The 57,049-nt window shown below is 56.8% G+C and carries 54 protein-coding genes and 1 riboswitch (2 of these 55 cut by a window edge); of the genes, 32 read left to right on the forward strand and 22 right to left on the reverse strand.

Features of this window, described 5'->3' with window-relative positions; translation table 11 throughout:
• From pheS to pyk, 5 genes are all read right to left on the reverse strand, one after another.
• Positions 1-464, reverse strand: partial view of a phenylalanine--tRNA ligase subunit alpha gene (gene pheS / locus IEX10_RS08025; RefSeq protein ID WP_188674650.1) — the 5' portion only. Its footprint begins 610 nt before the window's first position; 464 of the gene's 1,074 nt are visible here — the first part of the coding sequence; its start codon is at positions 462-464; the stop codon falls past the left edge of the window.
• Positions 465-664: 200 nt separating this feature from the next.
• Positions 665-1,027: a 50S ribosomal protein L20 gene (gene rplT, locus IEX10_RS08030; protein WP_069298745.1), complete on the reverse strand. Its 363-nt coding sequence runs from the start codon at positions 1,025-1,027 to the stop codon at positions 665-667.
• 13 nt (positions 1,028-1,040) lie between these two features.
• Entirely contained in the window at positions 1,041-1,241 is a 201-nt protein-coding gene (rpmI, locus tag IEX10_RS08035) for a 50S ribosomal protein L35 (protein ID WP_188673095.1), read from the reverse strand.
• Positions 1,242-1,376: 135 nt separating this feature from the next.
• Positions 1,377-1,598, reverse strand: coding sequence for a hypothetical protein (locus IEX10_RS08040; protein WP_188673098.1), 222 nt, complete (start codon positions 1,596-1,598; stop codon positions 1,377-1,379).
• Between the two features lie 12 nt (positions 1,599-1,610).
• Positions 1,611-3,059, reverse strand: a complete 1,449-nt coding sequence (gene pyk / locus IEX10_RS08045) for a pyruvate kinase (protein WP_188673101.1) — start codon at positions 3,057-3,059, stop codon at positions 1,611-1,613.
• A 148-nt stretch (positions 3,060-3,207) separates the two neighbouring features.
• On the opposite strand from pyk, the gene IEX10_RS08050 reads away from it, so the two are divergent.
• Together IEX10_RS08050 and IEX10_RS08055 are read left to right on the forward strand one after the other, a co-directional pair.
• Positions 3,208-3,942, forward strand: a complete 735-nt coding sequence (locus tag IEX10_RS08050) for an N-formylglutamate amidohydrolase (RefSeq protein ID WP_188673105.1) — start codon at positions 3,208-3,210, stop codon at positions 3,940-3,942.
• 19 nt (positions 3,943-3,961) lie between these two features.
• Positions 3,962-4,255: a DUF1244 domain-containing protein gene (locus tag IEX10_RS08055; protein ID WP_188673108.1), complete on the forward strand. Its 294-nt coding sequence runs from the start codon at positions 3,962-3,964 to the stop codon at positions 4,253-4,255.
• Positions 4,256-4,341: 86 nt separating this feature from the next.
• Here the strand turns inward: IEX10_RS08055 and IEX10_RS08060 are convergent, their stop codons facing one another.
• The 6 genes from IEX10_RS08060 to IEX10_RS08085 all read right to left on the reverse strand — a co-directional run bounded on the left by IEX10_RS08060 (position 4,342) and on the right by IEX10_RS08085 (position 11,098).
• Positions 4,342-5,193: a D-amino-acid transaminase gene (locus IEX10_RS08060; protein ID WP_188673111.1), complete on the reverse strand. Its 852-nt coding sequence runs from the start codon at positions 5,191-5,193 to the stop codon at positions 4,342-4,344.
• Positions 5,194-5,200: 7 nt separating this feature from the next.
• Entirely contained in the window at positions 5,201-6,169 is a 969-nt protein-coding gene (gene dgcA / locus IEX10_RS08065) for an N-acetyl-D-Glu racemase DgcA (protein ID WP_188673114.1), read from the reverse strand.
• A 100-nt stretch (positions 6,170-6,269) separates the two neighbouring features.
• On the reverse strand, positions 6,270-7,271 hold the full coding sequence (dgcN, locus tag IEX10_RS08070) for an N-acetyltransferase DgcN (RefSeq protein WP_188673117.1): 1,002 nt from the start codon (positions 7,269-7,271) through the stop codon (positions 6,270-6,272).
• Between the two features lie 216 nt (positions 7,272-7,487).
• A complete protein-coding gene (locus IEX10_RS08075) occupies positions 7,488-8,873 on the reverse strand; it encodes a sensor histidine kinase (protein WP_188673120.1) in 1,386 nt (461 codons plus the stop codon).
• 69 nt (positions 8,874-8,942) lie between these two features.
• Positions 8,943-10,376 carry a dihydrolipoyl dehydrogenase family protein gene (locus tag IEX10_RS08080; protein ID WP_188673132.1) on the reverse strand — a complete coding sequence of 478 codons (1,434 nt, stop codon included), beginning with the start codon at positions 10,374-10,376 and terminating at the stop codon, positions 8,943-8,945.
• Positions 10,376-11,098: a TVP38/TMEM64 family protein gene (locus IEX10_RS08085; protein WP_188673135.1), complete on the reverse strand. Its 723-nt coding sequence runs from the start codon at positions 11,096-11,098 to the stop codon at positions 10,376-10,378. Before IEX10_RS08085 ends, IEX10_RS08080 begins: the two co-directional genes overlap by 1 nt.
• A 335-nt stretch (positions 11,099-11,433) precedes the next feature.
• Here IEX10_RS08085 and rpmH point away from each other — a divergent pair, with 335 nt between their 5' ends.
• The 4 genes from rpmH to IEX10_RS08105 all read left to right on the forward strand — a co-directional run bounded on the left by rpmH (position 11,434) and on the right by IEX10_RS08105 (position 13,719).
• Positions 11,434-11,568, forward strand: coding sequence for a 50S ribosomal protein L34 (gene rpmH, locus IEX10_RS08090; protein WP_069298733.1), 135 nt, complete (start codon positions 11,434-11,436; stop codon positions 11,566-11,568).
• A 19-nt stretch (positions 11,569-11,587) separates the two neighbouring features.
• A complete protein-coding gene (gene rnpA / locus IEX10_RS08095) occupies positions 11,588-12,004 on the forward strand; it encodes a ribonuclease P protein component (RefSeq protein WP_229678473.1) in 417 nt (138 codons plus the stop codon).
• Between the two features lie 93 nt (positions 12,005-12,097).
• Entirely contained in the window at positions 12,098-12,319 is a 222-nt protein-coding gene (yidD, locus tag IEX10_RS08100) for a membrane protein insertion efficiency factor YidD (protein WP_188673138.1), read from the forward strand.
• 173 nt (positions 12,320-12,492) lie between these two features.
• Positions 12,493-13,719, forward strand: coding sequence for an aminopeptidase P family protein (locus IEX10_RS08105; protein ID WP_188673141.1), 1,227 nt, complete (start codon positions 12,493-12,495; stop codon positions 13,717-13,719).
• A gap of 40 nt (positions 13,720-13,759) precedes the next feature.
• Here IEX10_RS08105 and IEX10_RS08110 read toward each other — a convergent pair whose 3' ends face one another.
• Positions 13,760-14,317 (reverse strand): hypothetical protein, encoded by a 558-nt coding sequence (locus IEX10_RS08110; protein ID WP_188673145.1) that lies wholly within the window; start codon positions 14,315-14,317, stop codon positions 13,760-13,762.
• A gap of 330 nt (positions 14,318-14,647) precedes the next feature.
• On the opposite strand from IEX10_RS08110, the gene ttcA reads away from it, so the two are divergent.
• From ttcA to IEX10_RS08150, 8 genes are all read left to right on the forward strand, one after another.
• A complete protein-coding gene (gene ttcA / locus IEX10_RS08115; protein ID WP_188673148.1) occupies positions 14,648-15,556 on the forward strand; it encodes a tRNA 2-thiocytidine(32) synthetase TtcA in 909 nt (302 codons plus the stop codon).
• 92 nt (positions 15,557-15,648) lie between these two features.
• Positions 15,649-16,584, forward strand: coding sequence for a LysR substrate-binding domain-containing protein (locus IEX10_RS08120; protein WP_188673151.1), 936 nt, complete (start codon positions 15,649-15,651; stop codon positions 16,582-16,584).
• 271 nt (positions 16,585-16,855) lie between these two features.
• A complete protein-coding gene (gene yidC, locus IEX10_RS08125) occupies positions 16,856-18,670 on the forward strand; it encodes a membrane protein insertase YidC (protein ID WP_188673154.1) in 1,815 nt (604 codons plus the stop codon).
• Positions 18,667-19,422, forward strand: a complete 756-nt coding sequence (locus IEX10_RS08130; RefSeq protein ID WP_188673157.1) for an MOSC domain-containing protein — start codon at positions 18,667-18,669, stop codon at positions 19,420-19,422. Before yidC ends, IEX10_RS08130 begins: the two co-directional genes overlap by 4 nt.
• Positions 19,422-20,072, forward strand: coding sequence for a ribosome biogenesis GTP-binding protein YihA/YsxC (yihA, locus tag IEX10_RS08135; protein ID WP_188673160.1), 651 nt, complete (start codon positions 19,422-19,424; stop codon positions 20,070-20,072). Before IEX10_RS08130 ends, yihA begins: the two co-directional genes overlap by 1 nt.
• Positions 20,073-20,074: 2 nt before the next feature.
• Positions 20,075-20,710, forward strand: coding sequence for an HD domain-containing protein (locus IEX10_RS08140; RefSeq protein ID WP_229678474.1), 636 nt, complete (start codon positions 20,075-20,077; stop codon positions 20,708-20,710).
• An 89-nt stretch (positions 20,711-20,799) separates the two neighbouring features.
• The gene (locus tag IEX10_RS08145) at positions 20,800-21,864 is read left to right on the forward strand and encodes an NAD(P)/FAD-dependent oxidoreductase (protein WP_188673163.1); all 1,065 of its coding nucleotides are present in this window, start codon (positions 20,800-20,802) and stop codon (positions 21,862-21,864) included.
• Between the two features lie 21 nt (positions 21,865-21,885).
• A complete protein-coding gene (locus IEX10_RS08150) occupies positions 21,886-22,695 on the forward strand; it encodes an SDR family NAD(P)-dependent oxidoreductase (protein ID WP_188673166.1) in 810 nt (269 codons plus the stop codon).
• Between the two features lie 11 nt (positions 22,696-22,706).
• Here IEX10_RS08150 and pbpC read toward each other — a convergent pair whose 3' ends face one another.
• The 4 genes from pbpC to IEX10_RS08170 all read right to left on the reverse strand — a co-directional run bounded on the left by pbpC (position 22,707) and on the right by IEX10_RS08170 (position 31,220).
• Positions 22,707-24,755, reverse strand: coding sequence for a penicillin-binding protein 1C (pbpC, locus tag IEX10_RS08155; protein ID WP_188673168.1), 2,049 nt, complete (start codon positions 24,753-24,755; stop codon positions 22,707-22,709).
• Positions 24,756-30,221: an alpha-2-macroglobulin family protein gene (locus tag IEX10_RS08160; RefSeq protein WP_188673171.1), complete on the reverse strand. Its 5,466-nt coding sequence runs from the start codon at positions 30,219-30,221 to the stop codon at positions 24,756-24,758. It lies immediately after the preceding gene.
• Positions 30,222-30,393: 172 nt separating this feature from the next.
• Positions 30,394-30,876 carry an ATP-binding protein gene (locus IEX10_RS08165; protein ID WP_188673173.1) on the reverse strand — a complete coding sequence of 161 codons (483 nt, stop codon included), beginning with the start codon at positions 30,874-30,876 and terminating at the stop codon, positions 30,394-30,396.
• Positions 30,873-31,220: an STAS domain-containing protein gene (locus IEX10_RS08170; protein WP_188673177.1), complete on the reverse strand. Its 348-nt coding sequence runs from the start codon at positions 31,218-31,220 to the stop codon at positions 30,873-30,875. Before IEX10_RS08170 ends, IEX10_RS08165 begins: the two co-directional genes overlap by 4 nt.
• A gap of 251 nt (positions 31,221-31,471) precedes the next feature.
• Here IEX10_RS08170 and ade point away from each other — a divergent pair, with 251 nt between their 5' ends.
• The 5 genes from ade to IEX10_RS08195 all read left to right on the forward strand — a co-directional run bounded on the left by ade (position 31,472) and on the right by IEX10_RS08195 (position 37,763).
• On the forward strand, positions 31,472-33,271 hold the full coding sequence (ade, locus tag IEX10_RS08175) for an adenine deaminase (RefSeq protein WP_188673179.1): 1,800 nt from the start codon (positions 31,472-31,474) through the stop codon (positions 33,269-33,271).
• A 53-nt stretch (positions 33,272-33,324) separates the two neighbouring features.
• Positions 33,325-34,812 (forward strand): AMP nucleosidase, encoded by a 1,488-nt coding sequence (locus IEX10_RS08180; RefSeq protein ID WP_188673181.1) that lies wholly within the window; start codon positions 33,325-33,327, stop codon positions 34,810-34,812.
• Between the two features lie 220 nt (positions 34,813-35,032).
• The gene (locus tag IEX10_RS08185) at positions 35,033-35,338 is read left to right on the forward strand and encodes an HU family DNA-binding protein (RefSeq protein WP_188673184.1); all 306 of its coding nucleotides are present in this window, start codon (positions 35,033-35,035) and stop codon (positions 35,336-35,338) included.
• A 115-nt stretch (positions 35,339-35,453) separates the two neighbouring features.
• The gene (locus IEX10_RS08190; RefSeq protein WP_188673186.1) at positions 35,454-36,803 is read left to right on the forward strand and encodes a hypothetical protein; all 1,350 of its coding nucleotides are present in this window, start codon (positions 35,454-35,456) and stop codon (positions 36,801-36,803) included.
• Positions 36,804-36,887: 84 nt separating this feature from the next.
• Positions 36,888-37,763: a DMT family transporter gene (locus IEX10_RS08195; protein WP_188673189.1), complete on the forward strand. Its 876-nt coding sequence runs from the start codon at positions 36,888-36,890 to the stop codon at positions 37,761-37,763.
• Here IEX10_RS08195 and IEX10_RS08200 read toward each other — a convergent pair whose 3' ends face one another.
• The 3 genes from IEX10_RS08200 to IEX10_RS08210 all read right to left on the reverse strand — a co-directional run bounded on the left by IEX10_RS08200 (position 37,764) and on the right by IEX10_RS08210 (position 40,913).
• Entirely contained in the window at positions 37,764-38,180 is a 417-nt protein-coding gene (locus IEX10_RS08200) for a hypothetical protein (protein ID WP_188673192.1), read from the reverse strand. It lies immediately after the preceding gene.
• Positions 38,181-38,430: 250 nt separating this feature from the next.
• Positions 38,431-39,534: a chorismate synthase gene (gene aroC, locus IEX10_RS08205; protein ID WP_188673203.1), complete on the reverse strand. Its 1,104-nt coding sequence runs from the start codon at positions 39,532-39,534 to the stop codon at positions 38,431-38,433.
• 155 nt (positions 39,535-39,689) lie between these two features.
• Positions 39,690-40,913: a hypothetical protein gene (locus IEX10_RS08210; protein ID WP_188673206.1), complete on the reverse strand. Its 1,224-nt coding sequence runs from the start codon at positions 40,911-40,913 to the stop codon at positions 39,690-39,692.
• A 164-nt stretch (positions 40,914-41,077) separates the two neighbouring features.
• A riboswitch (TPP riboswitch) is annotated at positions 41,078-41,182 on the forward strand.
• A 41-nt stretch (positions 41,183-41,223) separates the two neighbouring features.
• On the opposite strand from IEX10_RS08210, the gene thiB reads away from it, so the two are divergent.
• The 4 genes from thiB (at position 41,224) to IEX10_RS08230 (ending at position 45,332) form a co-directional block, all read left to right on the forward strand.
• A complete protein-coding gene (gene thiB, locus IEX10_RS08215; RefSeq protein ID WP_373287449.1) occupies positions 41,224-42,249 on the forward strand; it encodes a thiamine ABC transporter substrate binding subunit in 1,026 nt (341 codons plus the stop codon).
• Positions 42,225-43,841 (forward strand): ABC transporter permease family protein, encoded by a 1,617-nt coding sequence (locus tag IEX10_RS08220; protein WP_229678475.1) that lies wholly within the window; start codon positions 42,225-42,227, stop codon positions 43,839-43,841. Before thiB ends, IEX10_RS08220 begins: the two co-directional genes overlap by 25 nt.
• On the forward strand, positions 43,822-44,520 hold the full coding sequence (locus IEX10_RS08225; RefSeq protein WP_188673209.1) for a thiamine ABC transporter ATP-binding protein: 699 nt from the start codon (positions 43,822-43,824) through the stop codon (positions 44,518-44,520). The genes IEX10_RS08220 and IEX10_RS08225 overlap by 20 nt, the downstream gene beginning before the upstream one ends.
• Before the next feature lie 71 nt (positions 44,521-44,591).
• A complete protein-coding gene (locus IEX10_RS08230) occupies positions 44,592-45,332 on the forward strand; it encodes a gamma-glutamyl-gamma-aminobutyrate hydrolase family protein (RefSeq protein WP_188673212.1) in 741 nt (246 codons plus the stop codon).
• A 71-nt stretch (positions 45,333-45,403) separates the two neighbouring features.
• Here IEX10_RS08230 and IEX10_RS08235 read toward each other — a convergent pair whose 3' ends face one another.
• From IEX10_RS08235 to IEX10_RS08245, 3 genes are read right to left on the reverse strand one after another with little or no spacing between them, the layout of a single operon-like run.
• Complete coding sequence (locus tag IEX10_RS08235) at positions 45,404-45,733, reverse strand: DMT family transporter (protein WP_188673215.1); 330 nt, start codon at positions 45,731-45,733, stop codon at positions 45,404-45,406.
• Positions 45,730-46,185, reverse strand: a complete 456-nt coding sequence (locus tag IEX10_RS08240; protein WP_188673218.1) for a tRNA (cytidine(34)-2'-O)-methyltransferase — start codon at positions 46,183-46,185, stop codon at positions 45,730-45,732. Before IEX10_RS08240 ends, IEX10_RS08235 begins: the two co-directional genes overlap by 4 nt.
• A 58-nt stretch (positions 46,186-46,243) precedes the next feature.
• Entirely contained in the window at positions 46,244-47,116 is an 873-nt protein-coding gene (locus tag IEX10_RS08245) for a MurR/RpiR family transcriptional regulator (RefSeq protein WP_188673219.1), read from the reverse strand.
• Between the two features lie 120 nt (positions 47,117-47,236).
• Here IEX10_RS08245 and IEX10_RS08250 point away from each other — a divergent pair, with 120 nt between their 5' ends.
• The 9 genes from IEX10_RS08250 to IEX10_RS08290 all read left to right on the forward strand — a co-directional run.
• On the forward strand, positions 47,237-48,004 hold the full coding sequence (locus tag IEX10_RS08250; protein ID WP_188673221.1) for an N-formylglutamate amidohydrolase: 768 nt from the start codon (positions 47,237-47,239) through the stop codon (positions 48,002-48,004).
• Positions 48,004-48,573, forward strand: a complete 570-nt coding sequence (locus tag IEX10_RS08255) for a TRAP transporter small permease subunit (RefSeq protein ID WP_188674666.1) — start codon at positions 48,004-48,006, stop codon at positions 48,571-48,573. The genes IEX10_RS08250 and IEX10_RS08255 overlap by 1 nt, the downstream gene beginning before the upstream one ends.
• Complete coding sequence (locus tag IEX10_RS08260) at positions 48,573-49,901, forward strand: TRAP transporter large permease (RefSeq protein ID WP_188673223.1); 1,329 nt, start codon at positions 48,573-48,575, stop codon at positions 49,899-49,901. Before IEX10_RS08255 ends, IEX10_RS08260 begins: the two co-directional genes overlap by 1 nt.
• Positions 49,902-49,943: 42 nt before the next feature.
• Entirely contained in the window at positions 49,944-50,975 is a 1,032-nt protein-coding gene (locus tag IEX10_RS08265; RefSeq protein WP_188673224.1) for a TRAP transporter substrate-binding protein, read from the forward strand.
• Positions 50,976-51,047: 72 nt separating this feature from the next.
• A complete protein-coding gene (locus tag IEX10_RS08270) occupies positions 51,048-52,412 on the forward strand; it encodes a glutamine synthetase family protein (RefSeq protein WP_188673226.1) in 1,365 nt (454 codons plus the stop codon).
• Positions 52,413-52,415: 3 nt separating this feature from the next.
• Complete coding sequence (locus IEX10_RS08275) at positions 52,416-53,789, forward strand: aldehyde dehydrogenase family protein (protein WP_188673229.1); 1,374 nt, start codon at positions 52,416-52,418, stop codon at positions 53,787-53,789.
• Positions 53,790-53,793: 4 nt separating this feature from the next.
• Positions 53,794-54,939 (forward strand): iron-containing alcohol dehydrogenase, encoded by a 1,146-nt coding sequence (locus tag IEX10_RS08280; RefSeq protein ID WP_188673232.1) that lies wholly within the window; start codon positions 53,794-53,796, stop codon positions 54,937-54,939.
• Positions 54,940-55,286: 347 nt separating this feature from the next.
• Positions 55,287-55,841 carry a ubiquinol-cytochrome c reductase iron-sulfur subunit gene (gene petA, locus IEX10_RS08285; RefSeq protein WP_188673235.1) on the forward strand — a complete coding sequence of 185 codons (555 nt, stop codon included), beginning with the start codon at positions 55,287-55,289 and terminating at the stop codon, positions 55,839-55,841.
• Positions 55,842-55,853: 12 nt separating this feature from the next.
• Positions 55,854-57,049, forward strand: partial view of a cytochrome b gene (locus IEX10_RS08290; protein WP_188673238.1) — the 5' portion only. Its footprint extends 103 nt past the window's final position; the window shows 1,196 of its 1,299 coding nt (coding positions 1-1,196); the start codon lies at positions 55,854-55,856; the stop codon falls past the right edge of the window.

A 57,049-nucleotide genomic window follows, 5' to 3' on the forward strand; every position in this document is an offset into this window, starting at 1 on the left:
AACGTGTCATGCTCCTGACGGGCGGGATGCTCCGGCGCGATGTTCAGCGCGTCAAAGTTATACCAGTCGCTTTCAATCTGCGGCCCTTCGGCCACGGAAAACCCCAGATCGGCAAAGATCGCGGTGACTTCTTCAGTCACTTGGGACACCGGATGGATCGTGCCTTCACGGCGCGGACGCCCAGCAAGAGACACGTCGATCCACTCCGATTGCAACCGCTCGTTCAGGGCGGCATCTTCCAAGGCTTCCTTCTTGGCCGCCAGTGCAGAGTTGATCTCGTTCTTCAGCGCGTTCAGCGCAGGACCAGCCACCTGACGCTCATCCGGCGTCATCTTGCCCAGCTCGCGCATTTTAAGGGAAACTTCACCCTTCTTGCCCACAGCAGCGAGACGCAGTTCTTCTAGCGCGGAATCATCCGCGGCCTCTGCTATCCCGCCAAGATATTTCGCCTTAACAGCGTCCAAACCGTCCATCGACTGTATCCTTCAAACATTCGCCGCATGGCTACCATATCGCCGGTTTTTTGCAACCCGACAGGCGCCATCCATTTTCTTCAAATATCCCCGCCGGAGGCCCCGAAACCATAGACAAAACCGGACCCGAACAAGAAAAAAGCCCCACACCAACGGTGCAGGGCTTTTGAATTCTCAAAACCGAATGGCGCTTAGGCCATTGCACCTTTGGCTTGATCAACAATCGCGTTGAACGCTTCTGGTTCGTGAACGGCCAGATCAGCCAGAACCTTACGGTCAACTTCGATGCCAGCCAGAGACAGGCCATTGATAAACTTCGAGTATGTCAAAGCTTCGTCATGGGCGCGAACAGCGGCGTTGATCCGCTGGATCCACAATGCGCGGAAGTTCCGTTTCCGGTTTTTCCGGTCGCGGGTCGCGTATTGGTTTGCCTTGTCGACAGCCTGTGTTGCTGTGCGGAACGCGGTGGAGCGACGGCCGTAATAGCCTTTTGCCGCTTTGATAACTTTACGATGGCGAGCGTGGGACGCTGCGCCCCCTTTTACACGTGACATGGTTCAGATCTCCTTAGCGCGCGTATGGCATGTATGATTTCACGATATTCTCGTCCGCCTTGCACAATGTGGTTGTCCCACGTGCGTTGCGGATGAATTTACGCGAACGTTTGATCATGCCGTGGCGTTTGCCAGCCTGAGCAGCCAGAACGCGGCCAGTAGCCGTCACTTTAAAGCGCTTTTTGGCGCTTGATTTAGTCTTCATCTTGGGCATTTCCGTCTCCAGTCTAGAAGTTGGTCGGACACGCGACTCGGCAGCCCTCCGGCCGGACGCGCAGTAGAAGCTGGCTTTTAGGCGTGGCTCCCCCCTATTGCAAGGGCAAAGATCACCCCACCTCAAAGGTTTTGATTATTTCCACTCTGAAATCAGCCGGTAAACCGCCTCAGGCAGATCGGACGGGTCCCATTGGAAACCCGACAGCAGCCACCCCCAGAACAGCAGTCCGGCCCCCATAAGGAAGGCCAGAATACCGAACAGGGGCGAACGCTTCTCTACCATCGCATTGGTTATGCCGACCAGACTTAGAAGGACCAGAACCGTGCCACCAACAAGCTGGTAATCATAAGGCATCGTTCGTCGCTCCTAGTCGTCTTCACTGCCAAAGATAAGCTTCTCCTGCACAGGCGCAACCCGCAGAATATTGGTTGATCCAGGCTGGTTGAAAGGCACACCAGCTGTCACCACAATCTTGTCAGTGTCCTTGGCAAACTTGTAGTTCCGCGCAGCCCGCGCCGCGCTGACCACCGCCATTTTAAACCGGCCGACTTCGCTGGTTTCAACACAATGCAGCCCCCAAACGAGGGTCAACTTCCGGGCTGTATTCACCAGCGGTGTCAGCGCAAGAATTGGCACTTGGGGACGTTCCCGTGCCGCCAGCATCGCTGTGGTGCCAGAATGGGTAAAGCAGCAGATCGCCTTAATATCCGTGGTTTCCGCCACTTCGCGCGCCGCGACCGTGATCGCCTCGGCTACGGATGTGCGCGATGCCGTACGAGAGGCCTCCAGAATCTGGCGGAATGTCGGATCAACTTCCACCTCTTCGGCGACATTGCTCATGGTGCGCACAGCTTCGACCGGATAGGCTCCCGCAGCCGATTCAGCCGAAAGCATCACCGCATCCGCGCCTTCATAGATGGCCGCAGCCACATCAGAGACCTCGGCCCGTGTCGGTAGAGGCGCTTCGATCATGCTCTCCATCATCTGCGTCGCCACGATTACCGGCTTACCAGCAGAACGACAGCGCCGTACCAGACGTTTTTGGATTGGCGGCACCTGGCTGACCGGCAGTTCCACCCCGAGATCTCCGCGCGCTACCATGATACCGTCGCTTACTTCCAGAATGGACTCGAAAGACTTCACCGCCGCCGGTTTCTCGATCTTGGAAATCAGCGAGGCCCGCCCCGCTGCCAGTTCCCGCGCTTCCAGCACGTCCTCGGCCCGTTGCACAAAGGACAACGCCAGCCAATCCACGCCCAACTCGCACACAAACTCCAGATCCGCGCGGTCCTTTTCGGACAAAGCAGCCAGCGGTAGCACCACATCCGGGACATTCACACCTTTGCGGTTGGAAATCTGGCCGCCGACGATGACTTTACATGTAGCATGATCCGAACCACATTCAGTGACTTCCAGACGGATCTTGCCATCGTTTACCAGCAGGGTAGAGCCAACCTCCAGCGCCTCGAAAATCTCGGTATGGGGCAAACACACACGACTGTTGTCACCGGGTGTTTCATCCAGATCGAACCGGAAAGAAGCGCCCTCCTCCAGCATTTCACCGTCGTCGCTGCCAAAGACACCACAGCGCAGCTTGGGGCCCTGCAAATCGGCAAGAATGCCGATCGGACGGCCGAGGTCACGTTCAATATCGCGGATGGTCTGGTGTTTCTCGCGAATTTCCTCATGAGAGCCGTGGCTCATGTTCAGGCGGAACACATCGGCCCCCGCCTCGAACAAAGCCCGGATCATGTCATAGGTTTCAGACGCAGGGCCCAGAGTGGCCACGATTTTTACGCTTCTCATCCGTCGCATTGTTTTATCCTTTTTCTTTGCGCATCTTCTATAGCAGGTTGTTTCGGGATGTCTGCCCAAAACCTCATGGCAAATTAAACCCTCTGCTCTGGCCCTTTAGCCCGCTTGCGCGTATTTCTGGCGGTATCTTGGTATCAGGTATCTGTATATGAAATATTCTCCTTTTGTAACAAGCGGCGAAAACCGTCCCGCAAATATAATCATCCTTTGCGATCATGCGGCCAACTCAGTTCCCGCAGAGATTGCCGCCGGTGATTTGGGCCTGCCCGCTGACGATATGGAGCGCCACATCGCCTATGACATCGGCGCGGCAGGGACCTCAGAGCATCTGGGCCGGTTGCTGGATGCCCCCGTCGTCTGTTCCAACTTTTCCCGACTGGTCATCGATCCAAACAGGGGCGCGGATGATCCCACCTTGTTGATGCGCCTTTACGACGGCACGCTTATCCCCGCAAACCGCCATGCGGATGCAGCCGAGTTGGAAAGACGCATGGACCTGTGCCATCGCCCCTATCACGCTGAAGTGGCACGGTTGATTGAAACCAAAGACCGGCCCGTTCTGATCTCTGTCCACAGCTTTACGCCACAATTGCGGGGCCGCCCGCCACGCCCGTGGGAAATTGGCGTGCTGTCAAACGATGACCGCCGCCTGTCGGACAGCCTCCTGGCCGAACTCGCCCGTGACACCAGCGTCACCATAGGGGACAACGTGCCTTATACCGGATATCTGACAGGGGATACGATGGACCAGCACGCCCTGCAAAACGGCCTGCTGCACACACTACTGGAACTACGGCAGGACCTGATTGCCACACCGGACGGTCAGGAAAAATGGGCCAGCTACCTTGCTCCCCACCTGCAAGTCGCCATATCCCGAACATAACACGCAAAGGACCAAAGCCATGGATGATCAAACCAAAATCGAACTGGAAGCCGCCGCTTTCCGCCGCCTGCAACAGCACTTGATGCAGGACCGCACCGACGTTCAAAACATCGACATGATGAACCTGACCGGTTTCTGCCGCAACTGCCTGTCCCGCTGGTATCAGGAAGCTGCCAACGAAAAAGGCATCGAGATGGACAAGGCAGAGGCCCGCGAAACCTTTTACGGCATGCCTTTTGAGGACTGGAAAGACAAATACCAGACCGAAGCCAGCGACCAGCAAAAAGCCGCGTTTAAAGACAGTCACAGCTAAACCAAAAAGACGAGCGCCCGACACTCAGGCGCTCGTCCACTCGGGGTTTCAATGTTCCCCAAATACTCAAAATCCGGCGGCGGCGATCAGATCGCGCGTTTGCGGCTTTCATCCACATAGATTTCCCGCAACCGCTTAGACACAGCCCCGGGCGTTCCATCCCCGATCACAGACCCGTCCACTTTGACGACCGGCATCACAAAAGTAGAAGCTGACGAGATAAACGCCTCATCCGCATCGCGGGCTTCATCCGGAGTGAAGTTGCGCTCTTCGATTTCCATCTGCGCTTCGCTCGCATATTTCAGCAAGCTGGCGCGGGTGATCCCGTGCAGGATGTCATTGGACAGCCCCCGTGTGATGATCTTGTTGCCTTTGACGATATAGGCATTGTTCGAAGACCCTTCGGTCACAAAACCGTCTTCCACCAGCCAAGCGTCATCCGCTCCGGCGGCTTTGGCCATCATCTTGCACATGGACGGATACAACAGTTGAACCGTCTTGATGTCGCGACGCCCCCAGCGGATGTCATCCGCAAAGATCACCGAAATACCATTCGCCGCAGCAGGTGTGTCGAGCAACGGCTTGGACTGGGTGAACAGAACCAGCGTTGGCTTGGCATCCTTCGGATAAACAAAGTCCCGATCCGCAGCACCGCGGGTGATTTGCAGGTAAACGCCGCCCTGTTCCACATCGTTGCGCTTTACCAGCTCGCGGTGGATTTCCAGCAGATCGTCAAAGCCTTCGGGTTTGTCCATGTCCAGCTCCGACAAAGACCGCTCCAGCCGTTTCAGGTGGCCTTCAAATTCCAGCAGTTTGCCGTCCAGAACAGACGTCACCTCGTACACACCGTCAGCCATAAGAAAGCCGCGATCAAACACCGAGACTTTGGCCTCTTCTTCCGGCAGGTAATCCCCGTTCAGGTAAACAATACGGCTCATGGTTTTTCTATCCCCATAGTGCGGCTGAAGGTGGATAGACCCCAGCCTCGTCAAATTTCAAAGGTTCATCGCGGTCTTGCGCCAGAAGCAAGGGACCGTCAAGATCGGTTACAGCAGCGCCCTGCGCCACGATTGTTGCGGGCGCCATCGCAAGGGACGACCCCACCATGCAGCCCACCATTACCTTATAGCCCGCCGCCAAAGACGCCTCGCGCAGACGCAGGGCTTCGGTCAGACCGCCGGTCTTGTCCAGCTTGATATTGGCCATGTCATATTTACCTGCCAGATGGGACAGGGACGCGCTGTCGTGACAGCTTTCATCGGCGCAAACCGGCAGAACCCGCTGCAGTTCCAGCAGAGCATCATCTTCACCTGCAGGCAGTGGCTGTTCAACCATTTCCACCCCAAGGCGCACCAGAACCGGAGCGAGCGTTTTATACAAATCCGGCGTCCAGCCTTCGTTTGCATCCACAATAATGCGGGCATCCTTGGCACCGCGACGCACCGCTTCGATCCGCGCGACGTCTTCCTCGCCACCGCCCAGTTTGGTTTTCAGCAACGGGCGAAACGCATTTTCTGCTGCCTGTTTTTCCATTTCCGCAGGGGTGGCCAGCGACAGGGTGTAGGCGGTAATTTCCGGTTTTGGCGCAGGAAGTCCGGCCAGCTCCCAAACACGCTTTCCGGCAGTCTTTGCTTCCAGATCCCAAAGCGCACAGTCCACCGCATTGCGTGCCGCGCCAGCGGGCAACATATCAAGCAGACCCTCGCGGTCCAATGTACCGGAGAGGCTTTTGACCTGATCGGTCACGGACTCCAGTGTTTCACCGTAACGGGCGTAGGGCACACATTCCCCCCAGCCTGTCACCCCGTTTTGCGTCACCCGCACCGTCAGCACTTTGGCCTCGGTCCGGGAACCCCGCGCGATGGTAAAGACCTGCGCGAGCTTGAAAACATCAGGGGTGACAGTAATTTGCAAGGGATTGTCCTTTCGTACCGGCCCCGAACTGGGTTGGGAACCGTTTCGAGTATTCATTGCGACAGTCCGGCGCACAGGTCCGGACTGTCAGATTTCGACTTTATACAGCGTCCAGCGCATCTACCAGACGACCGGCACCATGACGGAAAGGATCAACCGTTGGCAAGCCCATCTCGGCCTCAACCTGCTGCAGGTAGGCGTTTGCTTCATCTTCGGACATATGCTGTGTGTTGACCGAAATACCGACAACTTTACAGGCCGGATTGGCGACCTGTGCCAGCGGCAACGCGGTATCGCGCAAGGTTGCAAGGCTTGGCAGCTGGTATTCCGGCAGGCCGCGCATGTGGGTGCGGGTTGGTTCGTGACACAGGATCAGCGCATCAGGCTGGCCCCCGTGGATCAACGCCATGGTCACACCGGAATAGGACACGTGGAACAATGAACCCTGCCCTTCGATCAGATCCCAATGATCTTCGTCATTGTCAGGGGTCACATATTCCACAGAACCAGCCATGAAGTCGGCAATCACAGCATCAAGCGGCACACCGTCGCCAGTGATGAGAATGCCGGTTTGGCCCGTCGCACGGAAAGAAGCTTTCATGCCCCGCTCCAGCATTTCCCGCTCCATCGCGATGCCGGTATACATCTTACCAACCGAACAATCTGTCCCCACAGCAAGTACACGCTTGCCGCTGCGCTTCGTACCGTTTGCAATCGGGTATTCCACCGAAGGAATCCGCACATCGTGCAGGGACCGGCCATTTGCTTCAGCCGCCGCCACCAGATCAGGCTCGTCCCGCAGTAGGTTATGCAGCCCGCTGGCAATATCCATGCCTTTGTTCAGCGCCTCGACCAGCACTTCCTTCCACGCGGCAGAAATAACGCCACCACGGTTAGCCACACCGATCACCAGTGTTTTGCAGCCAGCGGCCACAGCCTCGTCGATGGTCATGTCAGTCATGCCCATATCGGCCTTGCAGCCTTCCATACGGTATTGACCCAAGGACGCATCGGGACGCCAGTCCTTAATACCTTGTGCAACTTTCGCGGCCAGACCATCGGGCGCGTCGCCCAGGAACAACAAATACGGTGTCTCAATCATAGCGGTTTCCTTCGAATCTATCAGGCAGTGTTTAACGGCACCTTAATAGAGGCCAGAAAGAATTACTTTGACCATTCCAACACGGACGTCACGTCCTGCGGGAGAATATTCGAAGTATTACACGATTCCTCGAAGAATATTCGCCCTGCTCGCAACCGCGCGCGCAAATGGCGTAGTTTAGACAGGTAAACAGCGCGATACGGAGCGAGCTAGTTTTCAACCCTCACCGCGCGGCAGCCAGACGCGGAACGCCGCACCTTTTGCAGAGTTTTCAAGCAGTTCCAACTTACCGCCGTGCCCAGCCACCAGTTCTTCGGAAATAGCCAAGCCGAGTCCTGTGCCGCCTTTGCGCACATTGCCTTCAAACGGTTTGAAAATATTGTCGAGCGCCTTAGCCGGAAGGCCGGGACCGGAATCGCGCACGTGGATTTCCCATCCGTCCGGCTGCTCCCGTCCCTCAATTTCGATGCGCCCACCCGAAGCGTTTTCCATCGCTTGGCGGGCATTGCGCACTAGGTTGCTCACGACGCGGTAAATCTGCTCTTCATCTGCGACAACATCCAGTCCATGTGCAGGCAGAGCCACGATCTCGACCGTGCCATTCCCCAGCGCCAGTGTTTCAGCCTCCACCACGTCTGCCAGCAGATGGTCCATTGCGAAGGGACGCCGGTTTGGCGCAACCTCCTGCGCCTTGCCATAGGTTAACGTGCTCTCACAAAGGTTAACCGCACGAGACAGACTGTTGAGCAGCTTCGGCGCGATCTTCTGAACGCCGGGATCATGGCTACTTTCCATCCGGTCGGCCAAAAGTTGCGTTGTCGTCAGAATATTGCGCAGATCATGGCTGATCTTGGACACAGCCCCGCCCAGCGCCGCCAGCCGTTCTTTCTGACGCAAGGACTGACTTAACTGGATTTCCATCCCCTGAAGCGCAGTTTCTGCCTCGAACAGTTCAGCCACGGTTGCCTTTGGCTGAATAATGCGGCGGCTGTCTTCCGGCGCATCGCCGTAGTTCTTGATCTGCCGCACCAACCGCTCCATCGGGCGCACCATAAAACGGCGCACTGCCAGAAACAAAAGCGAAGCCGTCACCACAGAAATCACCGCTGAAAGCAATAAGATGCGTCGCCCGTAATCCCAAAGCGCGGCACGCAAGGGCGGTTCGTGCATCGCGGCTTCGATCAAAAGGCCCGCCCCTTTGACCGGCGCGCCCATCACACGGATCACGCGGTCCCTGTGTTGCAACATAGTAGCAAAGGCATCGCGGATCAGCGTCAGCGCCGAGGCATCCCGCAAATCATAGGTCTGATCCACCATCGCCGTCATCGGCGAGCTGAGTATCAGTTCGCGCATCTGATTGCGGCGCAAAACGATGTTCAAAACGCCCGCGTTCTCCAACAACTCCGCTTCCAGTTCCGGTTCCACCATATCGTTGGCGGTGGCCAGCAACGACAGCGAAGCAATCTGCGAGCGTTCCAGACGCTCTTGAAGATAGTCGACGCGGAACCGTGCGACAGAGGGTACAAAGATCAGCACTTCGGCCAGCATGACGAAGATAATCGTCAGCAGCAAAAAACGCCCGGAGAGTGATCTTAAGAACATCCTGACCCCTGAACTTATGTCTGGTTAACAGACCTGCCGTATAAGTTACGCACGCCGTCTATTACCAGATCAAAAACGCTGCACAAAGCGGACAAAGCGCTTCACCCAGATATTGTCGAAAAGCCTCGGGGTGAAATAGGCACCGGCCACCCGCTTATTCACTTCGCCCAGTGTCGGATAGGGAGAGACCATCGCGGCCACAGCCCCCATTTTCAGCTTATTGGCAATGGCAAGCGCCCAGATCTGGATGAGTTCACCCGCCTGCGCCCCCGCAATCGAAGCCCCGACAGGCCGCCCTTTGACAACCATGACCTTAACCAGCCCGCGGGTTTTCAGTTCCGCCCGCGCGCGATCATTCTCACCATAGTCGAACCTGACCACCTCTAGTTTGTCGCCATGTTCTTTTCGGGCCTGCGCCTCTGTCAGGCCGACCTGCGCCAGCTCCGGATCGGTGTAAGTGGCCCAGGGGATGTGATCGGTTTTGGCCTGCGAAGGCAATCCAAACAATGCCGAGCGGATGATCACGCCGGCATGATAGTTGGCCACGTGCGTAAATTGCAAACCACCAGCCACGTCGCCGATGGCGTAAATGCGTTTGTTTGTCGTCTTCAAGCTGTCATCAACTTTGACTCCCCCTTTGGCAGGTTCAACGCCGGCCGTTTCAAGGTTCAGCCGGTCCACATTCGGCTTGCGCCCCACCGCCATCAAAAGATGGGAACCTTTGAACTGCTTCCCGTCACCGGTTTGCACGGTGATCGCGCCATCGGTTCCGCTGATCTTTTCGGCTTGCGCCCCCTCGATCACCTCTACTCCTTCGGCGCGGATATTCTCAAGAACGATCGCAGCCAGCTCCGGATCATCCTTGCCAAGCGCCTTGTCCCCTTCAATCACAGTCACACCGCAGCCAAGCCGACGGTGCGCCTGTGCCAGTTCCATTCCGATCGGCCCACCACCGATGATGATCAGATGCTCCGGCCGGTCCCGTAGATCAAAAATAGTCTCGTTCGTGAAATACGGTACATCCTCCAATCCCGGAATCGGCGGCACAAAGGGCGACGAACCAGTGGCAATAACAAAACGACGCGCTTTGATAATCGCGTTACCGGCGCGCAACTCTGACTTTGACACAAAACTCCCGTAGTCCTGTATCACGGTGACGCCCAAACGCTCGAACCGCTCAACACTGTCGTGCGGCTCAATCCCGGCGATGACGCGATCTACATGGTCTTTGGCTGCACCAAAATCCACATTCGGATCGGCCACGCCGACACCAAAAGGCCCGCCGGTTTCAAACGCATGCGCATGTTTGCCCGCAGCAATTAGCGCCTTTGAAGGAACGCAGCCGTAGTTCAGGCAATCCCCGCCCATTTTGTGCCCTTCCACCAGCACAACACGCGCGCCCATTTGCACAGCACCCGCCGCAACCGACAACCCGCCAGAGCCACCGCCAATGACACATAAGTCCACGTCTAACCGATGTTCGGTTCCTGCATCCTGTCCCATCACGCTACATCCTTCTTCTTAACAAATCGTTTCAACACAATCGGCAAAGTCGCCAGCGCACACAGCCCCAGAATGGGTCCTAGAATATGGGGTTCAAAGACAATCCCCAGATCGGGCGTTTCCCCCCTAGCAAACACTGCACCTAGCCCGGAACCGACCGAAGTATAGACAATAGACCCCGGCATGATCCCGAAAAACGTTGTCAAAGCAAAGTTCCGCAACCCAACCCCAAGAAACGCCGGCGCCAAGTTCGCCAGAAAGAAAGGAATCACCGGCACAAGGCGCATCAAAAGCAGGTAACTGATCTCGTTATCCCGCAGCCCTGCCTCCATCCGGTTGATCAATCCCGGCCGGTCCTGCAACCGCGCATGCAGCGCATCGCCGAGCCCCGTCTTTGCAGCCAGAAAAATCGCCACCGCCCCGAGAGTTGCCCCGATCACACAAAACAGAGCACCTGGGAAGATGCCAAACAAGAAACCACCAGTCAGCGTCATCACTGCCGCCCCTGGCAAAGAAAAGGCAACGACGGTCACATAAACAGCAATAAAACCAAGCCCTGCGATCAGAAAATTCGCATTACGCCAAGCCAGCAAAGTCTCGCGGTGATCGCGTAAGGTATCAAAGGTCAGCACATCGCGAAGGGTGAAAAAACCCACCAAAGCGACCAGCGCAATTCCGACCAACGGCCATATCCGCCTCGCGGTAACAGTTTTTTTACTCATTCGCCGTAAACTTCCTGACTAAGACATGCGGGCAGAAATACCCTTTGGAACCTATCTGCTGCACCGCATCGCCCAAAGATACCCCGCTCACGGGTGGTTGATCGCCCGTTAGTAAATGTTTCAGTTTTCTGGACCTTCGCGCGGCTGCCCTGTATACGGTTCTTACTGGCAGGACAGGCAATACGCGTTGGCCGAACGGGCACACCCGAAATAATCCAGATTTTTTTCTGCTCTTGCGAATTGACTTACCAATCCCCACGCCCTAGAAGCCAACTCTCGAATAGACTGGCCCTCGAATCCCTACCGATTTGGGCTACCCGATCAGGAGAACCGAAATGAAACGCACATACCAGCCGAGCAATCTCGTTCGCAAACGGCGCCACGGCTTCCGCTCGCGCATGGCCACAAAAGCAGGCCGCAAGATCCTGAACCGTCGTCGGGCTCAGGGCCGCAAAGATCTGTCCGCGTAAGACAGCCGGTTCTTAAGTTTTGAAACCGCCGGAGGCGTCACAAGGCAACCGCAAGGATGCCGGTGCACCGCAACCGGCGGTTTCCGCTTGCGCGCCTCCCCGATCTGTATCGGTTATGAAAGCGCGCAAGCAGTATCTGGCCTGCAACAACAAGCGGCGTCAGGGTACACCGGCTTTTCTTTTGCAAGCGCGCAATCGCAATGATGGCGATCCGACGATAAATGTAGGCTTCACCTGCTCCAAAAAGGTGGGCAACGCTGTCGCGCGCAACCGTGCCAAACGCCGCCTGCGAGAGGTTGCACGTCTGCTTCTACCTGAACACGGGCAGGCCGGATGGGATTATGTTCTGATCGGGCGCAAGGATGTCACCGCTTCACGGGATTTCTCAAAACTGCTGTCGGACCTCAAGTACGCCTTGACCAAAGTTTCCCCCTGACCGCGCCTCTTTTTGGTTCAAATATCCAATCCTTCGTCGCAACATCCGCTGCCGAGTCTGGTCGCGCAATGCCGCAGATGCTAACTCAGTCTTATGACCCCACTCGCACGCTTACTGTCCCTACCGGTCCACGCCTACCGCAAGACGTTTTCGTCTTATGTTGGCTATGGTTGCCGGTATCAGCCGACCTGTTCAGCCTATGCGCTTGAGGCCCTGGAAAAGCATGGCGGCGTAAAAGGCAGCTGGCTGGCATTGCGCCGAATCGGGCGCTGTCATCCATTAGGTGGCTCCGGTATCGACAACGTGCCGGATTAGGCAGCACTCGCCCCAAGAGTAAAAAGTCTTTTGCAAATCCGTCCAACCTTGCTATGACCTCCGCAAGAGCGATGGCGTCGCTCCACACGCGACTTGCGTGCTTCTCAAACCTGTTCTGAACGCCGGAACAAGTTGCAGGGGCATGGAATTGGCTCCTGTTAAAGGAGACCCTGATGAATCAGCACACCACCCCTACCCGTCCCGAATTTTTCACCTTCGCCAACGGCGAGAAGGCCCCACTGCCGTTTGCGCAATCCGAATATGATACACGCCTTGCAGGGCTGCGCCGGATTATGAGCGACATGAAGCTCGACGCGGTAATCCTGACCTCCATGCATGGAATCGCCTACTACTCCGGCTTTCTTTATTGTGCCTTTGGCCGCCCTTATGCCTGCGTTGTTACTCAGGATAGCGCCACAACTGTGTCGGCCAATATTGACGGCGGTCAGCCTGCACGCCGTTCGGCCTGTAACAATCTGGTCTATACGGACTGGAAACGGGACAACTACTGGCGCGCGGTGAAATCCTGCGCAAATGGCGCTAAACGCATCGGGGTTGAGGGCGATCACCTGACGCTGGCCCAGACCGACAAACTGCGCTCCTTCTTTGAAGTGGATCACATGGCGGATATCGCGCCCGCTTCGATGGAGCAGCGGATGATCAAATCTCCGGCTGAAATCGCGCTGATTCGCGAAGGCGCACGGGTTGCGGACCACGGTGGCTTTGCAATCCGCGACGCGATCAAGCTGGGTGCATCAGAGATCGAAATCGCTATGGCAGGCCGTGATGCGATGGAACTGGAAATCGCACGCTCTTTTCCAGCCTCCGAAATCCGCGACAGCTGGGTTTGGTTTCAATCCGGCCTGAACACCGACGGGGCCCATAATCCGGTCACGACGCGGCAGTTGCAGCAGGGTGATATTCTGTCGTTGAACACATTTCCAATGATCAGCGCCTATTATACTGCGTTGGAGCGGACCCTATTTATCGGCGAACCGGACGCTGCTTCTCTCAAGCTGTGGCAAGCCAATGTAGACGCCCATGAACTGGGCTTGTCCCTGATCAAACCGGGGGCGACCTGTTCGGGCATTTGTGCGGAAATCAATGATCTCTTTGCCTCGCGCGACCTGCTGCAATACCGCTCATTCGGGTATGGCCATTCGTTTGGCGTGCTGTCCCACTATTACGGACGCGAGGCTGGGTTGGAATTGCGCGAAGACATCGACACGGTACTGACCGAAGGCATGGTTGTGTCGATGGAACCGATGCTGACCATACCCGAGGGCACTGCGGGGGCCGGTGGTTACCGTGAACACGATATTCTGGTGGTTGGGGCTGATAGTTCTGAAAACATAACAAAATTCCCCTACGGCCCGGAGCACAACATCATCAGCGCCTGAACGATTACCCCACTTAATTTGGGGTAACAGATGCAGCGGCCTAGTCTTTTAGTTTGGGCCGCTGCTTGATCTTGGCTGCGATCATCTCAAAGATCATAAACAGCATTATCAGTGCCGGAAGGATAGAAACGCCAGAGAACCCCTTGGCATCCGGTCTGAAATCTTTCTGAATTTCTTTGACCAATGTTCCAAGCCCTTGAGGCGCTTTGCGCAACTCCTTGAACCTGCGTACCGAAGTATCAACGAGAATTTTGAGGTTCTTCTCGGGATCTTTCGCCGCCAGTTTCGCGGCTTTTTCCAAGTTGACCACAAGCTTCAAAAGCTGCCCCATGATACTGTCCATCCAGTCCACATAGGCCTGGCTCTGGTCGTTCAGCTTACCATAAGCTGACGAACCTTGCAGTTGGGTCAAAGCGGAATATTTCCCCATAAAGGCTGTCACCTTCTTACGCGCTGACAGGATCTTGGTCTTGTCGAGTTTCTCAAGCTTGATGTCGAAAGCTGTGGGAGAAACATCTTTCGCAAGGTTGCGCAGCGCCTTGTCGGCCTCCATCACGGCCTTGCGCACCTTCATATCTAACGCTGAAACTTCGCTCATGATCCGGCCTCCTGTTCTGAAGCCAGCATAGAGCCAATCCTGCGCGACACGGTGATTTTCGACACGGTTTTGGAAAATTGGGGAGAAGCGGGTTCAGGCCAAGGCCCGAACCCAAGCGAACAACCAGCCCCGACGGGGTGCCCCCTACTACGATGACATCCCGAAATTCGAAGACCAGTGGTACAGCCGGTTCAAGGAACCTGGGCCGCAAACCGTTCGCATTTCACTTCCCTGACACCCCACCCACAGGAGCGTCTGGAAATAATACGCCGGACGGGCCCATTTGGTTCACCGCTTGTTTTTATTTTTGTCTAAGGGTATCCCCGCGCCATGCTAGATACACCCACAGACATCCACCCATTGTTTTACGGCGCTCCGTCCACGACGGAGTATAAAAAGCTGCGCAAGCGGATCATTCGCCAGGCCCGAGAGGCAGTTGAGGATTTCGGCATGGTCGAACGGGGTGCCAAATGGCTCGTCTGTTTGTCCGGTGGGAAAGACAGTTACACATTGCTGGCGGTCCTGACGGAATTGAAATGGCGCGGGATGCTGCCTGTGGAAATCCTTGCGTGTAATCTGGATCAGGGGCAGCCTAATTTTCCCGCCACCGTCCTGCCGGAGTTTCTGGAAAAGATGGGCGTACCGCACCGGATTGAATATCAGGATACCTATTCCATTGTGAAGGATAAGGTTCCTGCCGGTCGCACCTATTGCGCGATGTGTTCGCGGTTGCGGCGTGGCAATCTTTACCGGATCGCGCGGGAAGAAGGCTGTTCAGCCGTGGTGTTGGGCCATCATCGGGACGACATTCTTGAAACCTTTATGATGAACCTGTTTCACGGCGGGCGGCTGGCGACAATGCCACCCAAACTGCTGAACGAGGAAGGCGATCTCTTCGTCTATCGTCCGCTGGCCTATGTTGCCGAAGAAGACTGTGAAAAGTTTTCCCGCGCAATGCACTATCCTATCATCCCTTGCGATCTTTGCGGTTCCCAAGACGGGTTACAACGCCAGCAGGTGAAGCAGATCCTCGACGGGTGGGAGAAAAACAGCCCCGGCCGCCGTCAGGTGATGTTCCGCAGCCTTATGAACGCGCGTCCCAGCCACCTGCTGGACCCGAAGCTTTTCGATTTCGTAGGACTGGCACGGGACCCCGACAAAGCGACCGCAACAGCAGTGACAGCTGACGCAAAAAGCGCACCTGATGGGAAGGGCGATACGCCCCCTATCCTGACCTGAACCAGCAAATCTGGCTTATAATTTGTCTCACATAGCCTAGCCCTTTCATAAACGGAACTTGCAGCGCGGGTGTCATTTGATAACCTGCATCTATGAAGATTTCTTTAAGACACCTCGCTTATTTCCGTGCCTTGTGCATCCACGGACATTTCGGCCATGCAGCGGACGCTGCCCATGTCTCTCAGCCTGCGCTTTCTGTGAAAATTCAGGAACTGGAGGATATTCTCCAAGCTCCGTTGATTGATCGCACGATCCGTCCGTTCCGGCCAACCCCCTATGGCCACCACATATTGGAGCGTGCCAATCGCATTCTCGCAGATGTCGAAGCGCTAGAAGACAGCGCCCGTCAGAAGCGTGGTGTCGAGGGGCCGTTTACGCTCGGCATCATCCCGACTGTTGCGCCCTACCTGCTTCCCGCCGCAATTCCGCTGATCCAATCGCGCCTGCCTGCACTGGACCTGCAAATTCGTGAAGGCACCACGGATGAAGTGCTGGAGGAGCTTAATCAGGGGAAACTCGACGCCTGCATAATTGCAACGGACGTCCAAACACCCCAATTGCACCAGACCGAGCTGTTCGCAGATCATTTCCTGCTGGCGATACAGGCGGAACAAGCGGCAGAGCTGGGTTTGACGGACGGTCAGATCGCCCTGTCCGACATTGCAGCGCTAAAGTTGCTTTTGTTGTCCGAAGGCCACTGCCTGCGGGATCAGGCCAAGAGTTTCTGTCAATATGCCACACAGGAAACCCTGAACCAGATCGGCGCCAGCAGCCTGCAAACACTGGCCGGACTGGCGGCGGCGGGGTACGGCGCGACGCTAATCCCCGAGATCGCTTACGAAGACACGCGCGCCAAAGGTCCGCTCGCTGTGTTGCGCCTTGCGGCACCCGAACCGGAACGGACCATCTCTTTTGTAAGTAAGGTTCATATGGAAAAGACGATGGACAGCAGCGCGCTGGAACAGATTTTCGCAGAAGCGGGGAAGCAGAAAACGCAAGAAACCCGTACATATCTGACAAATCGTTAACGGATCTGGCGGGCGAATCCCTGCACATTGACCTGCACTTTGCGCACCGTGCTGTCTGGTTTGGTAGCTGATACCGGAACCGCACGGATGAATTGCCCGTTCATTTCCCTGCCCTAAGCTGCTCTTTCGCCAGCACATTCGGCCACACCGCGCGTGCGGAATACCAGACAGTCTGCGCCCAAAAGCAGCATTTCAGCCCTTATCCCTTGACCTTTGCCTGTCAAATCTATTGAACCGCCTCAAACATTTCCAAACGTTTTCAAGGCAGATCATGGACGATCAAAACAAGAATCTTCTCCTTGCAACAGGGCTTAGCATGCTCGTGATCCTCGGGTGGTTCGCTCTGTTCCCGCCGCAGGACCCGGCCCCTGTTGAACCGACAAGCACGGAAACAACGGCACAAGGCATCGCGACTGCCCCGAATGCAGAGGTTGCGACCGGCGTTCCAACGGTGGACGGCGAACCTGCGGACAGCCGCACGGCGGCGCTGGGCAAAACCGATCGCATTCAGATCAAAACCAGCCGCGTTGAAGGGTCTTTGTCCTTGATCGGTGGTCGTTTTGATGATCTGCGCTTGCTGGATTACAACGTCGAATTGAACGATCCTTCCGAAAAAGTCACCCTGCTGTCCCCAGCAGGTGGGCCGAACGCCTATTACGCGCTTTATGGTTGGGCGCCTGCAGGCGGGCTCGATTTTGCGGATGTTCCGGGGGCCAACACCCCTTGGGAAGTTGAATCCGGCGATGTTTTGACCACAGAATCCCCCGTGACCTTGATGTGGGACAACGGCAAGGGCCTGATCTTCCGCCGCACCATCGCGATTGACGACGATTACATGTTCTCAATCCGCCAAGGCGTTGAAAACACCACTGATGCAGATGTTCGGGTACAGCCCTACGGTATCGTCGCCCGCGAGGGTGAGCCCGAAACCATCGGCTTTTACATCCTGCACGAAGGCGTCGTTCGCGCGTCCGACGGCGAGATTCAGGAAATCGATTACGACGATATGCCTGATCTCGATGCGGACGGGTCCGAAGGTGGCAATGTCGACAAGATCAAAGTGGCCGACAACGGCTGGATCGGTTTCACGGACAAATACTGGATGACAACACTGGTGCCTGCACCGGGTTCTCCGTTCACTTCTGTTGCGAAATACACGCCTTCAAACGACGTGTATCAAACCGATATGCGTCAGCCCACCATGACGATCGCCGCTGGCACAACTGCCGAAACAATGTCTTCGATGTTCGCAGGCGCAAAAGAATGGGCCACCATTAAGAAGTATCAGGATGACCAAGGCGTTGAACAGTTTGTGGATTCCATTGACTGGGGCATGTTCTTTTTCCTGACCAAACCGATCTTTCAGGTTCTGCACTGGCTGAACGCGCAAATCGGCAATATGGGCTGGTCGATCATTGGTCTGACCCTTGTGATTAAGGCGATCCTTTTCCCGCTGGCTTATAAATCCTATTCGTCTATGGCACGGATGAAAGAGCTTCAGCCGGAAATGGAAAAGCTGAAAGAGCGCGCTGGCGATGACCGTCAGAAGATGCAGCAAGAGATGATGAAGCTCTACAAAGAGAAAAAGGTGAACCCCGCTGCGGGCTGTCTGCCGATCCTCTTGCAGATCCCGATCTTCTTCTCGCTCTATAAGGTTATCTTTGTCACTATCGAGCTGCGCCATGCACCGTTCTTTGGCTGGATCGAAGACCTGTCCGCGCCTGATCCGACCTCTATCCTGAACCTGTTCGGCCTGCTGCCATGGTCCGCACCGGATCCCGCATCCTTCTTTGCGATCTTCTCGATTGGTGTCTTCCCGATCCTGATGGGCGTAACCATGTGGCTGCAACAAAAGCTGAATCCGGCCCCCACTGACAAAACACAGGCGCAGATCTTTGCGTGGATGCCTTGGGTGTTCATGTTCATGCTCGGCCAGTTTGCCAGCGGTCTGGTGGTATACTGGGTGGCCAACAACACGATTACCTTCATCCAGCAATACTCCATCATGCGTCTGCAAGGGGTGAAGCCGGATATCTTCGGTAATATCCTCAGCGGCTTCAAACGCAAGAAAGCGCAGGAAAAATGATCACGGTCACAGAGCTTTACCGCCACCCCGTGAAAGCCCACGGATGTGAAGCTCTGTGTGCGGTGACACTGCACGCTGGCAAAACCATGCCACTGGATCGTGTCTGGGCCATTGCCCACGAGATGAGCAAATTTAACGATGTAGCCCCTGAGTGGGCTCATTGTGTCAACTTCTCCCGCGGGGCCAAAGCCCCCGGGCTGATGGCAATCAAGGTAAAAACCGACGAGTCCACTGGCACGCTGACCTTTACCCACCCTGATCTGTCCGACCTGTCTATCAATCCTGATATTCCCGAACAGGCGGCAAAGCTGGTTGAATGGTCAAAACCGTTAATGCCAGCGGATCGCGCCGCTTCTGACCGTGTTGTGCGGGCACCGGATCGCGGGATGACTGACACGGCATTCCCGTCCATCTCTATCAATTCGCGCGCATCCTTGCGGGCGCTTGGCGAAAAGGCCGGGCAAGATATTTCCCCGCTGCGCTGGCGTGGGAATATCTGGATCGACGGGCTGGAGCCTTGGGCGGAGTTTGACTGGATCGGGCGCGAAGTGCAGATCGGCACGACCCGTCTGGCCATCCGCGAACGCATCACACGATGCCCTGCGACCACCGCCAATCCGGCAACCGGAGAGCGGGATCTGGACACGCTGGCACTCCTGTCTGAAGGATGGGGCCACAAAGACTTCGGCGTTTACGGCGAAGTGATCGAAACCGGCGACGTAAAACTCGGCGACAAGCTGGAACTGCTCTGATGGATATGCAATTCACACTGGCCGAAAAACCCGACGCGGAAGCTCTGGAAAAGGGCCGTCTGCTTTTTGCGGGCAATACCGACTTCCTTAAAGGCGTGGTTGCCATGTCCGGCCTGCCTGATCCGGACCGGATCGAGGTGTGCTTTGCAGGGCGTTCCAATGTCGGGAAATCATCCCTGATTAACGCGCTGACCGGACGCAAGGCACTGGCGCGCACGTCAAACACGCCCGGGCGTACGCAGGAAATTAACTTTTTCACTATGGGGCCGGAACACTATCTGGTGGACGTGCCCGGCTACGGTTTTGCCAACGCGCCCGTGGCCGTTGTGGAAAAATGGCAGCGCCTGCTGAAATCCTATCTATCCGGTCGCCCGTCGCTGCGCCGTGTATTTCTGCTGATCGACGCACGCCACGGACCCAAGAAGGTTGATATGGAAATCATGGACCTGCTGTCCAAATCCGCGGTCACCTTTCAGGTGGTGATGACCAAATGCGATAAGCTGCGCGCCGAAGAGCTGGATAAGGTCATCGACCGCACGATTGAATCCATTCGCAAATATCCCGCCGCCTATCCGGAACTGGTGAAAACCAGTTCTGCCAAAGGGGAAGGCGTGGAAACACTGCGCGCGATTGTCGCCGGGATTGTTTGATTGTGGCAACAGCCACTCACACACTTTACATGTCCGAATTGCGCCGTGTCTGGGCGAGTCAAAAGGACTCTGCCCATGATCTGGCCCATGTGAAACGGGTCTGGCACAACTGCCAGACCATTGCACAGGCCGAAGGCGCTGATCTGCGCGTACTCCATCCAGCGGCGCTGTTTCACGACATTATCAATCCGCCAAAATCCTCGCCGAAACGGTCTGAGGCCTCCTATCTTTCGGCCAATTACGCCGCAGAGTATCTGAAAACGACCCGCTATCCTGCTGCGTTGCTGGAAAATGTTCACCACTCGATCCACGCGCACAGCTATTCTGCTAACATCCGCCCCGAAACGCTGGAGGCGCAGGTTCTTCAGGATGCGGACCGGCTTGACGCATTGGGCGCCATCGGCATCGCGCGGTGTTTTGCAGTGTCCGGCCAGTTGGGGCGCACGTTGTTCCACCCGACCGACCCTATGGCCAAGGACCGCGAACTGGACGAAAGCACCTATGCGCTTGACCATTTCCAGACCAAACTCTTTAACATCGCGGAAACGCTTTGCACTTCGACAGCGCGCGTTATGGCGGCGGAACGGGTTGGTTTCATGCGGCAATTCTGCGAAACGCTGACCGACGAGGCCTGCTAACCCGCCACGCTTCAAAGGCAAAAACGACAAATTATTTGCACCCGCCCCCTGAAACATGCCACCCATCCTGTAAGTAAGAAGGATGAAGCATGGCACAGTCAATTCTGGTGATCGGGGCAGGCATAATCGGCAGCTCAGTCGCGTGGCATCTGGCAGAAGCAGGGTGCGAGGTCACGCTCGTTGATCCATCCGATGAAGGCGGCGCGGCGAGCAGCAAATCCCTAGGTTGGACCAACGCCACCTATGAAAACCCGCGCTATTATTACGATCTGCGCCGGTTCTCGATGGAGCGGTGGGATGCGTTGAAGGCCAACTTCACCGACTTGCCGTACCGGCGCAACGGCACGCTTTACACTAGCTTTTACGGCACTGCGCTCAAGACTGTTCACGATGAACATACCCAATGGGGTTATCCACTGACATGGGTGGAGGCAGAGGATTTGCAAAAGCTGGAGCCGCATTTGGCGGTGCCAGCACGGCATGGTCTACTTTGTCCGCTGGAAGGCCATGTTGCCCCCCATGAGGCAGCTATATTCTTCCGTGACTTGGCGATTAAGGCGGGGGCGCAGTTTCAAAAAGCCCACGCCACGTCAATCTTACAAAACGGCGATACCAGTACGGGCGTGCAGACGGATCGCGGAGATCTAACAGCAGACATGACCGTTCTGGCGGCTGGCATCCATACAGGCGAGCTTGCAAAAACAGCCGATATTGACATCCCGCTTAACGCGCCGCCGGGTCTGTTAATCCATACGAAACCTGTTCCACCCCTGATAAACCGCACAATCCTGACAGAGGATCTGCACATGGCACAATGGCCCGACGGGACAATCACCGCAGGTGGCGACTTTGGCGGTGGTGCGGTCAATGACGATCCGGAAACCGGCGCACAGATCCTGTTCGCACGACTGCAAACTGCCTTGCACGCGGATATTCCACTGGAATACTCCCATTATACACTTGGCCTGCGTCCAACCCCGAAAGACGGCTTTCCCATAATCGGAAGCCCCGCCCGAGGCCTTTACCTGACGGTCATGCACTCCGGCGCGACGCTTGCTCCGGCGGTTGGCGCGCTGGCAACGGACGAAATCACCACAGGCCAGCGTCATGCTATGCTCGACCCGTTTCATCCCAACCGCTTCACCTCCCCTTAACTTGTTTCCAAGGACTCGATAATGCGCCTGAACTTTAAAACCGCACTCATCTTTGGTGGCGGACAAGCCCCGTCCGATAGCGAAGAAGCCCCGATGGGCAACGGACGGGCGACCGCGTTGACCTTCGCGCGGGAGGGCGCAAAAGTCATGATCGCAGACCGTTCAATCGAAGCCGCCCGCGCGGTTGCGGACGAAATCACGGCGGCAGGCGGCACGGCCCTGCCCATCGCTTGTGACGTTCTGGAGGAAAGTCACATCCAAATTGCAATCAATGAGACTCTCGCAAACTGGGGTAAGCTCGACATTCTGCACAACAATGTTGGCCTTTCGATAGAGGCAGGCGACGCGCCGATAACCGAGATTGACGCAGATGCCTTCGACCACATCATGCGGCTTAATTTGCGGGCGATGGTGCTGGCCGCCAAACACGCCCTGCCGGTGATGCGTCATCAGAATAGCGGTGTAATTATTAATATATCTTCAATAGCAGCCACCGAAACCTACCCTTGGGTCGGATATAAAGCTGCCAAAGCCGCAATTCTTGCGTTGACCGAACAACAGGCGATCCAGAACGCCGAATATGGCATTCGCGCGGTAGCCATCCAGCCTGGAATGATTGACACCGTCATGGCGGTGGACGCCCGCGCCAAAGCATGGGATCGCAGCCGCGCCGAAGTGGCCGCAGAACGGGCAGCGCGCGTGCCAATGAAACGTCAAGGCAGCGCACAGGATGTTGCAAATGCTGCACTATTTCTAGCTTCCGGCGAAGCGGGTTTTATCTCGGGGATCAGTCTGCGGGTTGACGGCGCGTCGGGCTGCCGGATCGGTTGACCCCGCCCCTGCTAGTCCAGCGTGACCCGCACCCCTTGGGACACACCTGTTGCATCAATCACCGAAAGCGCCAGAAAACCCGAACCGGGCGCATCCAGAACCACTTGCCTCTCAAAATGAGCTACGGCAATCGGCACCCCGTTCGCCAGCCACGTAAATGGCGGCATCCCGCGATCCACCTTTGCCACCAGCACGGCCTCGTCTCCAAGGGCGATCCGCGCTCCGTCAGGGGGAAATGTAATCCTCGGTCCGCTGTCTCGTCCAATCTGACCACGCGGGCGGAACCGTCGCAGGGACTGTGGCAGAGCACCCGTTGTTCCCGTCAGCGCAGCGGCGGGCGGAGGTGACAAGGGGGTGACAGCTGGCTTCAGTGTAGCGAACAGATCAAACAAAAGGGGGGCCGCCAGCCCAACCCCAAGCTCCCCCGGCATAGCGGCGCCATCGGCCCGCCCCAACCAGACACCGACCGTGTGGCGCCCGTCAAATCCGATCGCCCAAACATCGCGATGCCCGAAAGATGTGCCTGTCTTGTAAGCGATTTCATTTTGCGGCGCAGACGGAGGCGCAGGCACGCCGCGCAGAATGTCGCCCACATACCACGCCGCCACCGGACCAAGAACCGGCGGACGAGCCACAGAACCGGGCACATCCCTTGTCCGCCACTTCAGTCCCACGGGGGCACCGCCCCGCGCGATGGCACCATAGATGGCCACAAGATCCTGCAATCGCAATCCGACACCGCCCAGCCCCACAGCGAGCCCCGCAGGTCGCGTGTTCGCAAGCAACGGTTTCGCCCCCGCACGCCGCATCCGCGCCATCAGCACACCCGGACCGACCGCATCCAGCAGGCTGACTGCCGGAACATTCAAGGACATTTGCAAGGCCTTTCGCACCCGCAACTGCCCGCGAAACTGCTTGTCGAAATTCTGCGGCGCATAGTCTCCGAACCGCACGGGCCGATCGTCAATTACCGTTTCAGGATGGGCGAGTCCCTGTTCAAACGCCAATCCGTAAATCAGGGGTTTCAGCGTAGATCCGGGCGAGCGAACTGCGCGGGTCATATCCACAAACCCCTGCCGCGCAGCATCAAGGTAATCCGGTGCGCCGACTGAAACAATTACCTCGCCGGATTGATGATCCATGACCATAACTGCACCAGATAGGGCCTTGTGCCTACCGCGCACGCGCGCACGAAGCAAAGTTTCCGCCTGCTTCTGAACCTCCCGATCAAGTGTTAGACTGTGGCGTGTTAAATAAGGTGCTTCTGCAACAAGCCGCTCTGCCAGATGCGGCGCGAGAAAGTCGAAAGCATATTTCTGCGATGGCACTCGCTCCCGCCGTGCCGCTTTCACAGCTCCCAAATCTAAGATGCCAGCAGAATATCCCCGCTCCAGAACCCTGTCGCGGGCGACGACTGCACTGGCGTAGTGTCGGTCCGGCCTGCGACGTTCCGGCGATTGGGGTAATGCCACCAGAAGGGCTGCTTGGGCATCTGTCAGGCGGATCGGCTCTTTGCGAAAATAGCTGAGAGCGGCGGCTCGGACCCCTTCTAGATTGCCACCAAACGGGGCAAGATGAAGGTAGAGCCGCAGGATCTCACTCTTGCTCAGACGCTGTTCTAAGGCCCACGCCACACGCATCTGGCGCAGTTTCCCACGCCACGATCCGGTGCCGCTTTCTTCAAGAAGTCGGGCGACCTGCATGGTCAGGGTCGAGCCACCAGACACGACACCGCCATTGGCCAGCGCTTGCGCGATAGCCCGCAGCGCTGCCAGCCCGTCCACGCCGTTGTGATTATAAAACCGCTTATCCTCAAACGCGATCAGTTGAGTGATGTAATTTGTTGAAACCTCTTGCAGTTCGACCGGCAACCGCCAGCGCCCGTCAGCAACGGTAAAGGCCCGCAGCAGGCGACCTTCCCGATCCTCAACCACAACAGAAACTTCCGGCTGCAATGCGGGCAGATCCGTTTGCGCCACCCAAATCGCCAGCCCGCGCTGCGCACCAAGCGAGACGATCGCCAGCACCACAAGGCACAGAAAAAGGTGGAACAGGCGCATCTACTGGCCCGCCACAGTCACGCGGTCCGTGTCCGTTCGCGCCCGAAATTCGGGGCGATACATATCCTCAACCAAGGCAGCCGGATGGTGAAAATTACCCGGTGACACTGCGCGCACCATATAGGCGAGTTGAAAGGGCGCGCGCCCCGACCAATTCACGGCAGCGATAAAACGGTCTGTGCGAAATTCTGCAAAACTTGCATCAGCGTTCGTTTCCAACCATTCCAGTGCCTTAGTTTCACCACCTGCAATCAGGTTTGGATTGTCAATTTCCAATCCCGCTGGCAGGGGATCATCAACGATCAGGCGGGCCTCCTGATCCCGTAGCGGTGTGATCCGCAAAACGGCCACGAAACGGTCGTTCTGCCGGATATGTTCCAACGAGACTGGATCCCCCTGAGGGGTGTAATATGTCCGCTCGATCTTATAGCCATTGCCCCCTGCCGGTTCAGGTTCAGACGGCACGCCGAACACTGTTACAACCGCAAGTGCATTCCGTGGCCCACTGTTTTGCAACCGGACCCCCGCCTTCAATTCATCGCCAGACAGGCTGCGCACAAGAGGGTCTTGCATCGCTGCGCCGTTAAGCGAAAAGCCTTTGGCACCTCCGTCTTGCACCAGTGCACGAACTGCCATCAAAGACCACAAATTTTCCTGCGTGGACTGGCGGGCAACGGGTGATCCGCTGATAGTTTCAGCCAATGCCGCGCGGTCCAATGCGTCGGATTTCGCGTCAATCGCAAGGGTCAGAACGGCCGCGGCATCCCGCAGATCTGAACCAAAATCAGAGCGATAACCGATGCTTGCCTCTTGCGTTTTCAGGCGCGCTCCGGCGTGGCGGAACATGGCATCCGCCCTGCTCTGATCGCCATAGGACGCGAGAGCCGACCCGAGTTGCGCTTGTGCCAAAGGGGTCGCAAATGCGTCCGCTCTGGTGTCAGCATAATAGCGCAAATCCCCGATCGCAGCATAACCCTCACGGGCAAGTATCATAAGCGCATAGGCAATATCCTCACCGCCCCGTTCGAAATCGGCGGCGTAATTTACGCGGTTGCGCAGATTGTCGAGCGCCTGTTCAAACGCCCGATCGGGCACCATATGCCCCTGCTTGCGCGCACGACTAAGGAAATCAGTCACATAGCTGTCTAGCCACAGATCCCCCGATGCAGGACGCCACATTCCAAAGGCTCCGTTGCTGCTCTGATTGCTCAGCACGCGGGCGATGGCCTGTTCAATCCGTTCCGCCACCTGTTGTTGCCCACCAAGGCCGAGCGCTTCGGAAAGCTGGTCGAAATACAGCAGGGGCATCGCCTTCGAAGTGATCTGTTCAGTACACCCATAGGGGTATCTGTCCAGTGCCGTCAGCAAGCCTGGAGCGTCGAACCGCGCCAGCGGCCCCACCGCAAGCGTTGCGTGAACTGTGTCAGCGTGCAGTCCGGCCAGCGCGTTACCATCCAGCGTCAGCGCGCGATTGGCCTGCAAATCAACGCGGGTTTGCCGCGCAATCGCGGGATCATTCCATTGCACCCCCATAGTCATCGTTTTGCTTAACGTCTTACCGTCAGGCGTCTTGATCGTGACCTCAATCTCGGGTGTGCCCACCTCCTGCGCCGAGAGCGGAATGTTCAGGCTTACACGCTGTCCCTTCTGCAGCGTCACCTCCTGATTTAGCGGACCGCCGAGGGCCAATGCTGCACCGCTGTTCAAAACAACTTTGATCGGCCCAGCAGGACCATAAGCATGGTTCAATTCCAATCGCGCGCGGCTTAAGTCGCCAGGCGTGAGAAAGCGTGGCGCGTGCAGCGATATCACCACAGGATCACGCACCAGAACGTCCTGTTCCGCATGTCCAACACCGGACTGCGACCATGCTACAGCCATTAATCGCACAGTTCCGTTAAAATCCGGTAAATCGAATCTGTGCCGCACCATTCCATCGGCATCCGCAGTCAAAACGCCCGAAAATTGCGCCAGAACAGCTTGGGCCGGTGGCGGGCCTTGCAGCTCGGCCTGCGCCTGATTATCCCCGCCGGATCTCAAACGCCCTGCCGCACCGTTTCCTGAAATTAACCGGCCATAAACGTCCCGCAATTCCACGCCCAGTTTGCGTTGACCGAAATAATGATCATCCGGCGACGGCGTTTTAAACCCAGTAAGGTTCAAAACGCCAAGGTCAACCGCCGCGATGGTAACGTACCCAGCCTCACCTGCCCGCAACCCATCCAGTTTTAATGCTACATCCATCGGTCCACGTGGATCAGCCCGTGACGGATTCTCAAAACGGGCTTGCAACAGCCTGTCAGCCGGATCAACAGGTGCATAGGCCAGTCCGAGCGCGCGGGACGGCGTGTGCCCCCCGTCCATCGGCCGCAGTACAGATGCAGCAACATACGCCCCCGCGCCCCAGTCTTCTGTCACATCCAAAACGACATCGGTGGCACCTTTAGCCACCGCGATTGCGCGGGTTTCAATCATACGATCCGAGAGCACCGACACCTGCGCCACCCCATCAAAACGCGAATTGATGCGAAGTGTGGCCTGCTCTCCGACACTGTACTTCTCCCGATCCATCGCCACATCGAGAAGATCCGGCGTATCCCCACCATCACCGCTGGCGTACCAGCCTGCATTAAACTGCAACGAACTGGCCGCATAAGGCGCGCTTTTGTGAGTCAATTTCAATTCATAGGCGCCCCAAGCCACCCCGGCAGAAATTTCGGCCCCATCTTTTTTCAAAACGTCCAATGTTCCGGCCGCGACACGCTCTCGTCGTGTGATCGGCTCGTAATTCCATCGGCCATATTGTTGATACCACTGATAGCGTGTGTGCAGGCGGTTCAACTCCCAAGTCACGGCCTTCATATCGCTCGCCTCGCCATCCGCCGCCACAGCGATAACCTTAAACGCTGCCTCAGTACCTTCGCTAAGGGTGCCTTCAAACAGGGGTTTGATCCCGATCATGGCCCGCCCCGGCAGGACGGGTGCGGAAATTCGCCGTTCCACCGGACGACCGGAGCCATCGCGCAGCCGGATGTGCGCGGTCATTTCTAATGGTTTGGCCACCTCCCCCCCTTGCGGAAGGTTCAGCGTCAGGCTTCGCTTGCCCTCCGAGTTTGTTTGGCCCGCGCCGCTGATGGTCTCATATCGCGTGCTAAAAGGCTCATCCGTTGAACCAAAAACGAAATCCGGGAACCCTTTCAGACTGCGGGCGGCCGAGAGTTTCACTTCCCCCTCGATATCCAGCCCCGCGCCAACAGCGCCAAATAGGTAGCGCGCATCGATGCGTAGTTCGGGGCGATCGGTTACAACGAACGGCCCCTCGCCCAGCGCCAGATCAAAATCAATCCTCTCGGGGATGAAATCCTCTACCAAAATCCGCTGTTCCAGCAAGGCCGGCGCGGTGCGATCTGTATAAGCCCGCAACTTCCAACTGCCCCGTGCGGCATTCGGGGGAAGATCAAAGGACGTGACAGCCCCGCCAGCGCCAACTGCACTAGCAAGCTTGCGGCTGTGGCGCACACCGTCAGGGCGGATCAGGTCCAGTGTGATCGGCACCCCGTCCAGTGCCTCTGCCGTGTGATCGCGCGCCAGAACCGTGGTGTGAATAACTGCGCCGGGGCGATAGGCCCCGCGATCAGTGGCGAGAAATACGTCTATCGGCGGGGGAGCAGGACGACCTTCGACACCGCGATCCGACAAATCATATTCCGCCGCCGCCTGATCGAGAAAAGCATAATCCCCGTCCGACGTTTCCACCGTCACCAGTGCGGGGACTGCCCCGCCGGTACCAAGCGCAAACCCACTGTCAAAACGTGCGTGGCCTGCTTTGTCAGTCTGTGTTTCAGCCAGAACCACATTCGCCTTGCTCACCAAGCGGACCGTTGCCCCCCCAATCGGTTGGGCGCTGGCGAGCGAGCGGGAAAAAACGTGCAGCCCGTCGTTGCCTTTAAGCGAGGAGATTCCAATATCCGACACAATAAACCACTGCGCGGCAATAGTATTCTCGTCATCGCGCGCCACGCCCGGCACCCGCGCAGTCATTGTGTAGACACCCGGTTCAAAATCGCTGAGCGCATCACCGATGGGCAGGGCCGTGGTGACCTCACGGTTAAGTTCCGGGGTTATTTCCGCAGATCCGCTCCAGACTTCCTGCCCTAGATCATTGGCAACGAAACCCAGATCCCAGCGAGAAATTGGCTTGGAGAACAGGCCCTCTTGTAAACTGCGCAACAGGTTCCGGTCCCCCACGCGGTAGATTTTAATGTCGACTTTTTCTAGATTAACGGTCGTCAGAGGAACCGTAGCACCTTCCCGTTTTGGCAACAGATAACTGCGCCCCGCGAAGCGCGCGACGGGATCGCGGTCTTGCACGTAAATGTTCAGTTCTACAGTTTTCCGCAAAACCTCTCCGTTTGCTGCGGGCAGGCCTTGCCGGAAATCGATGCGGTGGGTTTTACCGTGGCTCACACCTTCGATGCACAGTTGGCGTCCTTCAACCTCGGCCACCAAACCTTGCGTATCAGAGCGGATAAAATCTATGTATTCCACGGTGCCTTTCACCAATTCTTCGGAGAATTCCGCACAAATACGTGGTGCAGCGGCGTTGTGATCAACCGTGTGGTTTCGGATTCGGAAACCGTAAAGGTCAATTGCGCGATCAAGAGCTTCTTGCACATCTTTACGCGGCGCGATGGACTGGGCGAGACGCAACACAGGGATCATCCTTTGGCCCTGTTTATCTTCCTCCAGCCCTATGGCGAGTTCTTGCAACGCATTGACCTGCTGGGCGTCCGCGCGCGCGCGCAGGAAACCGTTGATAGCACCTGCCGTTCGGAGCTCACGCACAAGTTTGCGTTGATTGCCGGACGTCGGTTTGGCCAGATTCGCAAGCCGCGCAGACTCCGTCCAAGCTTCGGCGCGGTCCGCATCATTCGCAGCAGCAAGGGAGAGTTCCAAGGCACGAACCAAACGGCCCTCCGCCGCAACTTTGCGGGACTCTGTTAGGAGCGCTTCATAGGACCAGCCGTTTGTCGGATACCGAGTCCCGTTACGCTCTGCTATATTCTTTGCGCTTTTCAGGTAGGATTCCGGAAGGAACCCGATTTTCTGCGCCTGTCGATCGGCAAATTCCAGATCGTCGGACGTAATTTCATGTACTTCGGCAGAGGTAGCACCTTCAAAGGCGCTGCGCTCTCCGACAGCGGATTTGGGGAAACAGGCCGAAGAGGTCTGGTTGTACGTGAAGGCTTTGCAAGTTGGATCAGCCAGACAGGCCGCAACGCAATCTTTGAATGTCACGTCGAAGATATTGCGAATGTCCGAGCCGTATAAATCGGTTTCTTCCGACAGTTCGATCCGCCGTTCGGGAATGGCGTGATCTACGGTTTGGGCAGGCACCGCGAGTGGTGCAAGAAGACCCGAAAGAAACGCTCCGAACCAAAGTCTTTTAGCCTTTTGAAATATCATTTCACTGCTCCAAACACATAAAATCTATTCAAATCATGCCAGAGTTGGAGGTTTTGCGCAAACCGCTCTACCGGTCGGCTGTGCGTATTTTTTGCTTTCCTGATGCACAGAGGGCATTCATTGAGAGCAAACCGCAATTAGGCGGCGCCACGACCCGGTCCTGCACCACCTATCAGTCAACCGAGGCCGTTTCGGGGAGGTTTCGCGTTAGCGTGAGACGGTTTTTCTCTCCTGCTCGCTCAAAGGCGACTTCATCGGTTAAGGACCGGATCAGGTTCCAACCGAAACCGCCTTCGGGCAGTTCTTCGAACGAGAACTTTTCGACATCCATCTTCTTTTCCGGCGGTGGACCATCAAATTTCCGCCCCCCGTCAGTGATCTGCACCTGTAATTTACCCGGCCGCAAGGCCACGACGATTCGGATTTCACCGTCTTCCGCATAAAGATAGGCGTGCTCCACCACATTGTTCAGGGCCTCTGCAGTGACGAGTTCCAGTTCTTCAACGTAGCTTCGGTTTATACCGTGTTTCCCAAGCCAATCAGTGATTCGACCCAACACGCGCGAAACCTCTGTCTGGACGCTACGAATGGCAATTTGCAGGCGCAGTTCGTGAACCTTGGCGACCCGTTGTCCTGTATCCACTGCACCGCTCATCCGACTGCTTTCGCGCCGGATGAAAGTGCCCCATCAACGGTTTGATGCAGCTGGAAAATCTGATCCATCCGCGTCAGCGCGAAAACCTTCGCGACAATCGGGGACAGCGCGGCCAGTTCCAGCGTTTTCGCCTGCCCCATCTGTTTCAGCACCGTGACAATTGCCCCCAAACCGGAGCTGTCCATGAACTGGATACACGACATATCAAGCAGAATGTGATCCGCACCACGATCTGAAATATCCCTCAATGCTTCTTTGAAACGGACCGATTGCGCCGCATCAAGCCGCGGCCCGCACAGCCGCACCACTGTAATTCCACCAAAATTGCTGACTTCAACTTTCATATGTTTTCCAATCCGCCAATTCGTTACAGGCGCCCACGCACCGTCGATTTGGTCAATCGTTCCACAAAATTCCTACTAAAACCTTTCCATCACCGGCCCCCGTTAGAAAAGTGTCATCAATTTTAGCTAAACCCGACATACAACGCCCCTTGTCCCGCGAAATCAGACCCGCCATTCTTTACACGGCAGGATACATGACCATCTGGTCAATTTTCTCTTGAACCAAAGCGCACAGGGTGAAACACTATGACATGAAAACACACTTCCCTGCATGGCCCGACGTCGCCCCCCAACTCATCGCAACCGCTGCCGGACGTGAACCGGCGGACACGGTTATCAAGGGCGGTATCTGGGTGAACGTCCACACACGCGAACTGCTCCCTGATCATGACATTGCGATCCGCGACGGGCGCATTGCGTTTTGCGGGCCGGATGCCAGCCACTGCATCGGGGAAACCACCAAAATTATAGAAGCCAAGGGCCGCTATATTATGCCAGGGCTTTGTGACGGGCATATGCACATCGAAAGCGGGATGCTGACGGTTTCCCGCTTTACAGAGGCGGTCATTCCCCACGGTACAACCACCATGTTTGTGGACCCGCACGAAGTGGCCAATGTGCTGGGCATGGACGGCGTGCGCCATATGCACGACGAGGCATTGGCCCAGCCGATCAACGTGTTCGTGCAAATGCCATCCTGCGCGCCTTCAGCGCCGGGCCTTGAAACAACCGGCACAGAGCTTGGCCCCGAAGATGTGGCCGAAGCGATGAGCTGGCCCAACATCATCGGCCTTGGAGAGATGATGAACTTTCCCGGCGTGATCCACGGCGACCCCAAAATGCTTGGCGAAATCGCGGCAACCCAGCGGGCGGGGAAAACCGTGGGCGGGCATTATGCCTCTCCTAATCTCGGGCCGGAGTTCGCGGCCTATGTGGCGGGCGGCCCTGCGGATGATCACGAGGGCACCTGCGAGGCAGACGCCATTGCCCGTGTGCGTCAGGGGATGCGCTCTATGATGCGGCTGGGGTCTGCGTGGTACGATGTGGAAACGCAGATCACGGCGGTAACGGAAAAGGGGCTCGACCCGCGCAACTTTATCCTGTGCACCGATGACAGCCACTCTGGCACGTTGGTGAATGACGGCCATATGAACCGCGTCGTGCGTCATGCTATCGCCTGCGGCTGTGACCCGTTGGTGGCGTTGCAAATGGCGACGATCAACACGGCGACGCATTTCGGTCTGGAGCGGGATATCGGATCTATCACACCGGGGCGGCGGGCGGATATCATCCTGACCTCCGACCTGAAAACCCTGCCGATCGAGCTGGTTATGGCCCGTGGTGAAATCGTGGCTGAAAACGGCGAAAATGCCGTTGATCCAACCGCTTACGCATGGCCTGCGGACACCCGACAGACCGTGCATCTAGGCAAAACACTAGGTGCCGGAGATTTTGCGATCACCGCTCCGCAAGGCGCGCAAACCGTGACAGCGCGCGTGATTGGCGTGGTGGAAAATCAGGCCCCGACCAAAGCGCTGACCGCTGAACTTTCGGTTAACAATGGCACCGTGTCTGGCGACCCAGCACAAGACGTCTGCCAGATTGCATTGGTGGAGCGTCACCGCGCGACAGGGGGCGTGGTTAACGGGTTTGTCTCGGGCTTTAACTATACTGGCAAAATGGCGATGGCCTCTACCGTGGCCCACGATAGCCACCATATGATTGTTGTTGGCACCGACCACGAGAATATGGCGCTGGCAGCCAATCGCCTTGGCGAAGTGGGCGGCGGCATCTGTGTCTTTAAGGATGGCGTGGAAATCGCTATGGTCGAACTGCCTATCGCTGGGTTGATGTCCGACCTCCCCGCACAGGATGTCGCCAAAGCAGCCGACCGTATGGTCGCGGCGATGGCCGAATGTGGCTGCACCGTGAACAACGCCTACATGCAGCACTCCCTGCTGGCGCTGGTTGTGATACCAGAACTGCGGATTTCCGATCTGGGACTGGTGGATGTGGTTAAATTTGAGATGACCCCGCTATTTATAGAATAACCGGCACTAAGACCGATAATTTCAACGAAAACAAGAAACGAGACGAGCCGAATATGCATAGTAAAACACCGATACTGACCAACCTGATTATACCGGAAACCCCGAAAGCCGAGACCTTTACCTCGGCGGCACAAGCTGTGGAAGCGATCGAGCGGCTTTATACAATTGCGACGGATTTTCTGTGCGCGCAGTTTGCGGAATACCACGCAGGCACGCCACCCAAAGGGCACTACCGCGCCTATTACCCGCAGCTTTCGATCACCACATCAACCTACACCCAAGTGGACAGCCGCCTGTCCTTTGGCCACGTGGGGGAGCCGGGAACCTATACAACCACGCTGACACGGCCCAAACTGTTCGGCAATTATCTGCGCCAACAGATCGAGCTTCTGCTGGAAAATCACGGTGTACCGGTGACAGTTTCCGTGTCTGACGTGCCGATTCCGCTGCATTTTGCGCTGACGGAAGAACTGCGTCTGGCCGAAGGTCAGGTCCGCGCCGATGCCCGCCCTTTGCGGGATATTTTCGATGTGCCTGACCTGAAAACTACCAACGACGATATTGCCAATGGCGATGCGGAACCGGATGCGGATGGCATCCGGCCGCTGGCCACGTTTACAGCGCAGCGGATCGATTATTCTCTGGCGCGTCTGGCCCATTACACAGCCACTGACCCCGAGCATTTCCAGAACCATATCCTGTTCACCAACTACGGGTTCTACATGGATGAATTTGTGACTTTCGGGATGCAGGCCATTCAGGATCCCGAAAGCGGGTACACGGAATTTGTGGCCTCGGGGAATTCGGTCGCAACGGCGGACAATCCCCATGTGGATTCCGCCTTTCGTCAGCCGCAGATGCCGACGTATCATCTGAAACGGGAAGACGGGTCAGGCATCACGCTGGTGAATATCGGTGTGGGGCCGTCCAATGCAAAAACCGCGACAGATCATATTGCTGTTTTGCGCCCCCATGCTTGGGTGATGCTTGGCCACTGCGCGGGACTGCGCAATTCCCAAAGTCTTGGGGATTACGTTCTGGCCCATGCTTATGTGCGCGAGGATAGCGTGCTTGATAACGACCTGCCACTTTGGGTTCCCGTACCTGCCCTTGCAGAAATCCAGATCGCGCTGGAACAGGCGGTTGCGGATGTGACGGAATTGGAAGGTTATGCCCTGAAACGGGTGATGCGGACCGGCACCGTTGCCAGTGTCGACAACCGCAACTGGGAGTTGAGAGAGCAATCCGGTCCTGTCCAGAGACTGTCGCAATCCCGCGCTATTGCGCTCGACATGGAGAGCGCGACAATCGCGGCGAACGGGTTCCGCTTTCGCGTTCCTTACGGCACGCTGCTTTGCGTTTCGGACAAACCGCTCCACGGTGAACTGAAGCTGCCGGGGATGGCATCCGAATTTTATCGCACGCAGGTGACGCGCCATTTGCTTATCGGAATTCGCGCGATGGAGTCTCTGCGCGACATGCCGCTGGAACGGCTGCATTCGCGCAAATTGCGCAGCTTTGATGAGACTGCCTTCCTCTGACACCGCATCACCGGCACAGGTCCTACGATCGAAATGCCCCCCGTTTCGCCGACGATCGGCGGGCACCAGCCAAAATGGGGGGGAATTCGCGAAAAACCCATAAAAATAGGCGTTTTTCAGCTTTTTCGCCGGTCTCTATCATTGTGTTAAACCTCAATATCTTGTTAACTGCCGCTGGACACCCACTACGGGGCCCGACGTCGGGCATGTCGTAAGATCTATGAGGAGCAGTCACGTGACGCAAAAACCTATGACCAAAACACAGCTCGTTGCCGCACTGGCCGAAGCAACCGAGTCTGACAAGAAAACAGCGAACGAATTCCTCGAAGCGCTGGCTTCCGTCATCACCAAAGAAGTTGCTGCCGGTGGCGCCGCAACTATTCCAGGTCTTGGCAAATTCGCTTGTCGTGCCCGTCCGGAGCGCATGGTGCGCAACCCGGCCACTGGCGAGCAAATGAAGAAAGATGCTGACCGCGTGGCAAAAGTGACCATCGCAAAAGCTCTGAAAGACGTAATCAACGCCTGATTGCGATGACAGTTTGAAAACGGGCCGTCTGTTCGCAGTCGGCCTTTTTTCTTGCCTGATCGACAACACAGTTTAAGCTGGCACCTCTTAAACCTGCTTTTTTTAAGGAATTTTTATGGCTGTCGGTGATTACGGGTACCACTATCTCAACGGGAAAGAGATCGCGTCCGATCCCGATCAATTGCAAATCGTGTTACCAAACAGCCGCGAAAACGACCTTGGCATCACCAGCTATATCTACAGCTACAAGGAACGCCCCATTCTGGAGGTGATTGGCGGCGACAAGTCGGACCAGTTCACCGGCGACACTGCCGACATCAAGGGCGGGCGCGGCGGCGACATTTTTCTAAGTGCGGGCACCGGCTTTGACGAAACCTACAGCCGCGCGAACATTCTGAAAGGTCAGGGTGGCGCAGATATTTTCTATGATACCTATGGCTCTACAGATTATTACGGCGGCACGCAGGGGGATTTTTTCACCAACGCCCGCTTGTTAACCAACGCCGATGAAGGGGATGCGGATCGTGCCTTCATGGGGCGCGGTGCGGATCAGGCGGAAATCACCTTTGGCGATACTTCCGGCCCTGACGGCCAGCACTGGGAAGACCGGAGCCTGCATCTGGACGGCGGCAAGGGACAGGACCGGCTGTTTTTGAATACCGATCAGGTCGGCCTGCAACTAACCTCCGACAAGGTACTGGATTTTCGCGAAGTGAACTCTGGCACTATGACCATAGCCAATTCCAGTTTCACCGATTTTGAATCCTTCACCCTGAACATCGGCGCGCGCTCTGTCACTAAGATGCACGGAGCGCGGTTGGACGACTCACTTATTTGGCTTGATACCGGCAAAAACCGCGATCAGGACCTGACGATCTATGGCCACAACGGTGATGATTTTATTGTCGGCAGCTACGAAAACGAAGACGACTTCATTTTTGGCGGCAGGGGCGACGATATTATCACTGGGGCCGGCGGACAGGGGCGCGGCTGGACCGACCATCTGTTTGGCGGCGCGGGGAATGATATGATCTTTTCCTCCGGTATCGGCGTGCTCGGCGCGGGCAGTATCGAAGCCACGGGCGGGCGCGGGGCCGATTTGTTTGTTGTCTCCCACGGGCAGGCGCTTGAATACTTCACGCGCATCAAGGATTTCAAACAGGGTACGGATACAATCGGGCTCGATTTCACCGGCTCTTACGTGCTCAACAGTGATGATCCCCGTGCGCTGGTTGAATCCCTTTCCGATACCAATGTGGTGGTCGAAAAAGACGATGCCGAAGCCCTGCGTTTCACGGTGGAGCATGTGACGGCCTATGACACGGTAGAAACCGACGAGTTTTCCTATCTGCACAATTCCGGAGTTTTGCGGTTCTATAACGGCTCCGGCTGGGAGAAGGTAGCAGTGATCGAAGGCGCCCCTGACCTGTCACTGGAAGATTTCGCTTTTTTCGATTGGGGATAGGCGCAGCGCTAGGGTAATTGCGCCCTTTCCTTTCCCACCGCCGTCTGGCAAGCCTTTGGCAATGATGCGTGAAGGACGATCCGGTTGGACATAAAAGCTATTGTTATGGGACTCGTGTTCGCCCTGATCTGGTCGAGCGCGTTCACCTCTGCGCGAATTATCGTCCTGCAAGCGCCACCCCTGACCATTTCTGCCCTGCGCTTTTTAATCGCTGGATTGCTCTGCATGGGGATCGCCTATTTGATGGGCCAGCGCATCCGGTTTGATCGCAAAAACTGGGGGGCGGTCGCGATCTTTGGAATTTGCCAGAACGCCCTGTATCTGGGGCTGTTTTTCATGGCGATGCAACAGATAGAGGCGTCACTGGCTTCTATCATCGCCTCAGCCGTGCCGTTGATCGTCGGGTTGGTCTCAGCGTTGCAAGGCGAACGGGTTGGCTGGCTCGGCTGGACCGGGCTGTGCACCGGATTTGCCGGAGTTGCCTTGATCATGGGAGCCAGATTGTCCGGCGGCGTCGATCTGCTGGGCATTCTACTTTGCCTGATCGGTGTGACCGCCCTTGCCATAGCCACGCTGGCAGTGCGCTCGACGTCTTCCAAAGGAAACGTCCTGATGGTTGTCGGCGTGCAGATGATGATCGGCAGCGCGGCGCTAGCGTTTCCCGCTTTGCTGTTGGAAGAGCATAGCTTCGTGTGGACCGGCTCTCTGGTGGGTGCGTTTGCCTATACAGTCATCATGCCCGGCATCGTCGCCACAATGATCTGGTTCATGCTGGTGGAACGGATCGGCGCAACACGGGCCAGTACCTTCCATTTTCTCAACCCGTTTTTCGGGGTATTGATCGCCGCTTTAATCCTGAACGAAACCCTTAGTCGCACAGATGTGATCGGGGTTGTGATCGTGATGGCCGGCATTCTGGCGGTTCAATCCTCCCGCGCGGTGGCCCGTCCGCCTCGCTGATCAAGCAGCCTTAAAGATAGAGATCTGGTCCAGCGGCATCGGCGCCTTTATGTCGGTGTACTCGACCATGTGAAACCTCAGCCGGTCGTTCTCGACAGTGGCAAAGTAAGTCACCTGACAAGACCCACAAACGACGTCATTGATGTCGTAATACTGCTTTTCAACCGCGATACTGATCCCATCCGGCTGTTGCCGCTGGGCGAGGATTTGCCGCGTGTCTGTGCGCACAAGTCCAGCCAATTCCAGTGTCGCACGATATTCCGCAAGCAAGACACGAAAGGCTTGCTCGGTTTTTATGACCGAGACCTTGTCTTTGACAAAAATCGGCAAGGGAAACACGAAGTTGCGTGACACGAGGGCATCGTGGCCTTCGAGATGGCGATCCGCCATATATTTAAAAAATGAAGTGTACCCCATAGCAGGTAGTAACCTCCAACTGGAAAAGTGTTTGAGCAGAAATATTGGTAGTGGAGCCCACTGGCTACGGGTTTAGATGTAGTCCGACATAGGACAGTGGCTGGCGTGTGTTGCGGGGTAAATAGAACAGTTTGAAAATGAAGCAATGGCAAATTTCGACCAAACGGTAAACAATCACCGAAATAACGCCATTACGTCACGTTACAGTTGTATTCTGTTGCATTTTTTCAACTACACAACCCTAGGGCAATCAACCGATTGGTCCACGGTTCTGACCAATCTGTCCACGATGCAGCAATACATGGTCCAAAATCACACAAGCCATCATCGCTTCGCCAACCGGAACCGCCCTGATTCCCACACAAGGATCGTGCCGACCCTTGGTGATAATTTCAGCCGATTGCCCCGATTTGGTGATGGTCTGGCGTGGTTTCAAAATTGAAGACGTAGGCTTCACTGCAAATCGGCAGACCAGATCCTGTCCGGTCGAAATACCGCCAAGCACCCCGCCCGCGTGGTTGGAGGAATAAACCGGTTTGCCGTCATTCCCCATAAAAATCTCATCCGCATTGTCTTCGCCGGTCAGTTCTGCTGCGCCCATGCCTGCACCGATCTCAACTCCTTTGACCGCATTGATCGACATCATCGCGGTGGCAATATCGGTGTCGATTTTGCCATAAATCGGCGCGCCCAAACCTGCAGGCGCCCCTTTTGCGACCACTTCGATCACCGCACCAACAGAGTTTCCTGATTTCCGCAACTCGTCCAGATAAGCAGCCCAGTCTTGTGCCGCTTGCGCATCCGGTGTCCAGAACGGGTTCTGGGCGATTTGATCCCAGTCCCATGCCTCACGGTTTATCTTGTGCGGCCCCATTTGCACCATGCAGCCCGTGATCTCGAGATCCGGCACCAGCACTTTTAACGCTTCCCGCGCGACACCGCCTGCCGCGACCCGCGCTGCGGTTTCCCGCGCGCTCGACCGGCCGCCACCCCGATAATCCCGAATGCCGTATTTCTGCCAATAGGTTATATCCGCATGGCCCGGACGGAATTTCTCCATAATGTCAGAGTAATCCTTGCTGCGTTGATCGGTGTTACGGATCATCAACTGGATCGGCGTCCCTGTGGTCTGGCCTTCGAAAACGCCGGACAGGATCTCCACCGCATCCGGTTCGCGCCGTTGAGTGGTGTATTTATTTTGCCCCGGCTTTCGCAGATCAAGCCAGCGCTGCAACATTTCCGCATCAAGGGGCACACCCGGAGGGCAACCATCCACCGTCGCCCCGAGCGCGGGTCCGTGGCTTTCGCCCCAGGTGGTAACTGTGAACAGACGTCCGAAGGAATTGATCGACATGGGCTTTCTCCTTGTGAAAACCTGATAGTAGAACCCTGCCCCCTAGAAAACCCTTTTGTGCCAAGGCCGCAGGTTAATTCTGATGGCCAAAGCAAAACAGGCCGCGCTTCACAGCGGGCCTGTTGATTGTTTCGTGATCTGTGAATTGCGCCCGTTCAGGCAAGAACTTGGGAAATCAGCAGAATGCCAGCACCCGAAAACAGCAAGCCGGCCAGAATACCCATAGCCGGTGTATTCATTTGTCCGAACAAAAAGGAACGTGGGCGCGCAGCTTCTGGCGCAGGCGTCTCGGTCAAATCATCAGCGCGCATTTGCTTGGGGACTTCGATCACGCGCACCCGCCGTTCTTGGGCAGATTTGCGCGGACGGCGCGCGGGGATATTGATGTTTTCGCCCGCCTTTACCGCGACTTGGGCGAGAGATGTCATCTCGGCATCCATTTCTAATGTAATATCGATCTGCTCCGGCCCAACCTCTAGGTTTTCGGCCACAGAGACCTCTTCCAGTTCGAACTCGGTTTCAACCTCGGGCATGGCCACTTTTATATCGTCGCCTTGAATGTCCGCTTCCAATTCCGCTTCACCGTCAAAGGCCGCCGGAATGATTTTGAAACGGGTGTCATCGGCTTCAGGCGTTTCCAACTTAAAGTGATCCGGCGTTTCGTCCTTTGGTTCCGCTGCCGCGGCTGGGATCACCTCTTCCATAACGGTGCGGAAGATGCCGATGTCAAACGGCACATCCTCGGCTTCATTGGGTGCGGCGGGGTCTTCGGCTTCGCAGGCCTTTCCTTCATCCTCAGCAATGACGAACTGCTGAAGATTGAGAATACCTTCGTCAATCGCGCTGGAATAATCTGCGTCGTCCCCGTTTTCGGCCTCAAGTGCTGCCTCTTCGTCTGCAACGTCGTCCAGACCGGCATCAAAGCCTTCGTCCTGGTCGTCGCCTTCATGCACAGCAATCGTGTCATTCATCCAGTGCAACACAACAAACGCCCCGTCCGGCGCAATACCTTCGTCATAGTCTTTGTCCACGGATGGCTGCGCGAGCACATCATCCGTGTCGAGCTCTGCGCTGCTGTAGGTCTTTTCAATCCCGTCAGTCACGCGCACCAGAAACACTGCATGGGCCTCCTTGTCGCCAAACAAAGTACCTTTTTCCTGCAGTTCTTCCTCACGAAATTGAAAACCGGCTGTGCGAAATATCCCGCGCACCCGCGCATCCGCGGAACGCAGTGCCGCAACCGTAGTCGGGCTGCGAAAGCGTGCGACCTTGTTCTCCATCTTGCGGTCCAGATCCGTCAGCATTTCTTGCATAACAGGGCCAGATGGCGCTTTACCAGAGTTGATCGTAAAAACATCAAATTCGTAATTTAGTGCCATGCCTGTGTTCCTCATGCTCAAATACGCTACTTAACTTGTGATGAAGCTACCCTCACAATTGGTCAGAACTTTGTCTCAAATTTGATTTTGTAGGGACCATCGTCAGACCACACAGCAAAGATCCTTTGACCTGCTTGCTTTTTGCCCCCGCGCTGTTACACCTGAAGCAACCTCGGGGGGGCTGTTAGAACAGCCTGAGATACGCAATCGCGTGACCCGTTGAACCTGAACCGGATCATACCGGCGGAGGGAAGGTGCGGTGAATATCCCTGATCCTGCCAACCGTCTGTAGCTTGAAAGGATTTAAGACATGAGTTCCCCGCTCCGCACAGCATTTATCGGCACCTTGGGCACAATCGCCATGATCGCAGCTTTTGCAGTCACAGTGCAGGCACAGGACAAGCCTGTCCTGACAGTTTACACCTATGACAGCTTTGTCACCGATTGGGGGCCGGGCCCGCAGGTGGAAAAAGCCTTCGAAGCCACTTGCGGCTGTGACCTTCAACTGGTCAATGCGGGTGATGGCGCTGCCCTGTTGTCCCGTTTACAGCTGGAAGGCGCGCGCAGTGATGCTGATATTGTTCTCGGGCTCGACACCAATATAACCGCCCGCGCCAAGGCAACTGGCCTGTTTGCCAAACTCTCCCCAGCGCCAACCGGTCTTGATGTGCCTGTAGACTGGAGCGACGACACATTCGCCCCCTACGACTGGGGCTATTTCGCCTTTGTCTATGATAACACCAAACTAATCGAAGTCCCCGGCAGCTTTCAGGAGCTGATTGAAGCCGACGAAGATCTGAAAATCGTCATTCAGGACCCGCGGTCGTCTACGCCCGGCTTGGGGCTGTTGATGTGGGTGAAGGCCGCCTACCCGAACAAATCCGCCCATATCTGGGAATCCCTTGCCCCGCGCATCCTGACCGTGACCAAAGGATGGTCCGAAGCCTACGGTATGTTCCTTGAAGGGGAGGCAGACATGGTCCTGAGCTACACCACCTCACCCGCCTATCACATCATCGCAGAGGAAGATCACACCAAATCCGCAGCCTCCTTTTCAGAGGGTCATTACATGCAGATTGAAGTGGCCGGAAAACTGGCTGCAACGGATCAGCCGGAACTGGCTGACCAGTTCCTCAGCTTTATGACAACGGACGCCTTCCAGTCGATCATCCCAACCACCAACTGGATGTACCCCGCCAAATTCCCCGATGCCGGTTTGCCTAAAGGGTTTGAACAACTGATCACACCCGAAGACAGCCTGATCATCAGCGACACAGAGGTGGAAGCGATCAAAGAGGACGCATTGGCCGAATGGTTAACCGCGCTCAGCAAATAATCTCAGCCCGCCAAGGTCATCCGTCCCGACCGTCCCTGTTCAAAACGCTCACAGGCAGCGCCGCCCTTTTGGTGGTGCTGCTGTTGACGCTTGGAACAGTGGTGGCTGTTGGCACCCATGCAACAGTCGGGCGCGGATTTACGCCTGCGGATTGGGCGGCGATCCGCTTTACCGTGACGCAGGCGCTTCTTTCGGCAACGATAAGTGTTGCCATCGCCATTCCAACCGCCCGCGCGCTGGCAAGGCGCCGGTTTCGGGGGCGTCAGGTGATGGTCGCCCTTCTCGGTGCGCCGTTTATCCTGCCTGCCATTGTTGCCGTTCTTGGCATTGTCTCTATCTGGGGACGCTCCGGCCTGATCTCTGACGGTTTGACAGCGTTTGGTCTGTCACCTCTCAACATCTACGGTTTCAGCGGCGTCGTGCTTGCCCATGTGTTCTTTAACCTCCCCCTTGCGACACGGATGATCCTGCAGGGTTGGATGGCCGTCCCTGCCGAACATTTCCGGCTCGCGGCAGAGCTTGGCTTTACCAGCAAAGACGTGAATCGCCAGCTGGAGCGCCCTATGCTGCGCGCCGCCGTACCGGGTGCGTTTTTGCTGGTGTTCCTGCTTTGCCTGACCAGTTTCGCGGTTGCCCTTTCTTTGGGGGGCGGCCCCCGTGCTACCACCATTGAACTGGCGATCTATCAAGCGCTGCGGTTCGACTTCGACCTGTCAAAGGCCGCGCTTCTGTCCATGTTGCAATTCGCCCTGTGTACCGCGACCGCCGGTGCAACGCTGGCGCTGGCAAAGCCCACGGCGTTCTCCATCGGGCTGGACCATCCGCCCGCCCGTTGGGACGGCACCGAACTTTCGACCCGTCTGATGGATACCACGCTGCTGCTAACCGTTGCGCTGTTCCTTTTTGCGCCGCTGGTGTCAGTCATCCTGCGCGGGCTGCCGCCACTTTTCGCCTTGCCGCCACAAATCTGGCCTTCCCTGCTGAACTCCCTGCTGATCGCCATACCCGCCGCGCTGCTGGCCACCGCTTTGGCGCTGGCGCTGGCGGCGTTGATTACCGAACTGGCGCGGCGCACACGCGCGGCGGCGCTGCTGGAAGCCATCGGCTTTCTCGCGCTTGCCGCCTCGCCCTTTGTGATCGGCACCGGCTTGTTCATACTTCTCAACCCAGTGGTAGACCCGTTCAGGCTCGCCCTGCCGATCACCATTGCCGTTAATGCAACCATGTCGCTGCCCTTTGCACTGCGCATCCTTCTACCCGCGCTGCAACGGGCCGAGGATCACTACGGACGCCTTGGCGCATCCCTTGACATGACCGGCCTAACGCTGTTTCGCATCGCCATCTGGCCACGGATCAAGCGGGCCGCAGGCTTTGCTGCTGGCCTGTCGGCGGCGCTGTCTATGGGGGATCTCGGTGTGATCGCGCTGTTTGCACCACCGGATTTTGCCACCCTGCCCCTGACCATGTACCGTTTGATGGCCGCCTACCAGATGGAGGCCGCAGCCGGTGCGGCGCTGCTGCTGGTCGGCACATCGCTCGCCTTGTTCTGGCTGTTTGATCGCGGAGGACGCCTTGACCATAACATTCGATAGATTGGAACTGCTTCAGGGGGAGTTTTCCCTGACTGCGGACTTGCAGATTGAAGAGGGCCACAAGATCGCCCTGCTCGGCCCGTCCGGCGGGGGGAAATCCACGTTGCTTGCTGCAATAGCCGGCTTCAAGCCACCACAGTCGGGCCGCATCCTGTGGCGCGGCGAGGATATAACCAACACCCACCCCGCACAGCGCCCCGTCACCCTGCTGTTTCAGGATCACAACCTGTTCCCCCACCTCAGCGCAGCACAAAACATCGGCCTTGGGCTGCGCCCCGACCTGAAACTGTCACGAACAGAACATGACACAGTGGCACGGGCGCTGGCGCGGGTCGGACTGGAAGGACACGGCCCCAAACGCCCCGCCGAAATGTCCGGTGGCCAGCAACAACGGGTCGCCATCGCCCGCGCGTTGTTACGCGACAAACCGATCCTGATGCTGGACGAACCCTTTGCCGCCCTCGGCCCAGCTTTGAAACAAGAGATGCTTGATCTGGTGGCTGAAATCGTCGATGCCGCCAAGGCAACGTTACTGATGGTCACACACCAGCCGGAAGATGCGATCCACATCAGCGACCAGACTCTGTTGATCGCTAATGGTAAAGCCCACGCCCCCCAAGAAACCACGGCTCTGCTGGCCAACCCGCCCGAGGTGCTGAGAAACTATCTCGGTCAATAGCTCCTCTTGACAGAACTGCTGGGGCAGGCTTTGTCGTTCGCGACTGACACGGTATTCAAGGTCCTTTCGCTATGACACATAAACGGCCCGTTATCGGCATCCTGACCGAAGGGCGCGGTGATCTGAAAGTGGACACATCCCACTATGACGATCATTACACCTGCCCCGCTGACTACGTTGACGCCGTGCGCCGCGCTGGTGGTGTGGCGGTATTGCTTCCCCCCGGAGAACCCCATGTCGCCGACTGGCTGCCTGCGGTAGACGGGATCATCTTTAGCGGCGGCGTGGACGTGCATCCCGATCACTACAACGGCGATACGGATAATCCGAACGTGCAACAAACCTCGGCTGAACGGGATGAAACCGAACGCGCCCTTCTTAAACTCTTGCGCAGCGAAAGCTCCAAACCGACCCTCTTTATCTGTCGTGGAATGCAAATTCTGAACGTGGCGCTTGGCGGCGATCTGCACCAGCACATTCCCGACCTCCACCCCGGCGACATCCACCGCAACGCGCAAGGCGGCTGGACCCGTCAACCGGTGTCGGTGGATGCGGGCTCCAAACTGGCAGCAGTCATGGACAGCACAGAAGTCGATACCTTCTCCGGCCACCACCAAGCCATCAACCGTATCGCACCTGAATTGCGCGCGGTGGCTCATGCGCCGGATGGCATTATCGAGGCGGTAGAAGATCCAAACCACCCGTTTTTCGTGGCGGTGCAATGGCACCCCGAACTTTCTGCGGCGACTGATGCAAGCCAGCAAAACCTGTTCGACGCCCTAATCAGCGCCGCCGCCAAAGCAGCAGGTTAAAACCGCAAACTCTTTTTGGGCCAAATATCCTCAGGGGGTCCGGGGGCGGAATGCCCCCGCTGTTTTTGTAGTCAGTGAGGAACCGAAGACGAAAACAGGTTGATCACCAGAACACCACAAACGATTAGGGAAATTCCGACAAATCCCGCAGTGTCGATCCGGTCCCCGAACAGCAACGCGCTTGCAACCGTCACAATAGCCACACCCGCACCGGACCAAACCGCATAGGCCAGCCCCACCGGAAAGCTGCGCAAAACGATGGCGAGGAAATAGAAAGAGATCCCGTAGCCCACCACGGTCAGCCCGACGAAGTGCATCTTGCTCAGCCCTTCCGAGGCTTTCAGGGACAGCGTCCCAATCACCTCGGCCCCGATCGCAAGCAACAGATAAACCCACGTCATTGCGCATTCCTTTTATTCATTTGTCTTAAAGCTTCACTTACCGCCATTCCCGCGCTCATCGCGACGTTCAAGCTGCGCGCCTGCCCGGTCATCGGCAGCTTCACCCGTGCCTGCGCAAAGCTGTGGACCTCTTCCGGCACGCCCGCACTCTCCCGTCCCATCAGGATGGTATCGCCCTGTTGGAACGAAAACTCCCACAAGGATTGCTCCGCCCGCGTGGTCATCAGCACGATTCGCCCGCTACGCGGCGCCGCTGCAAAATCCTGCCAACTGTTGTGGCGGGTCAGATCGGCAATATCCGCATAATCCATCGCCGAACGTTTCAGCGCTTTAATCGACAGGGGAAAACCGCAAGGTTCGATAATATCCAGCGGCACGCCGAAACAGGCCGACAGGCGGATCATGGCGCCCAGATTCGGGGCGATGTCGGGTTGATAGGCGGCAAGTCTCATGGCTCTGCGATAGGGGAAATCGCAGGCGAAGGAAATAGCGGGATTGGTGCAGCGGGGGTCAGGTGAACTTGCGGAACAGTTTGGTCTGGTCGAACATATCCTCCAGCCGCTCTGTCCGGTCCTTGGTCTGCGCCCAGTTCTGGTCCTGAATCGCAGAAATCAGCGTCTCCACCAGCAACAGCGTTGTCGCTGCTGAATCCCAAGCCGAGGGCACCACAATCCGGCTGCTGAAACAGAAATCCGCCAGATGATGCACCGGAGAGCGCCACTGATCCGTGAACAGAATGATCTTCGCCCCTTTCGCATGAGCCATCTCCGCCAGCTTCAGCGTGTTGTTTTCGTAGCGGCGGTTGTCAAAGATCACAAAGACATCGCCCTCCGACACATCCAGCAGGTAATGGGGCCATGCGTTTGACGTGGATTGAATATGCGTCACCGAAGCGCGGATCACCTGAGCGTGCAGGAACAGATACTCCGCCATTGTATGGGTAATCCGCCCGCCGACGATGTAAAGTGCGCGTTCCGGATCACCGATCAGCGCACAGGCTGCATCAAAGTCATCAGGATCAATCTGGCCGAGCGTGTGGCGGATATTATCAATCACCGCATCCGTGAACCGGTTCAGCACATGGCCCGACGGCGCGCCCTCCGCCCACGTGTCATGCTTGGCAATCGGGTTCTTCGCCTTTGATTTCAGCTCCTCGCGCAGTTCGGTCTGGAACTCAGGATAGCCCTTAAACCCCAGCTTCTGCACCATCCGCGCCACGGTCGGTGCCGAGACATTCGCGTCTTTAGCCAATGTTGCCAGCGGCCCAAGTCCCGACGCGGGATAGTTCTCCAGAATCGAATGAGCCAACTGTCGTTCGGCACGGGTCAAACGGTCCAGCTCTCGCTGGATACGATCTGAAATGGTGGGCTGGTTCTCCGACATAGGACCCCGTTTGACGATTAATATTACAACGTTACGACTTCTGTTCTTTTTGTAACACAATTCTGTTGACATATCACCCGATGCGCAAGAAGTTTAGCGTGAACAGGGAAAATAGTTTGAATGGCTGCCACCAAAGCAGAAGACGTTGTAGAGGTTCACACCCCCGCGGGCGCATCGCCTGTCGTGCTGGTGTGTGAACACGCCTCTTCTTTTATACCGCCACACCTGCATGACCTCGGGCTCGCCGAAGCTGACCGGCTAAGCCATGCGGCTTGGGATCCGGGCGCGCTGGGCGTGGCAAGACACATGTCAGAGCGGCTGAATGCAAAGCTGGTAGCAAGCAAGGTTTCCCGTCTGGTTTATGATTGCAACCGCCCACCCAGCGCACCGGACGCCATGCCCGCCCGCAGCGAGTTGGTTGTCGTGCCGGGCAATGGAGAACTGGATGATGCGGACCGTAGGGCGCGGGCTGACAGTTACTATCACCCTTTCCGCGAATTGCTGGCGGATAGTGTGGCTGCAACGGCGGCAACAGGTGTTACGCCGGTTCTCGTCACGGTTCACAGCTTTACGCCAATCTATCACGGCAATCCCCGCGCAGTAGAAATCGGCATCCTGCATGACAGCGACACACGGCTGGCCGATGGAATGCTGGCGGCGGCAAAGGGCAACCCCTTAGACGTGCAGCGCAATGAACCCTATGGACCGGAACACGGCGTCACCCACACGTTGAAAGAACACGGCATCGCCAACGGCTATGCCAATGTGATGCTGGAAATCCGCAACGACCTGATCGTAACGCAGCAACAGCAGCAGGATATGGGCGATACCATCTGCGACTGGCTCGTGGCTTCGCTCGATAGGTTGGATCAGGAAGGGCAGGCATGATGCGCGGCTTAGCTTTTGGATATATTCGCGCCATTGATGCTGTGAACTACCGCATGGGCCGCATTGTCATGTACGGTATCTTCGTGCTGATGGGTATTTTGCTGTGGTCTTCAATCAGCAAGACGTTCTTCCTGCCATCGCTCTGGACGCTGGAATTGGCCCAGTTCTGCATGGTCGCTTACTACATTCTGGGCGGGCCTTATTCGATCCAGCTGGGATCAAACGTGCGGATGGATTTGCTTTACGGCGAATGGTCCCTGCGGCGCAAAGCATGGACCGATTTGATTACCGTCCTGTTCCTGATTTTCTACCTCGGCGTGATGATCTATGGCGCGGTCAGTTCCACGGCCTATTCCCTTGGCTATTGGGGCAGCGAGCCGTTCTCCTTCCTTGCGGGCCTTGCCACCGGAGCCGAGGAAGTGGGCCGCGCAGAGCGATCCTCTTCGGCGTGGCGCCCCTATCTCTGGCCGATCAAATCCATCATGATCCTCGGCCTAACACTCATGTTACTGCAATGCATCTCCGAGCTGTTGAAAGACGTGCTGCGGCTTAAAGGCGAAACCATCTGATGTCCTATGAATTAATCGCCACTTTGATGTTTTCTTCGATGATGCTGATGCTGTTGACTGGTCAGCGGGTGTTCGGGGCTATCGGCTTTATCGCTGTTGTCGCGGCCCTGTTGCTGTGGGGCGACAAGGGCGGATTTGACATCGGGTTCTCGGCTGCAATGAAGCTGATGAAATGGTATCCGCTGCTGACCCTGCCGATGTTCATTTTCATGGGCTATGTACTGTCGGAGTCCAAGATCGCCGATGATCTTTATAAGATGTTCCACGTCTGGATGGGCGGCCTGCGGGGTGGGCTGGCGATCGGGACCATCGGGTTGATGGTGTTGATTTCCGCCATGAACGGCCTGTCTGTGGCTGGGATGGCCATTGGTTCCACCATTGCCCTGCCCGAGTTGTTAAAGCGGGGGTATGACAAAAGGATGGTCACAGGGGTCATACAAGCGGGGTCGTCCCTTGGCATCCTTGTTCCCCCTTCAGTGGTGCTGGTGCTTTATGCGATGATCGCACGTCAACCTGTCGGCCAGTTGTGGTTGGCCGGAGTGGTGCCGGGTCTGATGATGGCAGGGATGTTCATCGCCTATATCGTGATCCGTTGTCGGATGAATCCGGTACTGGGTCCGGTGCTGGACCCGTCGGAACGGGACATGCCCCGCGCCGAAAAGATGCGTTTGCTGCGTGCAGGTATCCTGCCGATTGTGATTTTTGCTGTGATGATGGTGCCTTTCGTGAACGGCTGGACGTCTTTGGTGGAAAGCTCTGCCATTGGCGCGCTGGCAGCCTTTGTGGCGGCGGTACTGAAAGGCCGCATGACCCGCGAAGTGTTTGAAAACTCCGTACGTAACACTCTTGGCATTACCTGTATGTTCATGTGGATCATTCTCGCCGCCCTCGCCTTTGGCGCGGTGTTCGACGGGCTGGGCGCGGTGAAAGCGATTGAGGGTCTGTTCACCGAACGCCTCAACCTGTCGCCTTGGATGATCCTGATCCTGATGCAGCTGAGCTTTATCCTGATGGGGACGTTCCTTGACGATACGGCCATGCTGGTGATTGTTGCACCCTTGTATGTGCCATTGGTCGGTGCGCTTGGGTTTGATCTTATCTGGTATGGTATCCTTTATACGATCACGACCCAGATTGCCTATATGACACCGCCGTTCGGGTATAATCTGTTCCTGATGCGCGCGATGGCACCGCCGGAAATCAGTTTGCGGGACATCTATGCCTCAATCACGCCCTTTGTGCTGGTCATGGTGCTGGCGCTGGTGCTGGTCATGGTGTTCCCTGGCATCGCCACATGGCTGCCCGACTATATTTACAACAAACCCTAGAAGCCGCACCAACCGGCCCAACCCAAAACAAGGAGAGAGACTATGACAACCAGACGTAAGTTTATTCAAGGCGCTGCCGTGGCTCCGGCTGCTGCTCTTGCAACGCCGGCACTGGCGCAAAGCACCATCAAATGGCGGATGCAGACCTATGCGGGTGCGGCGCTGGCGGAACACGTGATCGTTCCCGCCGTTGAAATGTTCAACAAGATCGCAGGCGACCGCATGCAGATCGAACTGTTTTTTGCCGACCAACTGGTCCCAACCGGAGAGCTGTTTCAGGCAATGCAGCGCGGCACAATCGACGCCGTACAATCCGATGACGACTCTATGGCCTCGCCAACCGATGTAACCGTTTTCGGCGGCTACTTCCCGTTTGCCAGCCGCTATTCGCTCGACGTGCCGGTGCTGTTCAACCAATACGGCCTTAACGAAATCTGGGATGAAGAGTATTCCAAAGTCGGCGTGAAACACATCTCTGCCGGTGCATGGGATCCGTGCCACTTTGCCACCAAAGACCCGATCCGCAGCCTTGAAGATCTCAAAGGCAAGCGCATCTTTACCTTCCCGACAGCGGGCCGCTTTATGTCCCAGTTTGGCGTGGTTCCAGTGAACCTGCCATGGGAAGACATCGAGGTTGCCGTGCAAACAGGCGAACTCGACGGGATCGCTTGGTCCGGCATCACCGAGGATTACACCGTAGGCTGGGCCGATGTGACCAACTACTTCCTGACCAACAACATCTCCGGCGCATGGGCTGGCTCCTTCTTTGCCAATATGGAGCGTTGGAACGAGCTGCCAGAAGACCTGCAAGCGCTGTTCCGTGTGTGCTGTGACCAATCCCACTACTATCGTCAGTGGTGGTACTGGGGCGGTGAAGCCGACCTGCGCGTCAACGGTCCAAAGATGGAACTGACATCCATTCCAGACGACGAATGGGCCACAGTGGAAGCCGCAGCGCAGGATTTCTGGGAAGAAATCGCAGCCGAATCCGAAACCAAACGGCGCGTGGTGGACATCATCAAGAAGTACAACGCCGACATGGTCAAAGCCGGTCGTCCGTACCGCTACACCTGAAGCTGAACTTTAAACTGACATTCCAAGGGCGGCGTTCTGCCGCCCTTGGTCCGATTAGAAAGTGGAACCACCATGCCTGCCAATCTTAGTTTTGATGATCTGAAGTCCCGCGTGTCCGAGGGATCAATCGACACCGTTCTTGTCTGTTTTGTGGATATGCAAGGCCGCCTGATGGGCAAGCGCTTCCACGGGGTGAACTTTGTAGAAAACTCCTACAAGGAAACCCACTGCTGTAATTACCTGCTGGCCACCGATCTTGAGATGGCGACCCCTGACGGCTATGCCTCCACCAGTTGGGAAACCGGCTATGGCGATTATGTCATGAAGCCCGATCTGGACACCATCCGCCCTGTGCCGTGGCTGGAAGGCACCGCAATGGTGCTGTGCGATATTCTGGATCACCACACCCACGAACCGATCCCCCATTCCCCCCGCGCCATGCTGAAAAAGCAGATCGCCCGCCTGAAAGAGCTGGGCTTTGACGCGATGATGGCTACCGAGCTGGAGTTCTTCCTGTTCGAGAAGTCCCTTGATGAACTGCGCAAGGACGGCTTCCGCGATCTGCAACCGATCAGCGGCTACAACGAAGATTACCACATCTTCCAGACCACCAAGGAAGAGGGCATCATGCGCCCGATCCGCAACCACCTTTACGCGGCTGGTCTGCCAATTGAAAATTCTAAAGGCGAAGCGGAATCCGGTCAGGAAGAGCTGAACATCCGCTATTCCGCCGCGCTTGATTGCGCCGATTACCATTCCATCGCCAAACACGCGATTAAAGAAATCGCATGGCAGAACGGCCACGCGGCGTCTTTCCTTCCGAAATGGCACAAGGATCGGGTGGGATCGTCGTCCCATGTCCACCAATCCCTGTGGAAAGACGGCGAAGCAGCGTTTTTTGACAAGGACCGCGATCTGGGCATGTCCGAAATGATGGGCCACTATATGGCCGGTCTGATCGCCTATGCGCCGGATTACACCTATTTCCTTGCGCCTTATGTGAACAGCTACAAACGCTTTTCCAAAGGCACTTTCGCACCGACCAAAACCGTCTGGTCTGTCGACAACCGCACCGCAGGTTTCCGCCTGTGCGGCGATGGCACCAAAGGCATCCGCGTGGAATGTCGTATCGGCGGGTCTGATCTGAACCCCTACCTCGCCCAAGCCGCGATGCTGGCCGCTGGGATCAAGGGGATCGAGGAAAAGATGGAACTCGCTGCGCCGACACGCGGCGATGTGTACGAAGACGCAAAAGCAGGGGACATCCCGCAAACCCTGCGCGATGCAACCGAACTGCTGCGCAACTCAAAATTCCTGCGCGAGGTGATGGGCGACGATGTGATCGACCATTACACCCGCGCTGCCGAATGGGAACAAGAAGAATTCGACCGTGTTGTAACCGATTGGGAAATCGCACGGGGCTTTGAAAGGGCTTAATCCATGACGATCAAATGTATCTCCCCCATTGACGGGTCGGTCTATGCCGAACGTCCAACCCTGACCCGCGCCGAGGCGGATGCTGCAGTGAAGCGGGCCAAGGCTGCACAAGCTGACTGGGCTGCCAAACCGCTTGCCGACCGGATCGCACTGGTTGAAGCAGGTGTTGCCGCTGTTGGTGCGATGAACGACGAAATCGTTCCCGAAATCGCGTGGCAAATGGGCCGTCCTGTACGCTACGGCGGCGAATTCGGTGGTTTCAACGAACGTGCCAGCTATATGGCTAGCATCGCGACTGAGGCGCTCGCTCCGATCGAAGTGGAAGACTCCGACGCTTTCCGTCGCGTGATCAAACGGGTACCACACGGGCTGGTTCTGATCGTTGCGCCGTGGAACTATCCCTATATGACTGCGATCAACACTGTTGCCCCTGCCCTGATTGCTGGCAATGCAGTGATGCTGAAACACGCCTCGCAAACCCCGCTGGTGGGCGAGCGTATGGCGAAAGCTTTCCATTCGGTTGGCATCCCCGAAGATGTGTTCCAGAATGTGTTTCTGGATCACGGCACGACTTCTGACCTGATTTCAGACCGCGCATTTGGCTTTGTGAACTTCACAGGCTCTGTCGGGGGCGGCAAGGCGATGGAACAGGCGGCGGCTGGCACGTTCACCGGCATCGGGCTGGAACTGGGTGGCAAAGACCCGGGCTATGTGATGGAAGACGCCAATCTGGATGCCGCCGTGGATACGCTTATTGACGGCGCGATGTTCAATTCGGGCCAGTGCTGCTGCGGAATTGAACGGATTTATGTGCATGAATCCCTGTTCGATGCCTTTGTGGAAAAAGCCGTGGCGATTGTTAAGGGCTACAAGCTGGGCAATCCGCTGGACGAAGCAACCACAATCGGTCCGATGGCCCATGTCCGTTTCGCGGATGAGGTCCGCGCACAGACCGCCGAAGCCGTTGCTGCTGGTGCCAAGGCGCATATCGACCCTGCGGATTTCCCCGAGGACGGCGGCGCCTATCTGATGCCCCAAATCCTGACCGATGTGACCCACGACATGCGCGTGATGCGTGAAGAAAGCTTTGGTCCGGTTGTCGGCATCATGTCCGTTAAGGACGATGAAGAGGCGATTGCCCTGATGAATGACAGCGATTTCGGCCTGACTGCATCCTTGTGGACACAGGACGCCGACCGCGCCGAGGCGATTGCCGACCGGATCGAAACAGGCACCGTGTTTATGAACCGCGCCGACTACCTTGATCCCGGCTTGTGCTGGACCGGCTGCAAGGATACAGGGCGCGGCGGTGGCCTGTCCGTGATCGGCTATCACAACCTCACCCGACCCAAATCCTACCACATGAAGAAGGCTTGATCCGATGTCTTTGACTGCAAACTGGTCCTATCCGACCGCAATCCGTTTCGGCGCTGGCCGAATCTCCGAACTCGCCGATGCTTGTGCCGCTGCGGGCATCAAAAAACCGCTACTGGTGACAGACAAAGGCCTGTCCTACCTGCCGATCACCCAGTCTACGCTGGATCTGATGGACGCCGCAGGTCTTGGCCGCGCGATGTTCTCGGATGTGGACCCGAATCCGACTGAAGTGAACGCCGAAGCCGGTATCAAAATGTTCCGCGAAGGTGGACATGACGGTGTGATCGCTTTTGGCGGCGGCTCCGGCCTTGATCTGGGCAAACTCGTTGCTTTCATGTCCGGCCAGTCCCGCCCGATCTGGGATTTTGAAGATATTGGGGATTGGTGGACCCGCGCCGATCCGAATGGAATCGCCCCGATTGTGGCGGTTCCGACCACCGCAGGCACCGGTTCCGAAGTGGGCCGTGCGTCTGTGATCACTAACAGCGAAACCCACGAGAAGAAAATCATCTTCCATCCAAAGTTCCTGCCCGAAGTTGTGATCTGCGATCCCGAACTGACCGTTGGCATGCCACCGATGATCACCGCAGGCACTGGCATGGACGCTTTTGCCCACTGCCTAGAGGCATTCTGTTCCCCCCATTACCACCCCATGTCACAAGGCATGGCGCTGGAAGGGATGCGGCTGGTCAAAGAATACCTGCCCCGCGCCTTTAATGACGGCACCGATATTGAGGCCCGCGCCCATATGATGTCTGCCGCTGCGATGGGGGCCACTGCCTTTCAAAAGGGTCTTGGCGCGATCCATGCCATGTCCCATCCGATTGGCGCGGTGCACCACACCCACCACGGCACCACCAATGCTGTTGTGATGCAGGCTGTTCTGAAGCTGAACCGCCCCGAAGTAGAAGAGCGTCTGACCCAAGCGGCCGCGTATCTGGGCATTAAAGGCGGTTTTGACGGATTTTACGATTTCGTCGGCGCGCTGAATGCTTCGCTCGGGATTCCGGCAAACCTGACAGAACTGGGCGTGACAGATCCCGACGTCGACGCCTTGGTCGCATCTGCCCTGACCGACCCGAGCTGTGGCGGCAATCCGGTTGAGCTGACCAAAGAAAACGTTACGGCGCTTTTTAACGCCTGCCTGTAACACCCTGACCTGTTGCTCTGGCGCGCCACATTGATGCGCCAGAGCAACGCACTTGCAAAATCCTTTCCCCATCCCCAGATCGACTCGCGCAGAAATTGCGCGTTCAGACGCATTTTCCACCAAACCGGCGCAAAATCGCGGCCAACGGCCATTGTGCGCCGGAAAAATCCCTGAAAAAATGTTGCCACATCCGACACAGCGCCCAAGAGTCGCGCTCTGCGGCCTAAAGTCCGCTAGACGAGCGCTAAAGCTATGTGTAATACCCGCCGTGACTGTCTGGAATCCCTTTTGGACAGACCCAGTTAACAAGCCCGCCGGACAGTCGGGCCTGGCAAGGAGAAAAGCACGTGTCTCATGCTGATGAACCCGCAGGCACTCGCCGCGATTTTCTGTATGTTGCAACGGCAACAACAGGCGCGGTCACCGTTGGTGCCGCGGTTTGGCCGTTGATCAATCAAATGAACCCCAGCGCGGATGTACAAGCACTCGCGTCGATCGAGGTTGATGTAGCCGATATTGAACCCGGCACACAACTTACGGTCAAATGGCGCGGTAAACCGGTGTTTATCCGCCGTCGTACACCGGAAGAAATCGAAGCGGCCCGTTCCGTGGATCTGTCGGAGCTTCCTGACAATCAGGACCGGAACGCCAACAACCCAGGTCTGGATGCTGCGGATGAAAACCGCACACTGGACGAAGCCGGCGAATGGCTGGTGATGATGGGCGTCTGTACCCACCTTGGCTGTGTGCCACTGGGCGATGCAGGTGACTTTGGCGGCTGGTTCTGCCCTTGCCACGGGTCCCACTACGACACCGCCGGTCGTATCCGCAAAGGTCCGGCACCGGAAAACCTGCCTGTTCCAACTGCCGTTCTTGACGGCACTACGCTGAAGCTCGGTTAAGGAGAAAAGATCATGGCTGGAATTCCACACGATCACTACGAGCCGAAAACCGGCATCGAAAAATGGGTTCACAAGCGGCTGCCTGTAGTTGGCCTGCTGTATGATACTCTGATGATCCCAACCCCAAAGAACCTCAACTGGATGTGGATCTGGGGCATTATCCTGACATTCTGTCTGGCACTGCAAATCGTGACCGGCATCGTGCTGGTGATGCACTACACCCCGCACGTTGACATGGCGTTTGACTCTGTTGAACACATCATGCGCAATGTGAACGGCGGCTGGGCGCTGCGTTATATGCACGCCAACGGCGCGTCCCTGTTCTTTATCGCGGTCTACGCCCACATATTCCGTGGTCTCTACTATGGTTCTTACAAGGCCCCACGTGAGATCACCTGGATCATCGGTATGCTGATTTACCTGCTGATGATGGCAACCGGTTTCCTTGGCTACGTTCTGCCTTGGGGTCAAATGTCCTTCTGGGGTGCTACTGTGATCACCGGCCTGTTCGGCGCGATCCCTGGCGTTGGTGAGATCCTGCAAACTTGGCTGCTGGGCGGGCCTTCGGTGGATAACGCCACGCTGAACCGCTTCTTCTCGCTGCACTACCTGCTGCCGTTCGTGATTGCCGGTCTGGTTATCGTCCATATCTGGGCGTTCCACACCACAGGCAACAACAACCCCACAGGTGTTGAAGTTCGTCGCACATCCAAAGCGGATGCCGAGAAAGACACAGTTCCGTTCTGGCCTTACTTTGTGATCAAAGATCTGTTCGCACTGGTTGTAATCCTTGCGATCTTCATGGCTGTTGTCGGCTTCATGCCAAACTACCTTGGCCACCCTGACAACTACATCGAGGCAAACCCGCTGGTCACTCCGGCCCACATCGTTCCGGAATGGTACTACCTGCCGTTCTACGCTATCCTGCGGGCGATCACCTTTGACGTGCTGTTCCTTGATGCGAAGTTCCTTGGCGTGCTGGCCATGTTCGGCTCCATCGCTGTGATGGCGCTGGCCCCTTGGACCGATACATCTTCGGTCCGCTCCGGCCGCTACCGTCCATCCTTCAAGTGGTGGTTCTGGGTTCTGGGTCTGGATTTCATGGTTCTGATGTGGTGTGGCTCCCAGCCTGCCGAAGGCCTGATCCCAGTCATCTCCCTGATCGGTGCAATCTACTGGTTCGCATATTTCCTCGTCATCCTGCCACT

Origin of the sequence: Neptunicoccus cionae (genome assembly GCF_014643735.1) — a bacterium.
In the GTDB taxonomy this organism is placed as follows: Bacteria; Pseudomonadota; Alphaproteobacteria; order Rhodobacterales; family Rhodobacteraceae; genus Amylibacter; species Amylibacter cionae.

What these genes read in the sequence shown, in the direction of transcription:
- dgcN (WP_188673117.1), bottom strand. Translation starts at nt 7,271, where the DNA reads ATGATTGAGACACCGTATTTGTTGTTCCTGGGCGACGCGCCCGATGGT.
- rpmI (WP_188673095.1), bottom strand. Translation starts at nt 1,241, where the DNA reads ATGCCCAAGATGAAGACTAAATCAAGCGCCAAAAAGCGCTTTAAAGTG.
- IEX10_RS08190 (WP_188673186.1), top strand. Translation starts at nt 35,454, where the DNA reads ATGGCTGTCGGTGATTACGGGTACCACTATCTCAACGGGAAAGAGATC.
- IEX10_RS08165 (WP_188673173.1), bottom strand. Translation starts at nt 30,876, where the DNA reads ATGAGCGGTGCAGTGGATACAGGACAACGGGTCGCCAAGGTTCACGAA.
- IEX10_RS08255 (WP_188674666.1), top strand. Translation starts at nt 48,004, where the DNA reads ATGCGCGGCTTAGCTTTTGGATATATTCGCGCCATTGATGCTGTGAAC.
- pbpC (WP_188673168.1), bottom strand. Translation starts at nt 24,755, where the DNA reads ATGCGCCTGTTCCACCTTTTTCTGTGCCTTGTGGTGCTGGCGATCGTC.
- thiB (WP_373287449.1), top strand. Translation starts at nt 41,224, where the DNA reads ATGAGTTCCCCGCTCCGCACAGCATTTATCGGCACCTTGGGCACAATC.
- IEX10_RS08110 (WP_188673145.1), bottom strand. Translation starts at nt 14,317, where the DNA reads ATGAGCGAAGTTTCAGCGTTAGATATGAAGGTGCGCAAGGCCGTGATG.
- IEX10_RS08085 (WP_188673135.1), bottom strand. Translation starts at nt 11,098, where the DNA reads ATGAGTAAAAAAACTGTTACCGCGAGGCGGATATGGCCGTTGGTCGGA.
- IEX10_RS08060 (WP_188673111.1), bottom strand. Translation starts at nt 5,193, where the DNA reads ATGAGCCGTATTGTTTACCTGAACGGGGATTACCTGCCGGAAGAAGAG.
- IEX10_RS08260 (WP_188673223.1), top strand. Translation starts at nt 48,573, where the DNA reads ATGTCCTATGAATTAATCGCCACTTTGATGTTTTCTTCGATGATGCTG.
- IEX10_RS08210 (WP_188673206.1), bottom strand. Translation starts at nt 40,913, where the DNA reads ATGGCACTAAATTACGAATTTGATGTTTTTACGATCAACTCTGGTAAA.
- IEX10_RS08275 (WP_188673229.1), top strand. Translation starts at nt 52,416, where the DNA reads ATGACGATCAAATGTATCTCCCCCATTGACGGGTCGGTCTATGCCGAA.
- IEX10_RS08180 (WP_188673181.1), top strand. Translation starts at nt 33,325, where the DNA reads ATGCATAGTAAAACACCGATACTGACCAACCTGATTATACCGGAAACC.
- IEX10_RS08200 (WP_188673192.1), bottom strand. Translation starts at nt 38,180, where the DNA reads ATGGGGTACACTTCATTTTTTAAATATATGGCGGATCGCCATCTCGAA.
- rpmH (WP_069298733.1), top strand. Translation starts at nt 11,434, where the DNA reads ATGAAACGCACATACCAGCCGAGCAATCTCGTTCGCAAACGGCGCCAC.
- IEX10_RS08170 (WP_188673177.1), bottom strand. Translation starts at nt 31,220, where the DNA reads ATGAAAGTTGAAGTCAGCAATTTTGGTGGAATTACAGTGGTGCGGCTG.
- IEX10_RS08105 (WP_188673141.1), top strand. Translation starts at nt 12,493, where the DNA reads ATGAATCAGCACACCACCCCTACCCGTCCCGAATTTTTCACCTTCGCC.
- IEX10_RS08130 (WP_188673157.1), top strand. Translation starts at nt 18,667, where the DNA reads ATGATCACGGTCACAGAGCTTTACCGCCACCCCGTGAAAGCCCACGGA.
- IEX10_RS08040 (WP_188673098.1), bottom strand. Translation starts at nt 1,598, where the DNA reads ATGCCTTATGATTACCAGCTTGTTGGTGGCACGGTTCTGGTCCTTCTA.
- IEX10_RS08265 (WP_188673224.1), top strand. Translation starts at nt 49,944, where the DNA reads ATGACAACCAGACGTAAGTTTATTCAAGGCGCTGCCGTGGCTCCGGCT.
- IEX10_RS08185 (WP_188673184.1), top strand. Translation starts at nt 35,033, where the DNA reads ATGAGGAGCAGTCACGTGACGCAAAAACCTATGACCAAAACACAGCTC.
- IEX10_RS08220 (WP_229678475.1), top strand. Translation starts at nt 42,225, where the DNA reads ATGGTTAACCGCGCTCAGCAAATAATCTCAGCCCGCCAAGGTCATCCG.
- IEX10_RS08235 (WP_188673215.1), bottom strand. Translation starts at nt 45,733, where the DNA reads ATGACGTGGGTTTATCTGTTGCTTGCGATCGGGGCCGAGGTGATTGGG.
- IEX10_RS08245 (WP_188673219.1), bottom strand. Translation starts at nt 47,116, where the DNA reads ATGTCGGAGAACCAGCCCACCATTTCAGATCGTATCCAGCGAGAGCTG.
- IEX10_RS08150 (WP_188673166.1), top strand. Translation starts at nt 21,886, where the DNA reads ATGCGCCTGAACTTTAAAACCGCACTCATCTTTGGTGGCGGACAAGCC.
- IEX10_RS08075 (WP_188673120.1), bottom strand. Translation starts at nt 8,873, where the DNA reads ATGTTCTTAAGATCACTCTCCGGGCGTTTTTTGCTGCTGACGATTATC.
- IEX10_RS08160 (WP_188673171.1), bottom strand. Translation starts at nt 30,221, where the DNA reads ATGATATTTCAAAAGGCTAAAAGACTTTGGTTCGGAGCGTTTCTTTCG.
- IEX10_RS08145 (WP_188673163.1), top strand. Translation starts at nt 20,800, where the DNA reads ATGGCACAGTCAATTCTGGTGATCGGGGCAGGCATAATCGGCAGCTCA.
- IEX10_RS08050 (WP_188673105.1), top strand. Translation starts at nt 3,208, where the DNA reads ATGAAATATTCTCCTTTTGTAACAAGCGGCGAAAACCGTCCCGCAAAT.
- pyk (WP_188673101.1), bottom strand. Translation starts at nt 3,059, where the DNA reads ATGCGACGGATGAGAAGCGTAAAAATCGTGGCCACTCTGGGCCCTGCG.
- IEX10_RS08270 (WP_188673226.1), top strand. Translation starts at nt 51,048, where the DNA reads ATGCCTGCCAATCTTAGTTTTGATGATCTGAAGTCCCGCGTGTCCGAG.
- yidC (WP_188673154.1), top strand. Translation starts at nt 16,856, where the DNA reads ATGGACGATCAAAACAAGAATCTTCTCCTTGCAACAGGGCTTAGCATG.
- aroC (WP_188673203.1), bottom strand. Translation starts at nt 39,534, where the DNA reads ATGTCGATCAATTCCTTCGGACGTCTGTTCACAGTTACCACCTGGGGC.
- IEX10_RS08120 (WP_188673151.1), top strand. Translation starts at nt 15,649, where the DNA reads ATGAAGATTTCTTTAAGACACCTCGCTTATTTCCGTGCCTTGTGCATC.
- ade (WP_188673179.1), top strand. Translation starts at nt 31,472, where the DNA reads ATGAAAACACACTTCCCTGCATGGCCCGACGTCGCCCCCCAACTCATC.
- IEX10_RS08250 (WP_188673221.1), top strand. Translation starts at nt 47,237, where the DNA reads ATGGCTGCCACCAAAGCAGAAGACGTTGTAGAGGTTCACACCCCCGCG.
- yidD (WP_188673138.1), top strand. Translation starts at nt 12,098, where the DNA reads ATGACCCCACTCGCACGCTTACTGTCCCTACCGGTCCACGCCTACCGC.
- IEX10_RS08055 (WP_188673108.1), top strand. Translation starts at nt 3,962, where the DNA reads ATGGATGATCAAACCAAAATCGAACTGGAAGCCGCCGCTTTCCGCCGC.
- ttcA (WP_188673148.1), top strand. Translation starts at nt 14,648, where the DNA reads ATGCTAGATACACCCACAGACATCCACCCATTGTTTTACGGCGCTCCG.
- IEX10_RS08230 (WP_188673212.1), top strand. Translation starts at nt 44,592, where the DNA reads ATGACACATAAACGGCCCGTTATCGGCATCCTGACCGAAGGGCGCGGT.
- IEX10_RS08280 (WP_188673232.1), top strand. Translation starts at nt 53,794, where the DNA reads ATGTCTTTGACTGCAAACTGGTCCTATCCGACCGCAATCCGTTTCGGC.
- IEX10_RS08240 (WP_188673218.1), bottom strand. Translation starts at nt 46,185, where the DNA reads ATGAGACTTGCCGCCTATCAACCCGACATCGCCCCGAATCTGGGCGCC.
- IEX10_RS08080 (WP_188673132.1), bottom strand. Translation starts at nt 10,376, where the DNA reads ATGGGACAGGATGCAGGAACCGAACATCGGTTAGACGTGGACTTATGT.
- yihA (WP_188673160.1), top strand. Translation starts at nt 19,422, where the DNA reads ATGGATATGCAATTCACACTGGCCGAAAAACCCGACGCGGAAGCTCTG.
- rplT (WP_069298745.1), bottom strand. Translation starts at nt 1,027, where the DNA reads ATGTCACGTGTAAAAGGGGGCGCAGCGTCCCACGCTCGCCATCGTAAA.